Source organism: Streptomyces sp. NPDC058632, assembly GCF_042717095.1.
Classification (GTDB): Bacteria; Actinomycetota; Actinomycetes; order Streptomycetales; family Streptomycetaceae; genus Streptomyces.
Genome location: NZ_JBHXQZ010000020.1, coordinates 1 through 56,443, shown reverse-complemented (window position 1 = coordinate 56,443; position 56,443 = coordinate 1). Strand labels below are relative to the sequence as shown.

The window sequence follows — 56,443 nt, the reverse complement described above, 5'->3', positions numbered from 1 at the left end:
ACGAATTCGTCGTCGGCTACGGCCTCGACTACGCCGAGAAGTACCGCAACCTCCCCTTCGTCGGTACGCTCGCGCCCCACGTCTACGGCGGCTGAGACACCGGGGCCGGGGCGCCGTATGTGATCGGGAACCCCGGCGGCCTCCGCGCCGTTGGAGCATGCGTGGACGCGATTGCCGGCAGTCCCGCGCAGCTTCCGGGGGCAATGCTGGGGTACCGTCCGAAGAACAGTCTTTATCAAACTCACTATGGCAGGAGGGACGGGGCGGCACCGCTCCGTATGGATGGACGTGAAGCGATACTTCCGTGGGCCGGTCATGTGGATCGTGCTGGCCGTCCTCGCCGTGGTCGTGTTGATGCAGGTCGTCGGCTCGTCCGGCGGCTACAAGACGGTGGACACCGGCGAGGTCGTCCAGGCGATCAACGAGAACAAAGTCGAGTCGGCCAAGCTGACCACCGGCGACGAGCAGATCATCAAGGTCGAGCTCAAGGACGGCGAAAAGGTCAAGGACAGCTCGAAGATCCAGGCGAGCTACATCGGTGACCAGGGCGTCACCATCGCCAACACGCTGCAGGACAAGTTCCAGAACGAGCAGATCCCGGACGGCTACACCGTCTCGCCGTCCAAGCAGAACGCGTTCGTGAGCATTCTGCTGTCGCTGCTCCCCTTCGTCCTCATCGTGGTCGTCTTCCTGTTCCTGATGAACCAGATGCAGGGCGGCGGCTCCCGCGTCATGCAGTTCGGCAAGTCCAAGGCGAAGCTCATCACCAAGGACACGCCGAAGACGACGTTCTCCGACGTCGCCGGATCGGACGAGGCGGTCGAGGAACTCCACGAGATCAAGGAGTTCCTGCAGGAGCCGGCCAAGTTCCAGGCCGTCGGGGCCAAGATCCCCAAGGGTGTGCTGCTGTACGGCCCGCCCGGCACCGGCAAGACCCTGCTCGCGCGTGCCGTCGCGGGCGAAGCCGGTGTTCCCTTCTACTCGATCTCCGGTTCCGACTTCGTCGAGATGTTCGTCGGTGTCGGTGCCTCCCGGGTCCGTGACCTCTTCGAGCAGGCCAAGGCCAATGCTCCGGCGATCGTCTTCGTCGACGAGATCGACGCGGTCGGCCGCCATCGCGGCGCCGGCCTCGGCGGCGGTCACGACGAGCGCGAGCAGACCCTGAACCAGCTCCTCGTCGAGATGGACGGGTTCGACGTGAAGGGCGGCGTGATCCTCATCGCCGCCACGAACCGGCCCGACATCCTCGACCCGGCTCTCCTGCGTCCCGGCCGGTTCGACCGGCAGATCGCGGTCGACCGCCCGGACATGCAGGGCAGGCTGGAGATCCTCAAGGTCCATCAGAAGGGCAAGCCGGTCGCTCCGGACGTCGACCTGTCGGCCGTCGCCCGCCGCACCCCCGGCATGACGGGTGCCGACCTGGCCAACGTGCTGAACGAGGCCGCGCTCCTGACCGCGCGCAGCGATCAGAAGCTGATCGACAACCACATGCTGGACGAGGCGATCGACCGAGTGGTCGCGGGCCCGCAGAAGCGGAGCCGGATCATGTCGGACAAGGAGAAGAAGATCACCGCGTACCACGAGGGCGGACACGCCCTGGTCGCGGCGGCCTCACCGAACTCCGACCCCGTTCACAAGATCACGATCCTGTCGAGAGGCCGTGCCCTCGGCTACACGATGGTGTTGCCGGACGAGGACAAGTACTCCACCACGCGCAACGAGATGCTGGACCAGCTGGCCTACATGCTGGGCGGCCGCGCGGCCGAGGAGCTCGTCTTCCACGACCCGACCACCGGTGCGGCCAACGACATCGAGAAGGCCACCGGCCTGGCCCGCGCGATGGTCACGCAGTACGGCATGACCGAGCGCCTCGGCGCGATCAAGTTCGGCGGCGACAACTCCGAGCCGTTCCTCGGACGTGAGATGGCTCACCAGCGCGACTACTCGGAAGAGATCGCCGCGCTGGTCGACGAAGAGGTCAAGAAGCTCATCGAGACCGCGCACAACGAGGCGTGGGAGATCCTGGTCGAGAACCGCGACGTGCTCGACAACCTGGTCCTCGCACTCCTGGAGCGGGAGACGCTGGGCAAGGAGGAGATCGCCGAGGTCTTCGCCTCGATCGTCAAGCGTCCGCCCAGGCCCGCCTGGACCGGATCCTCCCGCCGTACGCCGTCCACCCGCCCGCCGGTGCTCTCCCCCAAGGAGCTGGCACTGACGAACGGGGCGAACGGCGCGGCGCCGGCCATCTCCACCGCGAAGAGCACCGCCGCGGAGTCCGCCCCGGCGCCCGAGCCGATCCCGGAGGACCGCCCCGAGAGCTGACCGGCTCTCCCGGCGGCCCCACCGGGCCCGGAATGGATGCCGCGCCCCCCTGGTTCTAGCCTGGGGGGCGCGGATCTTCGCGTATCCGCAGTGGAGAGCGCGTGCGTCGGGTCCGACACACGCGCAGGCACAGGAACGAGGCACCCATGACCGACCCGGTGACGCTGGACGGCGAGGCCACGATCGGCGAGTTCGACGAGAAGCGCGCCGAGAACGCCATACGCGAACTGCTGATCGCGGTCGGCGAGGACCCGGACCGGGAGGGCCTGCAGGAGACGCCGGGCCGGGTGGCACGGGCGTACAAGGAGATATTCGCGGGCCTGCGGCAGAAGGCCGAGGACGTGCTGACCACGACGTTCGACCTCGGCCACGACGAGATGGTGCTCGTGAAGGACATCGAGGTGTACTCGACCTGTGAGCACCATCTGGTGCCGTTCCGCGGGGTGGCCCATGTCGGCTACATCCCGGCCACCAGCGGAAAGATCACGGGGCTGTCCAAACTGGCCCGGCTCGTGGACGTCTACGCCCGGCGCCCGCAGGTGCAGGAACGGCTCACCACCCAGATCGCGGACTCCCTGATGGAGATTCTGGAGCCGCGCGGGGTGATCGTGGTGGTCGAGTGCGAGCACATGTGCATGTCGATGCGGGGCATCCGCAAGCCCGGCGCGAAGACCCTCACGTCGGCCGTGCGCGGGCAGCTGCGGGACGCGGCGACGCGCAACGAGGCGATGAGCCTGATCATGGCGCGCTGAGAGCGCGCTGAGTGGGCGTCAGGCGGCCGGGGCGGTGCCCCTGCCGTTGTGGTCGTCGTCGTCCTCCGGGAGTTTGCAGACGCGCTCCAGGAAGAGGGCCGCCGCTATGACGGCGATTCCCGCCAGGACCGAGAAGCCGGCGTAGATGGCCTGGTCACGGCGGGCGGGGATGTCGAGGGACTCCAGGAGGAAGACGCCCGTGCCGCCGTACATCCCGGCGACGAGGGCGGCGACCAGGGCACTGGCCTGGCCGAAGACGACCGCGCGGGCCGCCATCATCGGGTCGACGCCCTTGGCCTCGGGGCGGCGCTCACGCTGGTCCTTGAGGCGGGCGCGCAGGGAGAGCGCCGTGGCCGTGAGGACCACGGCGATCAGGGCGAGGACGACGGGCGCCGCCAGCGGGACGCTCGGCAGGGTGCCGAGGGAGTTCCAGAGGCGGGCGCCGGCCCAGGACAGGATCCCGGCCACGACGAAGACGCCGGCCAGCACCCTGATGCGCAGCTCTCTCACGGTGTCCCTTCGGTTCCCCCGGTGCCCCGGTGCCTGGTGTGCGGTCCTGTCGACCTTAACGGCTACTCGGGCAGCCGGAGTTCCAGGTCTCCGCGGGGCGTGACGCCCTCGTGGGTGACCGCGGCGAGCAGGGCGGAGACGGGGCCGCGCCCGGGGACTTCGGCCTCCGGGTCGATGTCGTGCCAGGGGGCCAGCACGAAGGCGCGTTCGTGGGCGCGGGGGTGGGGGAGGGTCAGCTGCGGGTCGTCGGAGAGGAGGTCCGCGTAGGAGACGATGTCCACGTCCAGGGTGCGCGGGCCCCAGTGCTCGTCGCGCACCCGGTGGAAGGCCTCCTCGACCGCGTGGGCCCGCTCCAGCAGGGAGGACGGGGGCAGGGTGGTTTTGAGGACCACGACCGCGTTGAAGTACGTGGGCTGGCTGCCGGGCTCGACGCCCCACGGCTCCGTCTCGTACACGGGCGAGACCGCCTTGACCCGGACGCCCGGGGTGTCCTCGAGGGCGTCGACGGCCCCCTGGAGGGTCTCCAGCCGGTTGCCGAGGTTGGCGCCCAGGGAGACGACGGCCCGCTTCGGGTTGTGCAGGGTGGTGTCGGCGGCGTCGACCTGCTCGACCACGGAGGCGGGGACGGGCTGGACGGTCGGGTCGGTGTGGCCCTGGGTGGACGGCCTGGTCATGCGCGGCTCCGGATGATGGTGATGGTCACGTCGTCGAAGGGCACGGTGATCGGCGCGTCCGGCTTGTGGACGCGGACCTCGACCTCCTGGACCACGTCGTGCTTGAGGCAGACCTGTGCGATGCGCTCGGCGAGCGTCTCGATGAGGTTGACGGGCTCGCCCTGGACGACCGCCACGACCTCCTCCGCCACGATGCCGTAGTGCACGGTCTTCGTCAGGTCGTCGTCGGTCGCGGCCGGCCGGATGTCCAGGCCGAGGACCAGGTCCACGATGAAGGTCTGGCCTTCCTCGCGTTCCTTGGGAAACACACCGTGGTGCCCACGGGCCTTCAGGCCGTGCAGCGCGACACGATCCACACGAATCCACTCCTGCAGTCGTCGGTCCGGCCGGTCGGTGCCGTGTGCGGGCGGCACCCCTGTCCCGGTCGAATCTACCCGTGGGTACCGGCAGGGCGGGTCCCGAGGTGGGCGGGTCCGGTCCGTGCCGGGAGGTTTCACCGTGCGTTTTCCCCGGGAAGGCCCGGGGCTCACGGACAGGTAGCGGCCCCTACCCGCACGGGGGAGGTTCCAACCACTCGCCGGGTGCGGGAGGAAAGGGCGGGGCCCGCCGGCCGGCCCGCTCGCTCGCTCAGGAAGGGGCTTCGGTGTCGTCGGGGGCCTCGGAGTCGTCGGTCTCGTCGTTCTCGGCGAGGACGGGGGAGGCGTGGTGGGACCAGATCTTCCAGCCGCCGGGAGTGCGCCGGTACACGTTGGTGGCGACGACCAGCCGGCCCAGCAGGGGGCCGAGCTCCTCGCCGGCCTCCGGGGCGGGGCCGCCGCTGAGGATGTTCTCGGTGCAGGTCACGACGGCGGTGTCGCCGGTGACGGAGACGTGCACGTCGGTGAGGAAGAACTGGATGTAGTCGGTGTTCGCCATGATCAGGGCGTACGACCGGAGCACCTCGCCGCGTCCCGTGAGCACCGGCCAGCCGGGGTGCACGCAGGAGATCACCCCGGCGTCCGCCGGGTCGTGGTAGGTCTCGTCGACACCCAGGTCGGCCGGGGTCAGCCAGAGCGACGCGACCTCTTCGAAGTCGCCCTGCTCGAGCGCCTCGTAGAAGGCGGCGTTGGTGGCTTCGACCTGCTCGACGTCGGTGTGCGGGGCGGCGCTCACCGGGTTCCCTCTGCGCCGTGCGCGCCGGATACGGGGGGTGTGCCGTCCGGGGTACGGGCCAGCTCGACGGCGCGGGCGACGCGTACGGCGTCCGCGGTGGCTCGCACCTCGTGCACGCGGACCGCCCAGGCGCCGCCCTGGGCGGCGAGGGCGGAGACGGCGGCGGTGGCCGCGTCGCGTTCCCGGGCGGGCGGGGGCGCGCCGCCCGGGCCGGCCAGGACGTGGCCGAGGAACCTCTTGCGGGACGCGGCGACGAGCAGCGGGTGACCCAGCGCCCGGAGGCGGTCGAGACGGGCGAGGAGGGCGAGGTCGTGGTCGGCGCCCTTGGAGAAGCCGAGGCCGGGGTCGACGATCACGCGGTCGGGGGCGATGCCGCCCTCCAGCACGGCGTCCACGCGCGTGCGGAGTTCGTCGACGACCTCGGTGACGACGTCGTCGTAGGCGCCCTCCACGTTGCCGCCCTCGAGCAGGCCGCGCCAGTGCATGACGACGAAGGGGGCGCCGGCGTCGGCGACCAGGGGGATCATGCCGGGGTCGGAGAGACCGCCGCTCACGTCGTTGACGAGCGCGGCGCCCGCCGCGAGGGACTGCTCCGCGACGGAGGCGCGCATGGTGTCGACGGAGATCGTGACGCCCTCGGAGGCGAGGCCCCGGACCACGGGGATGACGCGCTTGAGTTCCTCGGCCTCGTCGACACGCGTGGCGCCGGGGCGGGTGGACTCGCCTCCGACGTCGATCAGGTCGGCTCCCTGGGCGACCAGGTCGAGGCCGTGTTTGACGGCGGTCGTCGTGTCGAACCAGCGGCCGCCGTCGGAGAAGGAGTCGGGCGTCACGTTCACGACGCCCATGACCGCGCAGCGGTCCCAGTGGGGAAGGCCCGAGACGTGAGGGTGCCCGCTGCTGTTGCTCATATGTTCAGCGTAGGCGTTGGGCGGGGCCGGGGAGTAGCCGGATCAGGGGACACCGGACGGAAGTCGGCTCCGGGGATCTCGTATCCCGGGTCCAGGAGCTCGGGGCCGGAGCCCGGACTGCGGTCCGGCTATTTCCGGCGAGCGTGAGAGGACGGCGGGTGTATCGGAATCTCGTCGGTCGTCCCGGAAAGCGGCGGGGTGGGAGGAGCGCCCCGGGAGGCGACTTCCTTACCCGGGAGGAGGTTTTTCGGGCGGAAGCCCGAGGGGGAGCGGCGGGTGCCGGAGGAGCGGTGCGGGCCGGGCCCGGGCCCGGCCCAGGCCGGACTCGGCGACCGGTGCGGGAGGTGGTCCGGGGTGGTTCGGGGTGGGTCGGGGCAGGTCGGGGACGTACCGGAACCGGCTTCCCGCCCTAAAACGATCTTGGGAATTGAGGTGTGGGTCTATTCACGGTTCGGTGGAGTTCCCTGATGCCCTGTGAAAGCCTCGGCGCGGGTTTGTTTTTACGGGGGCGGGGCTCCATCATTCGCCTACGCGCGGTAAGTTTCTGGCCATGTCACGTGGACGTCACCGCCATTCCCCGCCCCTGCACAGGATGTTGCCCCCGTCGGCGATCGCCGGCGTCTCGCTCGTCTGTGCCCTGGGGCCCTGGGTGTTCACACAACCGATGACGCTTCGCCTCCTGGCCGCCGCAGCGGCGGCCACGGCGATCCTCGGTGCGGTCGTGATGCGGCACTGGGACGCCCAGGCCGGCAAGCAGGTCGCCGACCTCACGCGCGCGCGTGCCAGTGACGAGTGGCGTTTCGAGGAGCGGGTCGCCGAGCTGGAGTCCGACCTCGACGAGTCGCGCGAGCTGCGCGTCAAGCTGGAGCAGCGGCTGCGCGCCAAGCGCACGGAGCTCGCCGGGCTGCGCAACGAGCACGCGGCACTGCTCAGGCGGTACGCCGCGGCGGAGGCCGACCGGGCTACCGTCCTGGAGGAGCGCCGGGTGCTCGGGATCGAGGCGGCGGTTCCGGCCCGCGCGTTGACGGCGGGACCGTCGGCCGCCGAGTCCGGTGCCGGGCCCGAGGGCAAGGCGGCCGTGCCGGCGGCCAGGACCGAGGCCGGGACCGAGGGCGGGACGAAGGCCGCACCCGAGCCCGAGGCCACCGCGGACGGTGCGGAGGAAGCCGGCCGGCCCACGGCTCCCCAGGCCTTCTCGCCGGCGGGGTCCACGCTGTTCCTGCAGGCCAACGAGGCACTGGCACGGCTCGTCGGCGATGGCGATGGCGAGGGCGGCGAGGACGGGGCCGACGACGACCGCCCCGCGCGGGACGCCGCCGATGCCGACACCACGACCGACGCGACCGCCACGACCGACGCGACCGCCACGACCGACGCGACCGCCAGGACCGACGCGACCGCCACGACCACCGCGGAGACGTCGGCCGGCGACGCGCCGACCGACGCCGCCACCCCCCAGGGCGGCCACGTGGCCAAGGGCGGCGACTCCGCATCGGCCGAGGACGGCACCCGGCCCGGTCACACCGTCAGGTCCCCCCGGAGCGACAGCACCCCCGAGGACGACGGCCCCGAGCCCACCACGGCGGGGAAGCCGGAGCAGCCGCCGGAGGACGAGGCCCAGGGGCAGCCCGAGGCGGTCGCCGAGCACGGGCGCGCGACCGCCTCCCCCGGCCCGGACACCGGCGGCACCACGCCCGAGCAGTCGGGCCGGCCGGCTCAGTCCGCACAGCCCGCCCCGTCGGCCCCGTCCGGCGGTTCCGTGCGGAGGCCCTCCGGGCACTTCACCGTGCCGACCGCGGTCGCGGTGGTACCGCCGACGGAGCCCGTGCGCCGCCCGGTGTCCGACGGCACCTTCGACTTCTTCGGTACGCAGAAGGAGGCGGAGGGCGATGCGGAGGCAGCCGAGGAGGAGGCGCAGGCCTCCCACACGGACCAGGTCGATCCGGAGTCCGGGCCGGCCGGCGACGCGCGGGGCGTCGGCCAGGTCATCGACCTGACGGCGCACGACGAGCCGGAGCCGGCCGGCGAAGAGGCCGGGGCCGAGCCACAGGCCGAGACCGGGACCGGCACGAAGGGACTGCGCAGCGCGGCCTCCTGACGGACGCGGCGAGAGCACACGGCACAACGTGGCCAAACGAACGGGGTCCCGCACGTCTTCCGCGGGACCCCGTTCGCGTGTCCGGGCCGGACCCCCGAGCGTCCGGCGGCCGGGTCAGGCCATCCACCGGTCCGGGCGGGCGTCCCGGCGGCCGGTCCGGGACCGTTCCGCCTGGGCCCGCAGCAGTTCCGCCGCCTCGTCGGCGTCCCGGAGCCGGGCCACCACGGACTTGTTGGCCCCGGTGTCCACATGGACGTCCGCGACGCCCCTGGCGCGCTGCCAGGGCCCCTGGACCAGCCGTACGCTCTGCACCTTGGCGTGCGGCACCAGGGCGACGGTCCGGGTCAGCCGGCCGTGCCGGGCGGCGAACACGGTGCCGGTGACGGCGAGTCCGTAGCCGCGCCACCACACCGGCACGCACCACCGCGCGCGCCGCGGCGGCCGGGACAGCTCCGTGTGCGACGGCACACCGACGCCGGGCAGCACCCGCGCGACGACGGATTCGGCGATCTCGCGCGGGGCGACCGGCAGCAGCAGGGAGTTGGACGAGCCCGCCACGTCGAGCTCCACCCGTACCCAGCCCCGGCGCCGCCACAGCAGCGGCTCCACGATCCGCACGGTCTGCACCCGCCCCGGCGGCACCGTCTCGTGCGCCCGGTCGAGGAGCCCGTGGTCGATGCGCAGCCCGTCGGGCGACTCGCCCAGCGTCCAGTCGTACTCGATGACGAACCGGCCGACGCTGCTCGCGCCCGCCGCGCCGAGCAGCGGGACGGCGGCGGCCAGGAGCGTCCACAGGCTGTGGGTGGCCGTCCACAGCAGTGGCAGCGCGACGGCGGCGACGATCAGCCAGACCCAGGTCGCGCCGGTCAGCACGAGGGACAGGGCGAGGACGCCGGGCGGCACGCGCAACAGCTGCCGGGACGGCGCCTCGCCCACCTCGTGCGCCGTCTCGGGTGCGAAACCGGCCGCCCGCGCGAGCAGTTCGGCCCGCAGCGCGCGGGCGTCGTCGGCGCCCAGGAAGGCCAGCTCGTCCTTCTTGTCGGTCCCGATGACGTCGAGTTTGAGCTTGGACACGCCCGCGACCCGCGCGAGCAGCGGCTGGGTGACGTCGATGGCCTGGATCCGCTCCAGCCGGATGTGCGCGGTGCGCCGGAACAACAGTCCGGTGCGGATGCGCAGTTCACTGTCGGTCACCGCGAAGTGGGTGAACCACCAGGTCAGGAAGCCGTAGAGGGCGGCGGCCGGGAGGAGGACGCCGAGGCCGATCAGCAGGGTGGTCGTCGTCAGCCGGGTCAGCTGGCGCTGCGCCTGGTCCGGGTCGTGCAGCGCCCACCCGATGACGACCGCGACGGGCGCCCATGCCCGCCTGAGCGGCGTGACGGGGTGCAGCCGGCGCTCGATCACGGGCCGTCGCTCGCGTACCTCCTCGGAGGTCTCCTGGGCGGTCACAGCCCCGCCGATCGGGCCTCGCCGAGCTCCGTGAGCCGGTCGCGCAGTCGTTCCGCCTCGGCCGGGACGAGACCGGGGATGGTGGCGTCGGTCGCCGCGGCCGCCGTGTGCAACTGCACGCTGGCCAGCCCGAAGTGCCGTTCGACGGGCCCGGACGTGACCTCGACCAGCTGCATCCGCCCGTACGGCACGACCGTCTCCTGACGCCACAGGACGCCCCGGCTGATCAGCAGGTCGTCGGAGCGCTCGGCGTACCGCCAGGAACGCCAGTTGCGTTCCAGCATCGCCCAGCCCCAGACCGTCACGGCCAGCGGCAGCAGGGCGAGGGCCGCCCAGCCGGGCCCGGCCAGCAGGCCCGGGACCAGCCCGGCGGCCAGGGTGAGCAGTCCCAGCCACACCACCAGCATCAGCCGGCGCACCTTCAACAGCCCCGGCGGCAGCGCGATCCACTGCGGCTCGTCACCGGGGGCCGCCGGTGCGCCGGTGGTCACCGTGGCCGCCGTCGCCTCAGCGGGCGGTTCCGGCTGCTGCGGTCCCGCTGTACCCGTGTCGTGCGGGTTCCCCGTCTCCATGGCCCCAGCGTACGTAGGGGAGACTGTGTTCATGACTCCTACGACGGAGACCACGGTCGGCATCGGCGGCGCCGCGGAGAGCACCGACATGGTGCTCAACATCGGGCCCCAGCATCCGTCCACGCACGGCGTACTGCGGCTGAAGCTGGTCCTGGACGGCGAGCTGATCACCAGCGCGGAGCCCGTGATCGGCTATATGCACCGGGGCGCGGAGAAACTGTTCGAGGCGCGGGACTACCGGCAGATCATCATGCTGGCCAACCGCCACGACTGGCTGTCGGCGTTCTCCAACGAACTGGGCGTGGTCCTCGCCGTGGAGCGGATGCTCGGCATGGAGGTCCCCGAGCGCGCGGTGTGGCTGCGCACGCTGCTCGCGGAGCTGAACCGGGTGCTCAACCACCTGATGTTCCTCGGCTCCTACCCGCTGGAACTCGGTGGCATCACCCCGATGTTCTACGCCTTCACGGAGCGCGAGGAACTCCAGCACGTGATGGAGGAGGTCTCCGGCGGGCGGATGCACTACATGTTCAACCGCGTGGGCGGCCTCAAGGAGGACCTCCCGGCGGGATGGACCACACGCGCGCGCGGCGCCGTCGCCGACGTGCGCTCCCGGATGGACCGCTTCGACGACCTGGTGCTCGGCAACGAGATCTTCCGCGGCCGCACGCGCGGTGTCGGCGTCCTGTCCCCGAAGGCCGTGCACGCGTACGGGGTGAGCGGGCCGATCGCCCGTGCCTCGGGCGTCGATCTCGACCTGCGCCGCGACGAGCCGTATCTCGCGTACGGAGAGCTGGCGGACGTCCTGAAGGTCGTGACCCGCGAGGAGGGCGACTGCCTCGCCCGTTTCGAATGCCTCCTGGAGCAGACGTACCACGCCCTCGACCTCGCCGAGGCCTGCCTCGACCGGCTCGCCGACCTGCCCCCCGGTCCCGTCAACCAGCGGCTCCCCAAGGTGCTCAAGGCGCCCGAGGGGCACACGTACGCGTGGACCGAGAACCCGCTCGGCATCAACGGGTACTACCTGGTCAGCAAGGGCGAGAAGACGCCGTACCGGCTGAAGCTGCGCTCGGCGTCCTACAACAACATCCAGGCGCTCACCGAACTGCTGCCGGGGACGCTGGTCTCGGACATGGTGGCGATCCTGGGGTCGATGTTCTTCGTCGTGGGGGACATCGACAAGTAATCGACAAGCAGGGAGGCGGGGGCAGGGAGACGGGGGCAGGGAAGCGGGGCGCGGGAGCGGGCAGCCGTACGGGTCAGGCGGGGCCCGGGTCCGCGAGCACGTCCGGGATCCCGACCGGCTGCAGCAGCCACCCGAAGTCGCCGAGCCCGCCCGGCGCGACGAGTTCGGCCGCCTCCGAGGCGGCCGCCAGGGCCCGTACGTAGCCGGCGGGGTCGGTGGACGCGAGGGTGAGCGGGGGGCGCGAGCCGGTGAGGCCCAGGGCGTGCAGGGCGGCCCGCTGGGGGAGCAGGCGGGAGCCGGGGAGCGCGCAGGCCGCCGCGCAGGCGTCCAGGGCGACATGCGCGGTGATGTCGCACGATCCGTCCGGCACGGGTGTCGTCTCCCGCCCCTCCCGGAATCCCGTCAGCGTCCCGAACGGCGGGCGCGCGTCCGCCGTGTGCGCGTAGTCCACGGCGACGGCGAGCCCGCGCGCGAGCGCCCCGACCGCCGACGCCCAGGCCAGGTCCCGGGACAGTCCGATCTCCGCCCGCAGCCCCACTTCGCTCGCGGCCGCGGGGGTGGTGTCCGGGGCGGCCTCCCCGTCCCCCGTGGCCTCCCCGTCCCCCGTGGCCTCCCCGTCCCCCGTGGCCTCCCCGTCCCCCGCGGGCCGCCCGGCCGTCAGCGGCCACCACCGGGCGAGCCACTCCGCCTCCGGGCCCGTGACCGGCGGCCCGAGCCGCTCCGTTCCGTCGTCGGTCACCAGGACCAGGCGCGGGACGCCCGCCGGGTCGACCTCGGCGACCTCCAGGGGCACGTTGTCCAGCCACTCGTTGGCGAACAGCAGCCCCGTGATCCGCTCCGGTGGCTCGGCCCGCCACTCGATCCGCCGGTCGAGACCGCCGGGGCGGCAGGCGAGTTCGACGGCGTACGTACGCGTGCGTGCCGCCACGCCGGCGGGCAGTGCGCCGAGCACACCGGCGGCGAGTTCGCCCCGGCCCGCCGCCATGTCCACGAAATCGAGCACCGCGGGCCGGCCCAGCGCCTCGTCGACCCGGCACAGCAGACGTGCCACGGCCCCCGCGAACAGCGGCGAGGCGTGCACCGACGTACGGAAGTGCCCGGCGGGGCCCTCCGGCCTGCGGTAGAAGCCGTCCGGCCCGTACAGAGCCGCCCGGGTCGCCGCCCGCCACCCGCGCGGGCCGCCGTGCGCCCCCGCCGTCGTCACCGTGGTCATCGGCCCAGGTTACGTGCGGGGACATGCCGGGCCTCCACCTTGCGGAGTACGTGCGCGGACCGGGGATCGGTCCTCCGGTTGACCCCTGCACCCATCCGGCTTCCCTACGCTGGGTTACGTGCAGCGCCTCTATGATTTTCTCCGCAGACACCCGGCATGGGTCGACGGCTTCTGGGCCGTCGTCCTGTTCGGGATTTCGGTGATCGGCGGAGCGACCGTGGAGGAGGCCGAGGGGACCGACGCGGCGGCCGTGACCGTGCCGGTCGTGCTGCTGCTGTCGCTGGTCGTCGCGCTGCGCCGCCGGATGCCGGAGCGGATGCTGGTCCTGACCGTCGTGGTGGGCGTCCTCCAGGTGGTCCTGGACGTGGCGCCGATGCCGGCCGACTTCGCGATGCTGGTGATCGTCTACACGGTCGCGGCCGTCGGGGCCCGCTGGGCGTCCCGTCTCGCGCTGGGCGCCGGTCTGTGCGCGGCGCCGGTCGCGCAGGCACGCTGGCCGCTCGACGACGTGAGCGTGGCGGGCAACATCGCCATGGTGATATTCCAGACCGTGCCCTTCGTCCTCGCCTGGGTGCTCGGCGACTCCATGCGCACCCGGCGTGCCTACTTCGCCCAGCTCGAGGAGCGCGCCGCGCGGCTCGAGAAGGAGCGCGAGGCACAGGCGAAGGTCGCGGTCGCCGCCGAACGCGCCCGCATCGCGCGCGAACTGCACGACGTCGTCGCGCACAACGTGTCGGTGATGGTGGTGCAGGCCGACGGCGCCGCCTACGTCCTCGACGCGGCCCCCGACCAGGCGAAGAAAGCCCTGGAGACGATCTCCTCCACCGGCCGTCAGGCGCTCGCCGAGATGCGCCGCCTGCTCGGCGTGCTGCGCACCGGCGAGCACGAGGAGGCCGGGGAGTACGTACCGCAGCCCGACGTGCGGCAGATCGAGGACCTCGTCGAGGAGTGCCGGGGGTCCGGGCTGCCGGTGGACTTCAAGGTCGAGGGCACCCCGCGTCCGCTGCCCAGCGGCGTCGAACTCACCGCGTACCGCATCGTGCAGGAGGCGCTCACCAACACCCGCAAGCACGGCGGGCCCAACACGGGCGCCAGCGTGCGCCTGGTGTACTTCGACGACGGCCTCGGCCTGCTCGTCGAGGACGACGGCAAGGGCGCCCCGCACGAGCTGTACGAGGAGGGCGGGTTCGACGGTCAGGGCCACGGCCTGATCGGCATGCGCGAGCGCGTCGGTATGGTCGGCGGCACCCTGGACGCGGGTCCGCGGCCGGGCGGGGGATTCCGTATCAGTGCCCTGTTGCCCCTCAAACCCGCTCGTTGACGCCCGAACGTTCGCGCACGCCCTTTATTGACACCTGTAACACCTTCTGAGTAGGGAAGAGACCCCGATGGCGATCCGCGTGATGCTCGTCGACGACCAGGCGCTGCTGCGCACCGGGTTCCGGATGGTGCTCGACGCCCAGCCGGACATGGAGGTCGTGGCGGAGGCGGGCGACGGCGTGGAGGCCCTCCAGGCGCTGCGGTCCACCGCCGTCGACGTGGTGCTCATGGACGTCCGGATGCCGAAGCTGGACGGGGTGGAGACCACCCGCCGGATCTGCGCGGACACCGACCCGCCGAAGGTGCTGATCCTGACCACCTTCGACCTCGACGAGTACGCCTTCTCCGGCCTGAAGGCGGGCGCCTGTGGCTTCATGCTCAAGGACGTGCCGCCCGGCGAACTGCTCGCCGCGATCCGCGCGGTGCACAGCGGCGACGCCGTGGTCGCCCCGTCCACCACCCGCCGGCTCCTGGACCGCTTCGCACCCATGCTGCCGAGCACCACCAAGCAGCCCCAGCACAAGGAGCTGGAGCGGCTCACCGGGCGGGAACGGGAGGTCATGGTGCTGGTCGCCCAGGGCCTGTCCAACGGTGAGATCGCGGCCCACCTGGTGCTGTCGGAGGCGACCGTGAAGACCCACGTGGGCCGCATCCTGACCAAGCTGGGACTGCGGGACCGGGTGCAGGTGGTGGTCCTCGCCTACGAGACGGGGCTGGTACGGGCCGGCGGGCAGGGCTGACCTTGCTCGCAGGGCTGACCGGGAGTCCTCGCATCGGTAGGGTCTGCGCATGCTGCTGTGGATCAACGGCCCCTTCGGGGGCGGCAAGACGCAGACCGCGTACGAGTTGCGGCGTCGTCTCCCGGGCAGTGTCGTCTGCGATCCGGAGCACGCCGGATTCGGGCTGCGCCGCATGCTGCCGCCCGAACTGCGGGGGGACTTCCAGGAACTGGTCTCCTGGCGGCAGGGTGTCGTCGAGGTCCTCGACCTCGCGCTGACCCGGCACGACGGCGTCGTGATCGCGCCCATGACGGTCACGGACTCCCGCTGCTTCGCCGAGACCGTCGGCCGACTGCGCGAACTCGGCCACGACGTCCACCACTTCACCCTCCTCGCCGAACGGGAGACGGTGCTGAGGCGGCTGCGTGAACGCGGCCTCGGGCGCCTCCTGCGCCGCGCCGCCGGAAAGAAGGCGGACCCGGGCCGGAACAGTTGGGCCGTGGACCGGCTCGACCACTGCCTGGAACGGCTCGCCGGGCCGGAGTTCACCGAGCATCTGTGGACGGACCACACGACCGTCCCGAAGACGGCGGACCGCATCGCCGTACTGGCCGGGCTGGAGCTGCTCCCCCATCACGAGGGACGGCTCCGGACCAGGCTGCGGCAGGCACGTGTCGGCATCCGGCACATCCGCTTCGACTGAGGCACCGTCGTACCCGGACCGGCCGCGGTCGATCGGGACGGTGAAGGGGAGCCGGCGTCCCTACGACGTGTTCCCGACCCCTCACACCCTCACACCCTCACGGCTTCGCCTCCCTCAGCCGTCAGCCGTCAGCCGCCAGCCGTCAGCCGTCGTACGAAGTCCGAGGCCGCGGCCCGTACGTCCTCGGCCGTCCACTCCAGGGCCGCGGCCCGTACGTACACCTCGGTGAAGGCCAGACCTGGTCCCCCCGGCTCCCAGTGGTTGGCGAACAGCACGGTTCCCGTCTCCTCGGCCGCGCGGACGGCGGTTTCGGCCAGGACGCCGGCGTCGTACGGCAGCCAGACCTGGAAGTCGTGGGTGTGCGGCACCTCGGGGTGGACGCGGGCCCACGGCACTCCGGCCGCCGCAAGCCCTTCGCGCAGGGCGGCGGCCACCACGCGCGCGTGGGTGACGTACTCGGGCAGCCGGGGCAGCTCCCGCTCCAGGCCGATCAGGGCGGACAGCGCGGTCGGGAACTGCTGGAAGACATTGCCGCCGTACCGGTGCCGCCAGGCCCTGGCCTCCTCCACCAGCGTCGCCGGACCGGCGAGCGCAGCGCCGCCGAAGCCGTCGAGGGACTTGTAGAACGACACGTAGACGCTGTCCGCCAGGGCGGCGATCTCCTCCAGCGGACGGCCGAAGTGCGTCGTGCACTCCCACAGGCGGGCCCCGTCGAAGTGGACCACGGCCTCGCGGTCCCGCGCGGCGTCCACCACCGCGGTCAGCTCCTCCCAGGTGGGCAGTACGAAGCCGGCGTCCCGGAGGGGGAGTTCCAGCATCAGCGCGCCGAAGGGCTCGTCGAAGTCCCGCACCTCGGCGGCGGTCGGCATCCGGGGCTCGCTGGTCACCCGCACCGGCCGCAGGCCGCCGACCCGGCTGAACGCGTTCCGCTCATGGACCTCGGGGTGGCTGAGCCCGTGCAGTGCGACCACAGGGCTGCCGGTACGGCCCGCCCAGCAGCGCAGGGCCACCTGCTGGGCCATCGTCCCGGTCGGGAAGAACGCGGCGGCCTCGGTGCCCAGGAGCCCGGCGACCCGCTCCTCCAGCGCCTCGACGACGCCGTTGCCGTAGAGGTCGGCCGTCTCGTCCAGGTCGTACACGCTGCCCGCCGCCTCCAGCAGGGCCAGCCGCTCCCGGAGCGGGCCGAGGAAACCGAGGCGCGCGAGCACGCGCGGGGCGCTGCGCCAGGCGGCGATCCGCCGCTCACGGAGCTTTCGGCCCCGTTCCTGATCCGCCCCTTGAGCCGGCTCCTGGTCCGGGACCGGTTTTGCCCCGGTCCGTCGCCCGTCCTGCGTCGTGGTGCCGTTCTCCGCCGTATCGCCCATGCCCGGGATCATCCCGCGTACGGGTGTGCGGGGGCACCCGGGTTTTCCCCGCGGAACCCACAGCCTGTGGACAACCGTGCCCCGGGAACCGCCCGCGTTTCGCGTTAACATGACGAGAAATCGTCCGGTACCCCGAGCGGACTGGAACGGGAAGGCCGTCGTCGCGTGAACACAAGCCCACAGCCGGATCCCAGGGACCGCCCCGCGCGGCTCAGCGTCGGTGTGGTCGGCGCCGGGCGCGTCGGCCCGGCGCTGGCCGCGTCCCTGCAACTCGCCGGACACCGTCCGGTGGCCGTGTCCGCCGTGTCCGCCGTCTCCCGAAGGCGCGCCGAGCAGTTGCTCCCCGACGTGCCGGTGGTCCCGCCCGCCGAGGTGCTGGAGCGGGCCGAACTGGTGCTGCTGACCGTCCCGGACGACGCGCTGCCGGGGCTGGTGGCCGGGCTCGCCGAGACGGGTGCGGTACGGCCGGGACAGCTCCTCGTACACACCTCCGGGCGGTACGGCGCGAAGGTGCTGGACCCCGCCCTGCGGGCCGGCGCGCTGCCGCTGGCCCTGCACCCGGCGATGACGTTCACCGGCACCCCCGTCGACGTGCAGCGGCTCGCCGGATGCTCCTTCGGCGTCACCGCGCCCGAGGAACTGCGGCTGGCCGCCGAGGCCCTGGTGATCGAGATGGGCGGCGAACCGGAGTGGATCGCCGAGGAGAACCGCCCGCTCTACCACGCGGCCCTCGCCCTGGGCGCCAACCATCTGGTCACCCTGGTCGCCCAGTCCCTGGAGCTGCTGCGCACCGCCGGGGTCGAGGCCCCCGACCGGATGCTCGGCCCGCTGCTCGGCGCCGCCCTGGACAACGCCCTGCGCTCCGGTGACGCGGCCCTCACCGGCCCCGTCGCGCGCGGTGACGCCGGTACCGTCTCCGCCCATGTCGCCGAGCTGCGCCGGCACGCCCCGCAGACCGTCGCCGGTTATCTGGCGATGGCCCGCGCGACCGCCGACCGTGCTCTCGCCCACGGCCTGCTGAAGCCGGAACTCGCCGAGGACCTCCTCGGGGTACTCGCCGACGGGACGACGGGCACCACCGGCGAAACGGGCACCACCGGCGAAGGCGAAGGGAACCCCCGATGACCACCACCCTGCTGCGCACCGCCGGCGACCTGCACGCACGCGCGCGCACGGGACGCCGTGCCGTCGTGATGACCATGGGCGCCCTGCACGAGGGCCACGCCACCCTGATCCGCGCCGCGCGCGACCTCGCCGGCCCCGCGGGCGAGGTCGTGGTCACCGTCTTCGTCAACCCGCTGCAGTTCGGCGAGGGCGAGGACCTCGACCGGTATCCGCGCACCCTGGACGCCGACCTCGGGCTCGCCGGGCAGGCGGGCGCGGACGTGGTCTTCGCCCCGTCGGCCGACGAGGTCTACCCGGGCGGCGAGCCCCAGGTCCGCGTCAGCGCCGGACCCATGGGCGAACGACTGGAGGGGGCCGCCCGCCCGGGGCACTTCGACGGCATGCTCACCGTCGTCGCCAAACTGCTGCACCTCACCCGTCCCGACGTCGCCCTGTACGGCCGGAAGGACGCCCAGCAGCTCGCGCTGATCCGCCGTATGGTGCGCGACCTGAACTTCGGCGTCGACATCGTCGGCGTCCCCACCGTCCGCGAGCCCGACGGGCTGGCCCTGTCCAGCCGCAACCGCTACCTCTCCGCCACGGAGCGGCACACCGCGCTCGCCCTGTCCGGCGCGCTGTTCGCCGGACGGGACCGGCACGCCGCGCAGGAGGCACTGCACGCGCGGGCCCGCGAAGTGCCCGCCACGCGCGCGCGTGCCGAGGCGCTGAGCGCGCTCGGGGAGTCCCGCGCGGCGGCCGACACGCACGCCGTCGCCACGGCGGGCGGCCCCGACGCCGTCCGCGGCGCCGCCCGCCAGGTCCTCGACGCGGCCGCCCGCTTCACCCCGCCGCTCACCCTGGACTACCTGGCTCTGGTCGACCCCTCGGACTTCACCGAGATCGGCGACGGCTTCACCGGCGAGGCCGTCCTCGCCGTGGCCGCCCGGGTCGGCACGACCCGCCTGATCGACAACATCCCCCTGACCTTCGGCACCCTCGGAGCCGCCTCGTGACCACCACCGGCATACGACTGCACGCGCCCGCGCCCGGGTGGTCCATCGAGGCGGACGTCGTGGTCGTCGGCTCCGGCGTGGCCGGACTGACCGCCGCGCTGCGCTGCGAGGCCGCCGGACTGGCCACGGTCGTCGTGACCAAGGCCCGGCTCGACGACGGGTCCACCCGTTGGGCCCAGGGCGGCATCGCCGCGGCCCTGGGCGAGGGCGACACCCCCGAACAGCACCGGGACGACACCCTGGTCGCCGGCGCGGGGCTGTGCGACGAGGAGGCGGTCCGCCTCCTCGTCACCGAGGGCCCCGACGCCGTACGCCGGCTCATCGCCACCGGCGCCCACTTCGACGAGTCCGAGGAGGGCAGCCTGGAACTCACCCGCGAGGGCGGCCACCACCGCCGGCGCATCGCGCACGCGGGCGGGGACGCCACCGGCGCGGAGATCTCCCGCGCGCTGGTCGAGGCCGTACACGCGGTCAGGAGGGACGAGCGCGAAGCACTCTCGGGCAAGGGTGGCGGTGGGCGACGGGCGGGACTGCGCACGATCGAGAACGCGCTGGTCCTGGACCTGCTGACCGATGCCGAAGGGCGCAGCGCGGGCGTGACCCTGCACGTCATGGGGGAGGGCCAGCACGACGGCGTGGGGGCCGTGCACGCTCCCGCGGTGGTGCTCGCGACCGGTGGCATGGGGCAGGTCTTCAGCGCGACCACGAACCCCTCCGTCTCGACCGGCGACGGGGTGGCGCTGGCCCTGCGCGCGGGGGCCGAGGTCAGTGACCTCGAGTTCGTGCAGTTCCACCCGACCGTCCTGTTCCTCGGCCCGGACGCGGAGGGCCAGCAGCCCCTGGTCTCCGAGGCGGTACGCGGCGAGGGCGCCCACCTGGTCGACGCCGACGGCGTGCGCTTCATGGTGGGGCAGCACGAGCTCGCCGAGCTCGCCCCGCGGGACATCGTCGCCAAGGGCATCATGCGCCGGATGCGGGAGCGGGACGCCGAGCACATGTACCTCGACGCCCGGCACTTCGGCGCCGACATGTGGGAGCACCGCTTCCCGACGATCCTCGCCGCCTGCCGCGCCCACGGCATCGACCCGGTCACCGAGCCCGTCCCGGTCGCCCCCGCCGCCCACTACGCCTCCGGCGGAGTGCGCACCGACTCCCACGGCCGCACCACCGTCCCCGGCCTCTACGCCTGCGGGGAGGTCGCCTGCACCGGCGTGCACGGAGCCAACCGGCTCGCCTCCAACTCGCTCCTGGAGGGCCTGGTCTACGCGGAGCGCATCGCCGCCGACATCGCCGCGAGCCGGACCGGGAACGCCCTTCGCGCGCGTACGCCGCAGCCCTTCCCGCACGCCGAGCGCCCCGGGCACCCCCTCCTCCCCGCGGAGGCCCGCTTCACCATCCAGCGGATCATGACCGGGGGAGCCGGGGTCCTGCGCTCCGCCGCATCCCTCGAGCAGGCCGCCGACGGGCTCCAGCGGCTGCACGCCGACGCCCGCGACGCCCTCGACGAGCAGGGCAAGACCGCCGAGCCCGGCGTCGACACCTGGGAGGCGACGAACCTCCTGTGCGTCGCCCGCGTCCTGGTCGCCGCCGCGCTGCGGCGCGAGGAGACCCGGGGCTGTCACTGGCGCGAGGACCGGCCCGGGCGCGACGACACCGCCTGGCGCCGCCACATCGTCGTACGGCTGAACCCGGACCGCACGCTGGCGGCGCACACCACCGACGCCACAGACTTCCCCCCGACTCTCCCCGACGCCCCGAACCTCCCGCCCCACGCCTCTCAGGAGCAGTGACAGCAGTGACCACACCAGACCTTCCCCTCGCCTCCTCCGGCGGCTGCGGCGACGGCTGCGCCTGCGGCGCGGACAGCGACGAGAGCTACGACGAGACCTACCTGGAGTGCGGCCTCGACCCCGCGCTCGCCCAGCTCCTGGCCGACGCGGGGCTGGACCCGGTGGAGGTCGAGGACATCGCCAACATCGCCGTCCAGGAGGACCTCGCCCACGGCGTGGACGTGACCACGGTCGCGACCATCCCCGAGGACGCCGTCGCCACCGCCGACTTCACCGCCCGGGAGGCGGGCGTCGTGGCGGGCCTCAGGGTCGCCGAGGCGGTCGTCTCGGTGGTCTGCACGGCGGAGTTCGAGGTGGAACGGCACGTGGAGGACGGAGACCGGGTGGAAGCCGGCGCCAAGCTCCTCTCCGTCACCGCCCGCACCCGCGACCTCCTCACGGCGGAACGCAGCGCCCTGAACCTCCTGTGCCGCCTCTCGGGTGTCGCGACGGCCACGCGCGCGTGGGCGGACGTTCTCGACGGTACGAAGGCCGAGGTCCGCGACACCCGCAAGACCACCCCGGGCCTGCGCTCCCTGGAGAAGTTCGCCGTGCGCTGCGGCGGCGGCGTCAACCACCGCATGTCGCTCTCCGACGCGGCCCTGGTCAAGGACAACCACGTGGTCGCCGCGGGCGGCGTCGCCCAGGCGTTCCAGGCCGTCCGGGAACGCTTCCCCGACGTACCGATCGAGGTCGAGGTCGACACCCTGCACCAGCTCCGCGAGGTCCTGGACGCCGGCGCCGACCTGATCCTGCTGGACAACTTCACCCCCGGCGAGTGCGAGGAGGCGGTGGCTCTCGTCGCAGGCCGCGCCACCCTGGAGGCGTCCGGCCGGCTCACCCTCGACAACGCAGGGGCGTACGCCGACACGGGGGTCGACTACCTCGCCGTGGGCGCCCTCACCCACTCCTCGCCGATCCTGGACATCGGCCTGGACCTGCGAGCGGCTGAGTAGGGGCCGGCCATGCTGCTGACGATCGACGTGGGCAACACGCACACCACCCTGGGCCTGTTCGACGGCGAGGACATCGTCGAACACTGGCGGATCTCCACGGACGCGCGCCGCACCGCCGACGAGCTCGCCGTCCTCCTCCAGGGCCTGATGGGCATGCATCCCCTGCTCGGCGACGAACTGGGCGACGGCATCGACGGCATCGCCATCTGCGCGACCGTCCCCTCCGTCCTGCACGAACTCCGCGAGGTGACCCGCCGCTACTACGGCGACGTCCCCGCGGTCCTGGTCGAGCCGGGCGTCAAGACCGGAGTGCCGATCCTCACCGACAACCCCAAGGAGGTCGGCGCGGACCGCATCATCAACGCGGTCGCCGCCGTCGACCTCTACGGCGGACCCGCCGTCGTCGTCGACTTCGGCACCGCCACCACCTTCGACGCGGTCAGCGCGCGAGGGGAGTACGTCGGCGGCGTGATCGCCCCCGGCATCGAGATCTCCGTCGAGGCGCTCGGCGTCCGCGGCGCGCAGCTCCGCAAGATCGAGGTGGCCCGGCCCCGGAGCGTGATCGGCAAGAACACGGTCGAGGCGATGCAGTCCGGCATCATCTACGGCTTCGCCGGCCAGGTCGACGGCGTCGTCCGCCGGATGGCCCGCGAGCTCTCCGACGACCCCGACGAGGTGACCGTCATCGCGACCGGCGGACTCGCGCCGATGGTCCTGGGCGAGAGCACGGTCATCGACGAGCACGAGCCCTGGCTGACCCTGGTCGGCCTGCGGCTGGTCTACGAACGGAACGTGTCGCGGATGTAGCGCCTCCCGGGCGAGGCGCTCCGGGACCGGGACGCGGGCCACGGGCGGCCGGTGCCGAGCCGTACGGGGGCTGCCCGGTCCGCACGCCCCGTGGAGCGGGGCCGGGCGGACCCGTCGAGCGGTACCTGCTCCCCGCCGGGGCGGCCCGGACGGCCCCCGGACCGCCCCCACCCGGGTGGACCCGCGCGCCACACCCGTGCGTTATGCGTTGTTTGTCTGATTAGCGCGTATCGTCGCGGCATGCCCACGCCCTACGGATCCCGCGGCGGCATGGCGTTCGGCGCGGAGGAGCTGCGTGTGCTCCGCCGCGCCCTCGCCCTCGCCCTGCACCCCACGTCCGCCTCGGCCGAAGACGTCCAGGACTGTCTCCGCCTCGCCGAGTCCCTCGACGAGGCGACGCGGGAGAGTGCCCGACTGCGCGTCTTCCTGGTGGCCGACCTCGGCCGCTACCGCGCAGCCCTCCCCGGCACCGTCGCCGGCTATCTCACGCTTCTGGAGGAGGCGCTGGGTGCCGGCCACCGCCCCGGCGCCGACGACCTCGCCGCCCTCCGGGCGCTGCGCGGCAACCCCGCGGCAGCCGTCCTCCTGGACCGCTGCCGGCTCCTCGCCGAGCAGGACGTGTGCGCCCGCCTCGCCGGCCGTACGGCCCGCGCGGGCTCCGCGGGCTCCCCGCCCGCCGGTCCGCTGCCCAAGGGCCCCCTGTCCGTCGTCCCCGCCTCCCGCACCCGCCTCCTCGCCCTGCCGGGCGGCCAGGCCGCAGAGAACCCCGAGAAGGAGCCGGAGCGCAAGCCGTCCGCTCCCCGGCCCGAACCCGCGCCGGACCCCGCCGCACCCGCGCCCGGCACCCCGAAACCCGGCCGGCCCGTCCCCACCCCGGGCGAGGTCTTCCCCCGCCGCAAGCCCGCCCCGCCCTCGCAGGGCCGGCGACTCGCCGCGGGCTGACGACCCCTGCCGCGGAGCCGCCGCAGGCCCGTCCGCCGCACACCCACCCCCGCCCGGCCGTCGGCCGGGTCCTGGCTACCCTGGATCCATGGACTATGTCTCCGCGCTCCTGCCCCCGGCCGTCATGGCCGTCCTCTTCATCGGCGTGATCCGGGTGATCGTGAAGACCCAGGGCGGCGCCAACAAGACCAAGGAGGACGCCGCCGTGGACGCGGCCCTCGCCCGCGCGGAGGCACCCCACCAGGCCCCCGCCAAGACCGAGGCCTGACCAAGGGCTGCCCGGCCGGCCGCTGCCCGACCCGCCGCTGCCCGGCCGGCCGCGGGTGGCACGGGAGACGGACCCGGCGTACGACTCGAGCGTGACCGAGCGCGAGTCGTACGCCCTTTTCGTTCATGTGTGCCGCCCTTCATGCGCACTCGGCACGCCATGGTGTGGATTTCACACTATTATTACGAGATGTGCCTCGCCCCTTGGGAGAACTCGAAGACGCGGTCATGACGCGGGTGTGGAAGTGGAACCGCCCGGTCACCGTCAGGGAAGTCCTCGAAGATCTGCAGAAGGAACGGTCCATCGCGTACACCACGGTGATGACCGTTCTGGACAATCTCCATCAGAAGGGCTGGGTGCGCCGCCAGGCGGAAGGCCGGGCCTATCGATATGAGGCGGTCTCCACCCGCGCCGCGTACGCCGCCGCGCTGATGAACGAGGCCTGGTCGCAGAGCGACAACGCCGCCGCCGCACTCGTCGCCTTCTTCGGGATGATGAGCGAGGAACAGCGCCAGGCCCTCACGGATGCCGTACGCGTCGCACCCCTTCCGGAAACCACGGAACAACGCCGGCCGGCCGAACAGCCGGGATCGGCCGAACAGCCGGGATCGGCGGAACAGCCGGGAACGGTCGAACAAGCCGGATCGCCCGAACAACCCCCGCCCGCGGAACCCTCTGCGGAGAACCCCGCCTCGGCCGAGGGCCCGCGCGGGCGATAGCGTCCGCTCATGTCAGCAGACAGCCCGGATGTCCCCGCAAAATCCATCACCGTCCGGCGGGCCCGCACCAGCGATGTTCCCGCAGTACGTCACCTCCTTGACGCCTACGTCCGCAAGGGCATCCTGCTCGACAAAGCGACGGTGACGCTTTACGAGGCCATCCAGGAGTTCTGGATCGCGGAACGGGACGACACCGGGGAGGTCGTCGGCTGCGGCGCGCTGCACGTGATGTGGGAAGACCTCGCGGAAGTCCGTACTCTCGCCGTGAAGCCCGGGCTGAAGGGCGCCGGTGTGGGGCATCGCTTGATGGAGAAGTTGCTGGAGACCGCCCGCCGGCTCGGTGTTCGCCGCGTTTTCTGCCTGACCTTCGAAGTCGAGTTCTTCGGCAAGCACGGCTTCGTGGAGATCGGTGAGACGCCCTTGGACGCCGATGTGTACGCCGAGCTGCTGCGTTCCTATGACGAGGGTGTCGCGGAGTTCCTCGGTCTCGAACGAGTGAAACCGAACACTCTGGGCAACAGTCGGATGCTTCTGCATCTGTGATCGTCGGCGTTCCGTACCCGGCGCCTTGCGGCGGAGGCCCTCGGTAGGCGACGCCGGGGCATATTCCGTACTTGCTTCCGTAGTTGCTTCGCCGCTGTGGGCCTTGCCGGGGTCCCTATGTCCGAAACGCGCACGTTTCCGGGCCGCGGGCGGGCAGCGTGTCTCTCCCCGGGGTTTGTGTTTTTCCGGCAAAAGCGGTTTGCTTTCCGACGTACTGCAGTAGTGCATATAACAGGGGACGGCGATACGGCGAACGCCGGTACACCCAGGCCCTGACGTTATCGATGAAAGGAAATCCGGTGGCACAGAAGGTTCAGGTCCTTCTTGTCGACGACCTCGACGGCGGCGAGGCGGACGAGACCGTGACGTTCGCGTTGGACGGCAAGACATACGAGATCGATCTCACCACTGCCAATGCGGACAAGCTCCGTGGCCTTCTCGAGCCTTACGTGAAGGGCGGCCGTCGTACGGGAGGCCGTGCTTCGGGCGGGCGTGGAAAGGCGCGTGCGGCTTCCGGCGGCACCCAGGACACCGCGGCGATCCGCGCCTGGGCGAAGGAGAACGGCCACGAGGTCAACGACCGCGGCCGGGTCCCCGCGGCCATTCGCGAGGCCTACGAGCAGGCCAACGGCTGACTGTCGGTCCGTTCCGCCTCGCGCGCCCCGGCCGGCGTCCGGTCACGGGCGTGCAGGAGCCGGATCCGGTGGCACTGTGTGGCCACCGTGTTCACCAGCCGTACGAGATCGGGGGCGTCCCCACGGCCCCCCGTCGCCGACAGTGTCGGCAGCGAGGCCTCGACCTCGCGCCCCGGCTCGGGGGGCCGCAGCCACACGGCGGCCCCCTGTGTACCGGCGTGGTCCGGTGGGAGCGGCCGGACGGCACCGGGGCCGGCGGTCCCCGGGGGCGACGGAGCGTCGATGAGACCGCCCGCGCCGATCGCGGCCAGATCGAGGGCCAGCGTGCCCCACTCCAGCCAGGCGAGCAGCCCCGGCAGTTCCTCCGCGCTGCCCGCGGCCACCAGCAGCCGCATCCGGCCGCCCTGCAGGGCCACCGGCCCCAGGAGCTCCAGACGCTCCAGAGCCGCATGACCGGCTTCGGCGGGGACGTCCAGGACGTCGAAGCGCACCCCCACCCCCAGGCGTACCGGAGAACCGGGCACCGTCGGCCACCCTTGTTCGTCCTCGTACCAACGCCGGACCGGATCATCCGGACCGCCCTGGGCCTCCTCGGCCGCGGTGACGGAACGGTGCGCGGGGACGAACGGGACCGAGGCGGCGGGAGCGACGGAGGAGGCGGTGCCGGTCATGCCGGGCGCAACCGCCGGAAGGCCGTTCGAGTTACGCTGGGTGCGCATGTGTACGCACGGGGTGTCGAACGCGGAGGCGTGCGGGGGTCCGGGGAGGCACAAGGTTGTTCGCCCGTAGCGGAGGGAACTCCTGTACCCGGCATGGACTGTCGGTCGCAGCGGGTAAGACATTCCTAGTGGGAGGGGGGCGACACGCAGTGCGGCAGGTCTCGCGTTCGCCATCGGCGTACTGGCGATAGGGGTAACTGCCTGGTCTGCGGGAACATCGTCTCGCACCATCAGGTTGGAGCATATGTCGGCGTTCGGGGTCAGGAGGCCATCGACGGTGTCGGCAGTTGGAATGAGCGGTCCCCGCTTGCGGGACTAAGCTGCGGAAGGACAGGGAGGGGAAGTTCCCCCCACTGCCTGACCGCTCTGAGGAGCGATTAACGATGTTCGAGAGGTTCACCGACCGCGCGCGGCGGGTTGTCGTCCTGGCTCAGGAAGAAGCCCGGATGCTCAACCACAACTACATCGGCACTGAGCACATCCTCCTGGGCCTGATCCACGAGGGTGAGGGTGTCGCCGCCAAGGCCCTTGAGAGCCTCGGGATTTCGCTCGAGGCGGTCCGCCAGCAGGTGGAGGAGATCATCGGGCAGGGCCAGCAGGCCCCGTCGGGTCACATCCCCTTCACCCCCCGTGCCAAGAAGGTTCTCGAGCTGTCGCTCCGTGAGGCGCTGCAGCTGGGTCACAACTACATCGGCACGGAGCACATCCTGCTCGGCCTGATCCGTGAGGGCGAGGGCGTCGCCGCCCAGGTCCTGGTCAAGCTGGGCGCAGATCTGAACCGTGTGCGGCAGCAGGTCATCCAGCTGCTCTCCGGTTACCAGGGCAAGGAGACCGCCACCGCCGGCGGTCCTGCCGAGGGCACCCCCTCCACGTCCCTGGTTCTCGACCAGTTCGGCCGGAACCTCACCCAGGCCGCTCGTGAGTCCAAGCTCGACCCGGTCATCGGGCGCGAGAAGGAGATCGAGCGGGTCATGCAGGTGCTGTCCCGCCGCACCAAGAACAACCCGGTGCTGATCGGTGAGCCCGGCGTCGGCAAGACCGCCGTCGTCGAGGGCCTCGCCCAGGCCATCGTCAAGGGCGAGGTGCCCGAGACCCTCAAGGACAAGCACCTCTACACCCTGGACCTCGGTGCCCTGGTCGCGGGCTCCCGCTACCGCGGTGACTTCGAGGAGCGCCTGAAGAAGGTGCTCAAGGAGATCCGTACCCGCGGCGACATCATCCTGTTCATCGACGAGCTGCACACGCTGGTCGGTGCGGGTGCCGCCGAGGGCGCCATCGACGCGGCCTCCATCCTGAAGCCGATGCTGGCGCGTGGTGAGCTCCAGACCATCGGCGCGACCACGCTGGACGAGTACCGCAAGCACCTGGAGAAGGACGCGGCCCTCGAGCGCCGCTTCCAGCCGATCCAGGTCGCCGAGCCGTCCCTGCCGCACACCATCGAGATCCTCAAGGGGCTGCGCGACCGGTACGAGGCGCACCACCGTGTCTCGATCACCGACGAGGCACTGGTGCAGGCCGCCACCCTGGCCGACCGGTACATCTCGGACCGCTTCCTCCCGGACAAGGCGATCGACCTGATCGACGAGGCCGGCTCGAGGATGCGCATCCGCCGGATGACCGCGCCGCCGGACCTGCGCGAGTTCGACGAGAAGATCGCCGGTGTCCGCCGGGACAAGGAGTCCGCGATCGACTCGCAGGACTTCGAGAAGGCCGCCTCCCTGCGCGACAAGGAGAAGCAGCTCCTCGCCGCCAAGGCCAAGCGGGAGAAGGAGTGGAAGGCCGGCGACATGGACGTCGTCGCCGAGGTCGACGGCGACCTGATCGCCGAGGTCCTCGCCACGGCCACCGGCATCCCGGTCTTCAAGCTGACCGAGGAGGAGTCCTCGCGTCTGCTGCGCATGGAGGACGAGCTCCACAAGCGGGTCATCGGCCAGAAGGACGCCGTCAAGGCGCTGTCGAAGGCGATCCGCCGTACGCGTGCCGGTCTGAAGGACCCGAAGCGTCCCGGTGGCTCGTTCATCTTCGCCGGCCCGTCCGGTGTCGGTAAGACCGAGCTGTCCAAGGCCCTCGCCGAGTTCCTGTTCGGTGACGAGGACGCGCTGATCTCCCTCGACATGTCGGAGTTCAGCGAGAAGCACACGGTCTCGCGTCTCTTCGGTTCGCCCCCCGGCTACGTGGGCTACGAGGAGGGCGGTCAGCTGACGGAGAAGGTGCGCCGCAAGCCGTTCTCGGTCGTCCTCTTCGACGAGGTCGAGAAGGCCCACCCGGACATCTTCAACTCGCTGCTGCAGATCCTGGAGGACGGTCGTCTGACCGACTCCCAGGGCCGGGTCGTGGACTTCAAGAACACGGTCATCATCATGACGACCAACCTCGGCACCCGGGACATCTCCAAGGGCTTCAACCTGGGCTTCGCCGCCGCGGGCGACAAGAAGTCCAACTACGAGCGCATGAAGAACAAGGTGTCGGACGAGCTCAAGCAGCACTTCCGTCCCGAGTTCCTCAACCGTGTCGACGACGTGGTCGTGTTCCCGCAGCTGTCCCAGGAGGACATCCTCGCGATCGTCGACCTGATGATCGACAAGGTGGACGAGCGCCTGAAGGACCGGGACATGGGCATCGAGCTCTCCCCGGCCGCCAAGGAGCTGCTGTCCACCAGGGGTTACGACCCCGTGCTGGGCGCCCGGCCGCTGCGCCGGACCATCCAGCGCGAGATCGAGGACTCGCTGTCGGAGAAGATCCTCTTCGGCGAGCTGCGTCCCGGCCACATCGTGGTCGTGGACACCGAGGGCGAGGGCGAGAGCGCGACCTTCACCTTCCGCGGTGAGGAGAAGGCGGCCCTGCCCGACGTCCCGCCGGTCGAGCAGGCGGCCGGCGGAGCCGGTCCGAATCTCAGCAAGGACGCGTAAGCACGTCAGTGTGTGACGCGTCAGCGTGACGGCAGCCGAAAGGGGCCGGTGCCCGAGAGGGGCACCGGCCCCTTTCGCATGCCGTGTCCGGGGTTACGAGAGCCGGCCGTCGTAGTCCGGCAGCTTGTAGGTCCTCTCGGCGTGGCCGCCCGACAGGTCGGTGTCGTTGTTGCCGATGTTGGCGATGATCGTGTAGCCCTTCGACTCGATGTCGACGCGCTTGGCCGTCTTGTACGCGGCCACGTTCCGGAACAGGTCGGTGAAGCTGCGGACGTACAGTCCGGCGGACTCGTATCCGGCGTGGTCGAGGTTGTACTCGGTGAAGGCCTCGATGATGCCCGGCCGGGCGGTCACGAAGAACACCGCGACCCCGCGCTCCTGGGCGTACTGCGCGACCTCCAGGACCGGCTCGTTGGCCGGCGCGGGGAAGCTGAACCCGAAGTCGGACTCCAGGGCGGTGTTGTCGATGTCGAGGACGATCGCCTGCTTCTCGCCCGGCCGCGGGTTCGCGATCCGCTGCCGCAGCTGCGGCAGGGCCTGGTCCATGACCGCCTGGCAGTCCCGCTGCCAGGTGTCGTAGTCGACGTCTGCGGCGGCTGCCGTGGCCGTCGCGGTGGCCGTCGCGGTGGCCGTCGTCGAGGTGCCGGAGGCGGTCGCCGCCTGGGCGGGGACGGCCAGGGCCATCAGGGCCGTGGTGGAGACGGCGGTGACCGATGCACGGCGCAGCCAGGGGCGTCGGCTTCTCATGTGGCGGGGGGTCCTCTCGGGCTCGTAACGCTGCCAGTGGGCCGATGTGTCGTGTGCATGTTCGTCGTGGAGGGTGACGCGAGGTGAACCGTAGGGTTACCGCGCGGTAGGCGGCTAGAGAGGCGCACGCCACATTTATGGAATGTCCGAACCCCGCCCCCGGTGACATGCTCCACAGGCGTTTCGTCCGGTACTAGCCGGAATAGTGGGGAAGTGCCGAAGCGCAAAACGGACATTTAACGTAAAACTCCGATCGATCAGCCTCGAATGGGGCTTTCGTCCGGTACGGGTGAAGTGTCAAGAGACGTTCATCTCACTGAGGAAGTACGAAGGTCTGTCGTAGATAACCCTTTTTGTGCCTTTGTGGGCGGAGGGGTTACCAAGGGATAGCCACTTCGGAGCGGACCTGTTCGCCCGGTGGTTTTCCTTTGCTCCCTTCCTCGCGAGGTTCAGATGTCCCAGCGCGTCACGCCCCGTTCCTTCCTCACGTCCCACCTCCGCACCCGCGCGGCCGTCATGGCCGCCGGTCTGGGAGTCACGGGCGTCGTGGGAGCCGGGATCGCGGCCGCCGCCGACACCACGGCCGCCACCGGCAACACCGCCAGGGCCGTGCAGGCTCAGGCGGACGTCCAGGCCGAGGCCGCGAAGTCCAAGGCCGCGAAGACCAAGGCCGCCGAGAACAAGAAGTCCGCCGAGGCGAAGAAGGCCGAGAAGGCCGAGAAGCCGGCTCAGCCCGCCAAGAAGAAGGCGTCCTGGGTCGACCCGGTGAAGAAGTACAAGATCTCCGCCGGCTACGCCCAGGCCGGCGGCATGTGGCAGTCCGCCCACAGCGGGCAGGACTACGCGGTCCCCAACGGCACCAAGGTCGTGGCCGCGCACGGCGGCACGATCGTCAAGGCGGGCGGCAACGGCGCCGGCGACGGCCCGGCCTACGGCAACGCCGTGGTCATCAACCACGGCAACGGGACGTACTCCCAGTACGCCCACCTCTCCGAGGTGAACGTGCAGCCCGGCCAGGTCGTCAAGACCGGCCAGAAGATCGCCGCGTCCGGCAACACCGGCAACTCCAGCGGCCCCCACCTGCACTTCGAGATCCGGACCAGCCCGAACTACGGCTCCGCGATCGACCCGGTCCAGTTCCTGCGCGGCAAGGGCGTGCAGTTCTGAGGACTCCGGTCCGCCGGCCGGGTCCCGGTCCAGGGCCTCCTCGGCCGGACGTCTACGGCAGTAGCGGATGGCTCCCGGTGTTCGTCGGCGCGTGCTCCGGCAGCCACAGCACGGCGACCGCGCCCTCGGCCGGCGCGTCCTCGGACGCGCCGGCCGGCCGCACGTTGCGGAAGGTCAGCCGTGCCCCCAGCACCCGGGCCTGCCCGGCCGCGATGGTCAGGCCCAGGCCGTGACCGCGCCCGGCCCGGTCCGTACTGCCGGTGCGGAACCGGCTCGGTCCCTCGGCAAGCAGGTCCGCGGGAAAACCGGGCCCATGGTCACGGACCCGGACGACCCGCCCCTCGACGGAGACCTCGATGGGCGGCCTGCCGTGCCGGGCGGCATTGGCCAGCAGGTTGAACAGCACCCGCTCCAGACGCCGCGGATCAGTGGTGACCTCCGACTCGCGCACCACGCGCACCGTGACGTCCGGGTCCCCAGGCCCTCCCGCCTGGACCAGGCCGGGCTCGCGGGCCCTGGCCTGATCCAGACGGGAGGACCTGACCGCGACCCGCCGGGCGACGAACTCGCCCAGCAGGATGTCCTGCAGTTCGGCCCGCTCGGACGCACCGTCCAGCCGGGCCACCTCCAGGACGTCCTCGACCAGGGTGCGCATGGCTTTCGCCCGGTCCAGCACCAGCTCGGTCGGCCGGCCGGGCGGCAGCAGTTCGGCGGCGGTCAGCAGACCGGTGACCGGGGTGCGCAGTTCGTGCGCGATGTCGGCGGTGACCCGGCGTTCGGCCTCCAGCCGCTGACGCAGCGCGTCCGCCATCGCGTCCACCGCGCTGGCCAGGTCGTCGGTCTCGTCCCGGACGACCCCGCCGATGGCCTCGCGCACCCGGACCTCCGTCTCCCCCTTGGCGACCCGGTTGGCGGCGCTCGCCGCCTTGCGCAGCCGGCGGGACAGATGTCCGCCGATCAGCACCCCGAGCGCGCTGCCGCCCAGGACGACCGCGATGGAACCGATCACCAGGGCCTGGTCGAGATCCTTGAGGATGTCCGAGCTGCGGTCCGTGAAGCCTGAGTGCAGGGACATGACATGGCCGTTCTTCAGCGGTACGGCCGCCCAGATGTCCGGCGCCCCGCCCGGCCGGTCGGCCACGTAGGTGGCCCGCCGGCCCTCCTTCACCTTCGCCCGCAGCTCCGCCGGCAGCTCGGGGTCGTCGACCTTGGTGTTGGGGAAGTTCAGCCGCCCGGACAGCTCGTAGTTGCGCTGGGCGATCATGATGCGCTCGTCGGCGAGATCGCGCGCGTTGTCCAGCATCGACACCCGGGCCGCGTTGTGCACGACCAGGCTCAGCGCGACCGCCACCAGCGCGCCGACCAGGGCGATGGCGGCGCTGAGCTTCCATCTCAGCCCGGTGAGGACGCCCGCCCGCTCGAGTCCCGCACCCACCAGCCGTCCGACGTGTCGCCGCATGTCCGTGCTCAGGCCTTCAGTTTGTAGCCGAAGCCGCGGACCGTCTCGATGCGGTCCTGGCCGATCTTCCCGCGCAGCCGCTGCACATGGACGTCGACGACGCGGGTGTCGCCGCCCCACCCGTACTCCCACACACGTTCGAGCAGCCGGTCGCGGGAGAGGACGGTGCCCGGCGCCGAGGAGAACTCCAGCAGCAGCCGCATCTCGGTCGGAGTCAGCGCCACCGGGGTCCCCGCCCGACGCACCTCCATGCCCACGGTGTCGATCTCCAGTTCACCGAAGGCCAGCGCGGCGGCAAGGACCCCGGCCCCCGCTTCCTCCCGGCCACCGTTCGCCCGGTCGAACCGGCGCAGCACCGCCCGGATGCGGGCGACCAGGACGGCACCGTCGAACGGCTTGGTCACGTAGTCGTCGGCGCCGGCCTCCAGGCCCAGGACCACGTCGATGGCGTCCGCCCGCGCCGACAGCATGATCACCGGCACCATCGACTCGTCGCGGATGCTCCGGCACAGGCTGACGCCGTCGAGGCCGGGCACCATGACGTCGAGCAGCGCGATGTCCGGCCGGTCGGCGCGGAACGCCTCCAGACCCGACAGCCCGTCGGGCATCGCGGTGACCGCGAAGCCGTCCCGCTCCAGGGCGAGCTGGGTGGCCTCGCGGATGACGTCGTCGTCCTCGACGAACAGGACGTGGGTCTGGTCTGCCATCCCGGTGCTCTCAGTTCTCGGTTCTTGTTCTCAGGTCTCGTGCCCGGTGCCCGGTGCCCGGTTCTTGTGCGGTGTCGGGCCGGTGGGAGGGTTTCGCCCCGCCCACCGGACGGACGCGGGGACCGCGCGGAGGGTTCATCCCCTTCATCGGACCGCGCGGCCCGCCGGTTCACGCCGCGCGCCCTCACCTGTGGTCCGGGTCCCCCGCTCCGGGCCGGTCCTGCTCCCGGGTCCCGGATCTCAGCTGTCCGGCATCGGTGTCGGCTCCGCACCGGACACCTTGCCGTAGTCGTTGTGGGTGCGGAACTCCTCGGCGAACCGGCCCGCGGTCCAGCGGTAGGTGATCACGTTCTCGCCGGACGGGCTCGACACCGGGTCGCCCCGGTCGTACACCTGCATCGTCACCACCAGGTCCCCGCGGTCGATCTCCGCGTACACGGGGGGCTCCTCGGTCCGGAACACGTTCACGTACGCACCATCCTGGTCGCGGTACACGTACGAACCGACGCCCACCGCGTCTCCGCAGGTCAGAACGTTGACGACGACGTCGTTCGAGGTCCCCCCGGTGAGATTGCCGTAGCTCACGTCGACGGGGTACTCGTCGCCCACGCACGGCTCCAGCTCCCGCTTGACCGCCGCGGAGACGGCCGGGTCCCCCTTGACCAGCCGCACCGCGTCCACCCGGCCCCCGGCCCCGGGCGCGGCCTCCGCCCGCGGGGGCGCGGGCAGGGAGGAGGACGAGGAGGTGGGCCGAGGGCTCACCACGGAGTCCGCGTGCGCGGGGCCCTCGTCACGGGCACCGGTGCCGCCCGTACCGCAGGCGGTGACGAAAAGGGTGAGGGCGACGAACACGGACATCGCCGTGGTCGCCGCCCGGGCGGTTCTCCGGACCCGCATGGGTCCCGCGCCGGTCAGGCCGCGCAACGCTCCCGCTCCTCACGCTCCAGCGCGCGTGCGTCCAGTTCGCGGGCTTCCAGCTCCTCGCGGAGCCGGGCGAGCGCCCGGTGCAGCGTGCTCTTGACCGTTCCGGCCGACATGCCGAGTGCGGCGGCCGTCTCCTCCGTGGACATCTGCTCCCAGTGTCGCAGCACCACCACGCTGCGCTGCTTCGGGGCGAGCACCTTCAGTACGTCCATCAGGAGGGCGCGGTCGGCGTGCTGCTCGGTGGCGTCGTCCACGCAGGCGTCCGGGAGCTGCTCGGTGGGCACCTCCTCCAGCTTGCGGGCGCGCCACCACTCGGTCCGGGTGTTGATCATGACGCGGCGCAGGTAGGCGTCGGCCAGCCGCTTGTCGGCGATCCCGTCCCAGCGGCCGTACGTCCGGGCCAGCGCGGTCTGCAGCAGGTCCTGCGCGTCGACGGGGTCCGGAACCAGACGGCGGGCGCTGCGCAGCAGCGCGTCCTGCCGGGTGCGGACGTACTCCTCGAACCCGAGCACCTCGCCCTGCGCCATGGTGAACCGCCTTCCGCTCCCCGTACCGGCCCGCCCGCGCGGCCCGGTCCACTGCCGTGATCCGTGGTGGTCGCGCCCCTGCGCGCTTGCGTCGCGCTGTGTGTCGCGTGCGGGGCACGGGAACGAAGGTACGGAGGCGTTGTCACGGCACTGTGCGGAGCAGCCTGCGGCCTGCCCTCGGCTGTCCGTCGGTTGTGTAACGGAAGTAGGAACGGGGTAAAGCGGCGGGGGACTTGGGCAGCTTATGGGCCGGTGCGTGCCGCCCGGGCGGAAACGCGGAACAGCCGGGCCGGTGGCGGTCAGGTCAGCGGCAGCCGGTAGAGCCCGCCGGGCAGCGGTTCGACCAGACCGTCGGCGACCAGGCCGTCCAGCGCGCGGGCGCGCTGGACCGGTTCCTGCCACACCCGGTCCAGGGCCGCCTGCGGTACGGGACCGTGCGCCTCCCGGAGCACGGCCAGCAACCGCCCGCGGACCTGACGGTCCGTGCCCGCGTACGTCTGTCCCCGGCGCGGCGGGCCGTCGTGCGCCGGCTTGTCCGCGAGCCGCCAGGCGCACTGCGCGGCGATGGGGCAGCGATGGCACGACTCGTTCTTCGCCGTGCACACCAGCGCCCCCAGCTCCATGGAGGCGGCGGCCCACCGTGCGGCGGTCGACTCGTCCTCGGGCAGCAGCGCACGGGCGAGCCGGCGCTCGGCGGCCGTGGTGGCGTTCGGCGGGTACTGGACACCGGTCACCGCGCGGGCGAACACCCGGCGCACATTGGTGTCCAGCACGGCGTGCCGCTGCCCGTACGCGAACGACGCCACGGCGGCGGCGGTGTACTCGCCGATGCCGGGCAGCGCCAGGAGCTGCGCGTGGTCGGAGGGTACGTCGCCACCGTGCCGTTCCGTTATGGCGGCCGCGGCGCCGTGCAGCCGCAGCGCACGGCGCGGGTAGCCGAGCCGGCCCCAGGCGCGGACGGCCTCACCGGGCGCCTCGGCGGCGAGGTCGGCGGGGCGCGGCCAGCGGGCCAGCCACTGCTCGTAGACGGGCAGGACCCGGTTCACCGGGGTCTGCTGGAGCATGAACTCGCTGACCATCACCCCCCACGCACCGGCCTCCGGGCGCCGCCACGGCAGATCCCGGGCGTGCTCGTCGAACCAGTCGATGACGGGGGAGTGGAGCGGCGCTCCGGGAGCGTGCTCGGACGAGGGATCGGCGGTGTCGTCGGGCGAGGGCTTCGTGAGAGCAGTCATGGCCTCTCGATCCTGCCACGACCACCGCCGCGAACGGCGACACCGCCACCCCGTCGTGCCGCCGTGGCGGACAGATCCGTGGCCAGAGCTGCAAGGGACACGATCGCGAACGCGGGGGTGCCGGAGTGCGGAGCTCCCGGCGGCCGGGCCGTCCCCGAACTCCTCGGTCACGGACCGTAAGGGGGAGTGGTCCTGTGGTCACAGTCCGCGACCGTCGCGTGTCGTGCCTGACGGAGAGCGGTAACGGGCGGCGGTTTCCGGGATGATGATCCGGAAAAGTTGGGCTCTCGGCGGCGGGTGGGACCGGCGAAGGCCCGGATTTCTCGTACAGTTTGCGCCGTGGGATCTCTGCGCAATCCGGTCGGGCCGCTTCCCTCCTCCATCTACTGGCGCAGGAGGGCCGTACTGCTGTCCTTGCTGGGCGTGTTGGCGTTGCTGGTCACCTGGGTCGTCGTCTCCGGCGGCGGGGACGGCGGCGGGCACGACAACGGGGCCAACGGCAAGAATCCCGCGCCCTCCACCATCACTCCTGGACCGTCGAGTTCGGGGCCGGCGATCAGCCAGGCGCCGGGCGGCCGTGACGAGTCCGGCGCCGAGGACTCGGGCGGCTCCTCGTCCGGCGCCGGCACGGGGGACGACGGGGCGAACGGCGACCCCGGTGACTCCGGTGGACCGGACGGCGGTGGTGCGGACGGTGACGGTGACGGTGACGGCGAAGCCGGGGGCAGCGCGGGCGGCGGCTCCGGGGGCGGTACGGCGGGGGTCGGCGCGGGTGACGCGCTGCCGGCCGGGTCCGGGCTCCCCAACTGCACGGCGACCGCGGTCAAGTTCAGTCTGAGCAGCGTCCGCAACTCCTACGAGCCCGACGGGACGCCCACCTTCCGGCTGACCGCGCGGAACATCTCCGGCAGCGACTGCAAGGTCGATCTCGGTCCGGAGAAAGCGGTGCTGACGATCACTCAGGCGACCGTCGACGACACGTACTGGGCGTCGGACGACTGCCCCAAGGGTGCGGGGAGCCTGGTGTTCCGGGTGCCCGCGGACGACAGCATCACGTACACCGTGAGGTGGGACCGCAAGCCGAGCGCCCCGCAGTGCGCGACGCCGCCGGCCGGGTCGGCCAAGGCGGGCACGTACCTGGTCGAGGCGAAGGCGCCGGGCTTCGCGAAGGTGCAGACGTCCTTCGTGCTGAAGAGCGCCTGACACCCACCCGGCCGGAGCCACAGGGCCGGTCCGGCACGATCCGCCGGACAGGCCCTAGACGTACCGCTCCAGGATCGAGCTCTCCGCCAGTCGCGACAGGCCCTCCCGGACGCTGCGGGCGCGGGCCTCGCCGACGCCGTCCACCGCCTGGAGGTCGTCCACGCTGGCGGCCAGCAGCTTCTGCAGGCCGCCGAAGTGCTCCACCAGGCGGTCGATGATCGCGCCGGGCAGCCTCGGCACCTTGGCGAGGAGCCGGAAGCCGCGCGGGGACACGGCCGAGTCCAGGGTCTCGGGGGAGCCCGTGTAGCCCAGGGCCCGGGCCACCGTGGGCAGGTCCAGCAGTTCCGCCTGGGGGAGACCGTTCAGGTCGTGCAGGGCCTGGTCGACCGTGCGGGCGCGCTTGGCGGTGGGCTCGGGCACGTAGTCCCGCACGACCAGCTCGCGCTCCGGCTCCACACCCGCGATCAACTCGTCCAGCTGAAGGGCGAGGAGACGGCCGTCGGTGCCCAGTTCGACCACGTATTCGGCGATTTCGGTGGCGATGCGGCGCACCATCTCCAGCCGCTGCGCGACCGCCGAGACGTCCCGCACGGTCACCAGGTCCTCGATCTCCAGCGCCGACAGCGTGCCGGCGACCTCGTCGAGGCGGAGCTTGTAGCGCTCCAGTGTCGCGAGTGCCTGGTTGGCGCGGGACAGGATCGCCGCCGAGTCCTCCAGGACGCGGCGGTGGCCGTCGACGTAGAGCGCGATCAGACGCATCGACTGGGAGACCGAGACGACCGGAAAACCGACCTGCCTGGAGACCCGGTCGGCGGTGCGGTGCCGGGTGCCGGTCTCCTCGGTCGGGATCGTCGGGTCCGGCACCAGCTGGACGCCCGCCCGCAGGATCTTCGACAGGTCGGACGACAGGACTATGCCGCCGTCGAGCTTGCACAGCTCGCGCAGCCGGGTCGCGGTGAACTCGACGTCCAGGACGAAACCGCCGCTGCACAGGGTCTCGACGGTCTTGTCGGAACCGAGCACGATGAGACCGCCGGTGTTGCCCCTCAGGACGCGCTCCAGGCCGTCACGCAGGGCGGTACCGGGCGCCACGGCGCTCAGCGAGGCGCGCATCAGGCGATCGGAGCCGGTACTCCCGCCGGACTTTCCGGGAGCTGCTGCCCGGTCGTTGGCTGCCACTGCACTCCTCCGGTCGCGGTGTCTGGGGCGCCCCCGTTCAGGGTCTCCCGTTCGAATCATGCCGGGCTCGCGGGGCCGGGCGTGCACATCTGCGGCCTGATCCGAACGGGAGACCCTAACGCACTCGGTTCGTACGGACGGGCGAGACCAGGGCAAAGTCTACCGGCGGTCCTCCTCGTCCCGTGGGGCGTCCCGGCGACGCGAGCGCGGAAGGACGCGCAGGGCGTCCCCTATGTCCGCGACTTCCAGGACCTTCATCCCTGACGGGATCTTGCCCGGATCGCCCGGCACGAGCGCGTGCGTGAAGCCCAGGCGGTGCGCTTCGGAGAGCCTGCGCTGCACTCCCGTCACCCGTCTGACCTCGCCCGCGAGGCCGACCTCGCCGATCGCGACCAGGTTCTTGGGCAGCGGAGTGTCGCTCGCCGCCGACGCCAGGGCGAGCGCGATCGCCAGGTCCGCCGCCGGCTCGGAGAGCCGTACCCCGCCGACCGTCGCGGAGTAGATGTCCCGCTTGCCCAAGGCGCTGATGCGGCCGCGCTGTTCCAGCACGGCGAGCATCATCGAGACGCGCGAGGTCTCCAGCCCGGACGTGGTGCGGCGGGGGGAGGGGATCTGCGAGTCGACGGTGAGTGCCTGCACTTCGGCGACCAGGGGGCGGCGGCCCTCCAGCGTCACCGTCAGACAGGTGCCCGGCACCGGCTCCGCGCGGCGGGTCAGGAACAGCCCGCTGGGGTCGGCCAGGCCCGTGATGCCCTCGTCGTGCAGTTCGAAGCAGCCGACCTCGTCGGTGGTGCCGTAGCGGTTCTTGACGCCCCGGACCAGACGCAGACGCGCGTGCCGGTCGCCCTCGAAGTGCAGCACGACGTCCACCAGATGCTCCAGCAGGCGCGGGCCCGCGATCGAGCCGTCCTTGGTGACATGGCCCACCAGCAGCGTGGACATCCCGCGCTCCTTCGAGGCGCGGATCAGCGCGCCCGCCACCTCACGCACCTGGGCCATGCCGCCCGGCGCGCCGTCGAGTTCCGGGGAGGCGACCGTCTGCACCGAGTCGAGGATCAGCAGGGACGGCTTCACCGCGTCCAGATGGCCGAGGACGGCGGACAGATCCGTCTCGGCGGCGAGATACAGGTGGTCGTCGATGGCGTGGATCCGGTCGGCGCGCAGGCGGACCTGGCTCGCCGACTCCTCGCCCGTGACATAGAGCGTGCGGTGCTCGTCGCTCGCCGCCTTGGCCGCGACGTCCAGCAGGAGCGTGGACTTGCCGACACCCGGCTCGCCCGCGACGAGCACCACCGCGCCGGGGACCAGCCCGCCGCCGAGCACCCGGTCCAGCTCGGGGACGCCGGTGGAACGGGCCGTGGCCTGACGGCCGTCGACCTGGCCGATGGGCACGGCGGAGGTGGTGACCCGCCCCGGCGCCGTCGTACGGACCGCGGGCGCGCCGTACTCCTCGACCGTCCCCCAGGCCTGGCACTCGGGGCAGCGGCCGAGCCACTTCGCCGTCTGCCAGCCGCACTCGGTGCAGCGGTAGGACGGTCGGTCCTTGGTGGTCTTGGTACGGGCAGCCATGGTCGGAACCGTAGCGCCCGGCACTGACAGCCCGGCGCCCGGAGCCCGGTCACCGGCCCGTTCACCGGCCCGGAGCCGGGCCGATCGCCCCGCCCCGCCCGTGGAACGAAGGGTTCCCGTCCCCGATTGAGGGATCGTTTCACCCGTACGGATTAAAAGTGCGCAGGGCTCCGGGAGGGGCCGCCCCCGGCCGCCTACGGTCGCCGAATGACGAGCAGTGGCCCGGAGATCCCGACCCGCACGACCGGCACGCACCGGGCGCACCGGGAGGCGCGCGACCGCGGGGCCGCGCGCGCGCTGGCACACCGGCCGCCCACCTGCCACGAACCGTATCTGGACGGCCTGTTCACCTACTGCCTGTCGGTGCTGTGCGACCACGACGCGGCGACCGCCGCCCTGGCCGACGTCCTCACGCTCGCGGAGCGCCGCGGCCGGCACGTCCCCGACGCGCCCGGGGACCGCAGGGCGTGGCTGTACGCGCTGGCCCGCTGGGCCTGCCTGCGCAAGCTGGCCGAAGCCCGGCAGAAACGTCAGGTCACCCACGTGGTGGGCCGGGCCGGCCGGCAGCGGGCGGCGCGGACCGCCACCGCCCCTGCCGTCCCCGAGGAGGTGCGGGAGCAGCGCCGCCGTGAGCTGGCCCTGCTCGCCTGGCCGGAGGCCGCGGGCACCACGCCGGAGCAGCGCGAGGCGCTCGAACTCGCCGTCCGGCACCGCCTCGGAGCCCACGAGGTCGCAGCCGTGCTCGGCATGCAACCGGTCGCCGCCCGCGAGCTCCTCGCCTCCGCCGCCTGCGAGGTCGAGCGGACCCGCGCGGCGCTCGCCGTCGTCGAGACCGGTGCCTGCCGGAGCGTGGCGCATCTCACCGGCGACAGCCGGCTCGTGCTCAGCAGCGCACTGCGCCGCGAACTCGTCCGGCACGTCGACGACTGCCCGCGCTGCCGCCGCACCGCGGGCCGCGCCATCCCCGGCCGCTGGCCGGGCGACTGCGCCACCCCCGACGCCCTGCCCGTCCTTCCGGCCCCCGAAGCGGCCCTGCGCACCGCCCTCGCCCACCATCCGCGCGCGCGGCGCGGCGCGCCCCGCTTCGACCGGCGCGGCTTCCCGATGGACCCCAAGGACCGTGTAGCCCGCCGGGACCGACTGCGCGCGCGTGCGGTCACGACGACCGTCGTCGCCACCGTCGTCGCCGCGCCCGTGCTCGCGCTGTACGCCGCCTACCGGGGCTCCCCCGTCGGCGAGGCCCGGGACGGCCGGTCGGCCTCCGCGCGGGAGGACGACTCACCCGTCGACCTCGACGGCGAGGGCCCGGGCGGCTACGAGAACACCGGCAACGCCGGCACGCGGCCCGAGGGCCCTTTCGGCAGGGACGGCGAGAACGGCAGGGCGGACGTGTCCGTGGAGGTCGTCGGGGTCACCGGCGCCGGCCACAAGGGCGCCTCCGCGCTGGGCGTCACCGCCGGTCACAGCGGTGACACCACACGGATCACGCTCACCGCGCGGGGCACCGCCCCGGTTCGCTGGTCCGCGTCGACGGGGGCGCCCTGGCTCTATCTGAGCCAGTCGTCGGGAACGCTCCGGGCGGGGCGGTCGCTGACGGTCAGGGTGTACGTCGACCAGTTGCGCGAGCCGTCCGGCCGCTGGAGCGCGCGGGTGGCGGTCTCGCCCACCGGCGCCGTGGTGACCATCGACGGCCACGGCAACGCCCCCAGCCCGTCCTCCCCGGGCGCCCCGCTCCCCGGTCACTCCAAAGGCCCCGGCCGTCCCGGCAGCCCGGGAACGGCGCACCCCGGCCCCCCGAGCAGCCCGCCCCCGAGCCCCGGTGCCCCGGGTGGTTCCCCGCCGTCGCCCCCGACGCCCACGTCACCGCCCCCGTCGGAGCCCGCCCCGAGCGACCCGCCCCCGACGCCCACGGAACCGGCGCCCGGAGGCCCGGCCGCCCCCGCCTGTCCGGCGGACGCGACATCACCGCCCACCGCCCACCGAGGACGAGGACGAGGACGACGGCGACGGCGGTGACAGCGGCGACGACGATCCGAGTCCGTCCGCGTCGTGACCGGCGCGGCTTTCGCGCTCCGTGACCGGTGGCCCGTGCCTCGCGCATCGGCGGGTGGGTCAGGCGGGATCCGCCGGATGCGGCGCCGACAGCGGGAGCTGCGAGGCCAGCCGCTCCTCGCACAGTTCGGCCAGCCGGTCGTACCCGGGCTTGCCCATCAGCTCGGTCAGCTCCGCCCGGTAGGACACGTACACGGGGTCGCCCGCACCGTGTGCCGAGGTCGCCGACGTGCACCACCAGTGCAGGTCGTGGCCGCCCGGACCCCAGCCCCGGCGGTCGTACTCACCGATCGACACCTGCAGCACGCGCGTGTCGTCGGGCCGGTCGATCCAGTCGTAGGTCCGCCGGACCGGCAGCTGCCAGCACACGTCCGGCTTGGTCTCCAGCGGCTCGCGGCCCTCCCGCACGGCGAGGATGTGCAGCGAACAGCCCATGCCGCCGGCGAAGCCCGGCCGGTTCTGGAAGATGCACGAGCCCTCGAAGGGGCGCGTCTGGCGGTCGCCGTCCTCGTCCTCGGAGACCCAGCCGCCCCGGGTGCCCTCGTCGTGGTGCTGCCAGATGTCCGGCGTCAGTCTCGCCACATGCCTCGCGACCCGCTTCTCGTCGTCCTCGTCCGAGAAATGCGCCCCCAGGGTGCAGCATCCGTCGTCCGCACGGCCCGCCTGGATGCCCTGGCAACCGCTGCCGAAGACACAGTTCCAGCGAGAGGTCAGCCATGTCAGATCGCAGCGGAAGACCTGCTCCTCGTCCGCCGGATCGGGGAACTCCACCCACGCCCGCGCGAAGTCGAGGCCCTTCTCGTCGTTCGGCGGCGTCCCCGAGGGACCGTCGACCGTTTTGGCTGTCTTGACCGGCTCGGTCTTCTTGTCCGTCTTCTCGGTCTTCGCCTTTTTCGTCTTTGGCACCCGTCCAGGGTAAGTCGCCCGGATCACTGTCCTGTACCGGACCGAGTGCCCCGGAGTGGGGTCCCGGCCGGGCTGCGGGCAGTAGCGTCCCGTACATGAGACTCGGTGTCCTCGACGTGGGTTCGAACACGGTGCATCTGCTGGTGGTGGACGCGCACCCCGGGGCGTGCCCCCTGCCCGCGCACTCGCACAAGGCGGAGCTGCGCCTCGCCCAGCTGCTGGACGCCGACGGCGCGATCGGTCCCGGCGGGGTGGACCTGGTGATCCGGGTCATCCACGACGCGCTCCAGGCCGCCGAGGACAAGGGCGTCGAGGAACTGCTGCCGTTCGCGACCTCGGCGGTGCGTGACGCCCGCAACGCGGGTGAGGTCCTGGAGCGCGTGCGGAGGGAGACCGGAGTCGGACTCCAGGTCCTCACCGGCCCGGAGGAGGCCCGGCTGACCTTTCTCGCCGCCCGCCGCTGGTTCGGCTGGTCGGCGGGAAAGCTGCTGGTCATCGACATCGGCGGTGGCTCGTTGGAGATAGCCTTCGGGATGGACGAGGAACCCGACGCCGCGGTGTCGCTGCCGCTGGGCGCCGGCCGCCTCACGGGCACCCGGCTGCCCGGCGACCCGCCGGCGCCGGACGACGTCCGGGCGCTGCGCCGGCACGTCCGCGCGGAGATCGCCCGTACGGTCGGCGAGTTCAGCCGCCTCGGTCCGCCGGACCACGTGGTGGCCACCTCCAAGACCTTCAAGCAGCTCGCCCGCATCGCGGGAGCCGCCCGCTCCGCCGAGGGCCCGTACGTCCCGCGCGAGCTGAAGCGCCAGTCCCTGGAGGGCTGGGTGTCGAGGCTGTCCGCGATGACCACCGCCGAGCGCGCCGAACTGCCGGGCGTCTCCGAGGCGCGCGCGGGCCAGCTGGTCGCCGGGGCACTGGTCGCGGAGGCCGCGATGGACCTGTTCAGGGTGGAGTCCGTGGAGATCTGCCCCTGGGCCCTGCGCGAGGGTGTCATCCTGCGCCGCCTGGACCGCATGGGGCCCGCGTAGCGGCATCCCGCGCGGTGGGCGGCGAGCCGGGCCGTGCGGCGGTGTCCGGTTAGCTCGATCACACGGCGGCCGCCCGGACCGTGGGTCCGTCGGACGGACGAAGCGCCCCGTGCCCTGCGGACATGCGGCCGCGGCCATGCCGGACGGACCCTGGCCGAAGCCCGTCGTCCGCGTCCCGCCCGTCGAACACACCCCGTACGCTGTCCCTCGTGGCAGATCCAGCGGTGCGCATCCCGGATGCGAAGGTCGCTCTGTCGACGGCCTCCGTCTATCCGGAGTCGACGGCGACGGCCTTCGAGATCGCCGCGCGCCTCGGGTACGACGGTGTCGAGGTCATGGTGTGGACCGATCCGGTCAGCCAGGACATCGAGGCGCTGCGCCGGCTCAGCGACTACCACCGCATCCCCGTCCTCGCCGTCCACGCCCCCTGTCTGCTCATCACGCAGCGCGTGTGGTCCACCGACCCCTGGACCAAGCTCCAGCGGGCCCGTTCCGCCGCCGAGAGGCTCGGTGCCGCCACGGTCGTCGTCCATCCGCCGTTCCGCTGGCAGCGCCAGTACGCCCGTGACTTCGTCGACGGAATCTGGCGGATGGCGGACGAGACGGATGTGCGGTTCGCCGTCGAGAACATGTATCCGTGGCGCTACCGCGACCGCGAGATGCTCGCCTACGCCCCCGACTGGGACGTCACCAAGGACGACTACCGCCACTTCACGATGGATCTCAGCCACGCCTCGACATCCCGCACCGACACCCTCGGGATGCTCGACCGCATGGGCGACCGCCTCGGTCACCTCCACCTCGCCGACGGCCGGGGCTCGGCCAAGGACGAGCATCTCGTGCCCGGCCGTGGCGACCAGCCCTGTGCCGAGGTGCTGGAGCGCCTCGCCCTCGGCGGCTTCGACGGCCATGTCGTCATCGAGGTCAACACCCGCCGCGCCATGTCCGGCGCCGAGCGCGAGGCCGACCTGGCGGAGGCGCTGGCGTTCACCCGCCTGCACCTGGCGTCGGCGGCCTCGGCACTGCGGACGCCGCGCCGATGACCGGCGTCGGCGCGGCCGGCGGCCCGGACGCGTCTCCCGGCGGCAACGGCACCGCCCCCCGGCGCCGTGGCCGGCCCCCGCGCACGGAGTCGGCCGGCACCCGCGACCGCATCCTGGACGCCGCCCGCGAGGAGTTCTCCGAACGTGGGTACGACAAGACATCCGTACGGGGCATCGCCAAGTCGGCCGGGGTCGACTCCGCCCTCGTGCACCACTACTTCGGTACCAAGGAGCAGGTGTTCGAAGCGGCCGTCGAGGTCGCCTTCGCCCCGGTGCTCGAGGGCCGCCAAGCGGTCCTCGACGCTCCGCTGGGGGAGGTCGGGGAGCGGATGACCCGGATGATCCTCGGCCTGTGGGAGAACCCGGTGACCCGGGCCCCGCTGCTCGCGATCATCCGGTCCGCCGTGAACAACGAGACCGCCGCCGACGTCTTCCGCCGCCTGGTCGCCGGCCAGCTGCTGCGCCGTATCGCGGGGCAGCTCGACCTGCCGGACGCGGAGCTGCGCGCCGAACTCGCCGCCGCCCAGCTGGTCGGGATCGCGATGATCCGGTACGTGATCAAGGTCGAACCGCTGGCCTCGGCCGACCCCGAGCAGATCATCAGGCGGGTGGCGCCGGTGGTACAGGGCCACCTCACCGGCCGCTGACGCGCCGCACCCCCACGCGTACCGCAGTTTCCGTACCGCTCCCGCACTGAAATACGTATCCCGCATTACGGACACCCTGTCCGCCCACTGGATGACGGGCGTACGCTCGACGACAGTCGGAAGCCCTCGGATCCGGACCCGGATCCGGAGTCTCCGACCCCGGCACCCCGAGAAGGTCTGAAGGAGCGAGCGACGATGCCCGAGCTGAGGTCCCGCACAGTCACCCACGGCCGCAACATGGCGGGCGCGCGCGCCCTGATGCGAGCTTCCGGTGTACCGGGTGCGGACATCGGCCGGAAGCCGATCATCGCCGTCGCCAACAGCTTCACGGAGTTCGTCCCCGGTCACACCCACCTCGCTCCGGTCGGCCGGATCGTCAGCGAGGCGGTCGTCGCGGCCGGCGGCATCCCGCGCGAGTTCAACACGATCGCCGTCGACGACGGCATCGCGATGGGCCACGGCGGCATGCTGTACTCCCTGCCCTCCCGCGACCTGATCGCGGACAGCGTGGAGTACATGGTCGAGGCCCACTGCGCGGACGCCCTGATCTGCATCTCCAACTGCGACAAGATCACCCCGGGCATGCTCAACGCCGCCCTGCGGCTGAACATCCCGACGGTCTTCGTCTCCGGCGGCCCGATGGAGGCCGGCCGGGCGACGCTGGTCGACGGCACGGTCCGCACGCTGGACCTGATCGACGCGATGGTGGACGCCGCCAACGACAAGATCTCCGACGCCGACCTCCTGCGCATCGAGGAGAACGCCTGCCCGACCTGCGGCTCCTGTTCCGGCATGTTCACCGCCAACTCGATGAACTGCCTCACCGAGGCCATCGGCCTGTCCCTCCCGGGCAACGGCTCGGTCCTCGCCACCCACACGGCGCGCAAGGCGCTCTACGAGAACGCCGCCCGCACGGTCATGGACATCACCCGCCGCTACTACGAGCAGGACGACGACACGGTCCTGCCCCGCAGCGTCGCCACCGTCGCCGCGTTCGAGAACGCGATGGCGCTGGACATCGCCATGGGCGGTTCCACCAACACGATCCTGCACCTGCTGGCCGCCGCCCAGGAGGCGGAGGTCCCCTTCGGGCTGACCGAGATCGACGCCCTCTCGCGCCGCGTCCCGTGCCTGGCGAAGGTCGCGCCGAACGTCGCCAAGAGCCGTACGTACTACATGGAGGACGTGCACCGCGCGGGTGGCATCCCCGCCCTGCTCGGCGAACTGCACCGCGCGGGCCTGCTGAACGAGGACGTGCACTCCGTCCACAGCCCGACCCTGGCCGACTGGCTGAAGACCTGGGACATCCGCGGCGGCTCCCCGTCCCCCCAGGCCGTGGAGATGTGGCACGCCGCCCCGGGCTGCGTGCGCTCCGCCGAGGCGTTCTCCCAGTCCGAGCGCTGGGACACCCTCGACGAGGACGCCGAGGGCGGCTGCATCCGCTCCGCCGAACACGCGTACTCCAAGGACGGCGGCCTGGCCGTGCTGCGCGGCAACCTCGCCGTGGACGGCTGCGTGGTCAAGACGGCCGGCGTCGACGAGTCGATCTGGACCTTCGAGGGCCCGGCGGTCGTCTGCGAGTCGCAGGAGGAGGCCGTCGAGAAGGTCCTCACCGAGCAGGTCAGGGAGGGTGACGTCGTCGTCATCCGCTACGAGGGTCCCAAGGGCGGCCCCGGCATGCAGGAGATGCTCTACCCGACGTCGTACCTGAAGAGCCGCGGTCTCGGAAAGGCCTGCGCCCTGATCACCGACGGCCGGTTCTCCGGCGGCACGTCCGGCCTCTCCATCGGCCACGCCTCCCCGGAGGCGGCCTCGGGCGGCACCATCGCCCTGGTCGAGGACGGCGACCGCGTCCGCATCGACATCCCGAACCGCTCGATCGAGCTGCTGGTCGACGACACCGAGCTGGCCCGCCGCGAGCAGGCACTGGACGGTGCGTACGCCCCGAGGAACCGTGAGCGCAAGGTCTCGGCGGCTCTGAAGGCGTACGCGGCGATGGCCACCAGCGCCGACAGGGGCGCGGTGCGGGACGTGTCGAAGCTGGGCTGACCGCCCGGTTACCACGGAACCCACGGAACCCACGGACCAGGGTGTTCCGTGGGTTCTCCCGTGTTCCGCGGGTCCTACCAGTCCACCGGGTCGCTGCCGTCCACGGCGAAGACCGTGCCGTCGGGGGCGGTGGCGTGGACGTGGCCGTCGGCGATCACCGGTTCCGGCAGGGTGGCGGCCACGCGGTCGGGGTGGTCGCCCATCCGGGGCGCCGTCTGCCCGGCCAGCCGTCCCTCGCGTGCGTCCACGGCGAGCAGCCGGCCGTCCGGCGCCGTGAAGTAGACGTGCCGCCCGTCCGCGACCGGCGCGGACCCGCGGGCGACACCCGTCTCCAGGCTCCACCGCTGCCGCAGCGCGGCCATGTCGACGGCCACCAGCCTGCCGCCGGTCCCCGTCAGATAGGCGACGTCCCCGTGTACGGTGCCGTGCCCCTGGGCCAGCGGTACGGGTAGTGTCACCCGGCGCGTCTCCCCGCTGCCCGGTGTGTAGCGGACCAGGGCCTGCGTGTCGCCGAGGACCGGGTCGTCGGAGACGAGGACGACCGCCTCGCCCGTGATGCCGACCGGCGTCAGCATCCCCTCCAACCGGGCGTCCCAGCGCACCGCACCGGACCGTGGATCGACCGCCGTGACCCGCGTGCTGGAACCGTCGCCCGACGTGCTCGCCGCGTAGGCCAGCGGATCCCCCGCGAACGTGCGGAAGTACGGGGCGTCGTGTCCCGGCACCCGTCCGGTCCACAACGTGTCGCCCGAGGCGCCGTCCATGCCGGTGACCGTGCCGTCGGCGCCGGTGAGCAGCAGCATGTCCCCGGCCCCGGTCAGGCCGTTGTACTCGGTGGTGTCCTGCCGCCACCGGGGCTTCCCCGAGGCCGGGTCGAGGGCCTCCAGGCCGCTGCCCGGCTCCGGCACGGGCTGCACGAGCCCGCCCGACACGACCGGTGGCCCGCTCACCGACGTACGCGCGGCGGTGTGCCGCCACAGCGGGCGGCCGTCGTCGGGGTCGAGGGCGAACACCGACCCCGCCTGGGCGCACACCAGCCGTTCGGCCCCGTACGAGCACTGCGGGCTGCCCGGCCGGCCCGACGGCGCCGCCTCCCACGCCCGGAACGCGTCCGGCGCGGTCCGTGTGCCGGCGGTTTTCTGCCGGGCCGGGGGCTCGTCACCGAGCAACTGGACGGAGAAGAGCGTGCCGAACACGGCGAGGGCGAGCGCCCCGCCCCCGACCAGCGCCCGCTTGCTGAGGGGCGGCCGCGCGGAACGCCGAGCCGCCGACGGGCCGCCGCGATGGCCGGGAACGGGGTCGGGTTCGGGATCGGGTTCAAGATCGGGTTCGGCTGCGGGGGCGGCGGCGGGTTCGGCCCTGGCTCCGTCCCCGTCCCCGTCCTCCGCGTCGGGCATCTCCTGGAGGTCGGCCACGGCACCCGTCGAGGCCGCTCCCGGGTCCGTCCGCTGCGCCGGTATGAAGGCCTGGGCGGCCATGAACGCCCGGGTGTCGTACGAGGCCGCGACGGACCGCAGTTCCCGCATCAACGCGTCGGGGGAGGGCCGGTCCTCGGGTTCCTTGGCCAGGCAGCGCAGCACCAGCGGGGCGAGCCCGTCCGGCAGGCCGGTCAGATCGGGCTCGTCGTGCACCACCTGGTAGGCGACGACGTACGGGCTGTCGGAGTCGAACGGCCCGCGCCCCGTGGCGGCGTGCACCAGGAGCGAGCCGAGCGCGAAGATGTCGGCGGAGGGCCCCACCTCACGGGGACGCCGGAACTGCTCGGGCGCCATGAAGGGCGGGGTGCCGATCAACTTCCCCGTCTCGGTCCGCAGTTCGCTGTCCTTTGGCCGGGATATGCCGAAATCGATGATCTTCGGCCCGTCCTCGGCGAGCAGTACGTTGCTGGGTTTCAGATCGCGGTGCACGACCCCGACCCGGTGGATGTCCCGCAGCCCCTCCGCGAGTCCGGCCATCAGCCTGCGCAACTGCGGTGGAGGCATGGGACCGTTCCGCTTCACATGCTGGGCGAGCGTCGGGCCGGGGATGAACAGCGTGGCCATCCAGGGTCGTTCGGCCTCCGGGTCGGCGTCGACGACCGGCGCGGTGAAGGCGCCGCTCACCCGCCGCGCCGCCGAGACCTCCTGCCGGAAACGTCCCCTGAACTCGAGGTCCCGCGCGAACTCGGCGTGCACGACCTTCACCGCGAGCCTCAGCCCGGACGTACTCCGGGCCAGATGCACCACGCCCATTCCACCGGAGCCGAGGCAGGACTCGAGACGGTAGTGACCGGCGTACTCGGGAAGTTCCGCTTCCGCGCCCGTTCCGACGTTCCGCTGTGGCGCCATGGGACCACCCCCGTGCTGTTCGTCCGCGTGTGCGCCGCACAGACCCTAGTCGATGAGACGTACGGGACCGAGGCGGCGTGCCAGTACGGGTGTTCAAACAACGTACATGTGTGCGTGGTGAGTTTCCGGGGTATCAACGGGGCCCCATGACAGGCATGGGGTGCACAACGGGGGAGATTTTCCATGACAGTTGACCATGTCGGAGAAGCAGAGAACGCCGGAGTGGCGGAGTCGGCCGTGGCGGCGGCCGTGCAGTACTACCCGGTCGCGCCGGGCCACCGGGTCAACGTCCGCAGGGGCCCGGGCACGAACTACGCCATCGTCCGCACCCTGCCCGTGGGCGCGCAGGTGCCGATCTTCTGCCAGAGTCCGGGCACGACCGTCGCCGGCCCCTACGGCACGTCGAACATCTGGGACAACATCGACGGCGGCCAGTACGTCTCGGACGCCTACGTGAAGACCGGCAGCGACGGCTACGTGGCCCCGCGCTGCGGCTGAGCCCGCTCGGAGCCCGTGGGGCGCCGGAGCCATAATCGAAGCGTGAGCGCAGAGAACGGCACCCCGGACCACCCCGCGGGCTCCTCGGGAACCCCCGTCGGCCCCCGCCCCGAGCCCATCCGCTTCTTCGGGACGACCTGGGTCGACCACGGCAGCGGCTACCCGGCCCGCCGCATCGGCGTCGCCGTCGGCTCGCTCGCCGCCGCGGCCGCCGCCTGCCTCGTTCTGCGCATCGCCTACCAGGGCCTCCGGATCGCCGAGGTCGGCGGTTTCGTCACCCTCCTCATGGTGGTGATGTTCGCGGTCTGCAGCGCCCTCGCGTTCGGGCACACCTGGGAGGCGTTCACGCGGCGCCCCGACCCGGACCGCCGGCGGTCCCTCCGCTCCCTGCTCACCATCGGCTTCGTCGGCTCCCTCCTCGCCTACTTCTTCCGCTCCCTCACCGAGGCCCCCGGCGAGAAGCTCCACCGCGAGGAGTACGAAACGGCCCGCACCCGGTACGAGAAGCGGACGTCCCGCCGCTCCGGCAACCCCAAGAGGCGCCGCCGCCCGTAACCGCACATCGGCGGCCGGGCCGCCCGCCCGTGCCGAGCCGTACACGCCGTCGCCCCCGGCCCGCTTCCCGCCGCCTGCGTCCACCACATCCTCATCACCCCGCACCCCGCGTTATCGCCACGCGCCCGCCGCCACCGCACCCGCGCGCCCCTTCGGCATGCCCGCCGGTCCGCTTGACGTGTCCCGCCCCCGAGAGGATTATTCATCACATGATGAATTACTCCTCCGGTCCCCCGCCCCCGGACACCGGCGAGGGCCCCGGCGAGCGCGACCCCGCCGTCCGGGCCCAGGACCTCACCGTCGTCCGAGGCCCCCGCACCGTCCTGCGCGGCCTCGGCTTCACCGTCCCCCGCGGACAGGTCACCGGCCTCCTCGGCCCCTCCGGCTGCGGCAAGTCGACCCTGATGCGGGCCATCGCCGGCACCCAGGCCAAGGTCACCGGCACACTGGACGTGCTCGGCCTCCCCGCGGGCCACCCCACCCTGCGCACCCGCATCGGCTACGTCACCCAGGCCCCCTCGGTCTACGACGACCTGACGGTCCGGCAGAACCTCGACTACTTCGCCTCGATCCTCGACCCCGGCCTCCCCCACGCTCGAATGCGCTCGCGCGGGGGGACCCCCCTCGCCGCCGACCGCCGCCGGGACAACGTCACCCGGGCCATCGCCGACGTCGACCTCGCCACCCACGCCGACGCCCTCGCCGGCAACCTCTCCGGCGGCCAGCGCAGCCGCGTCTCCCTCGCCGTCGCCCTCCTCGGCACCCCCGAGCTGCTGGTCCTCGACGAGCCCACGGTCGGCCTCGACCCCGTCCTGCGCCGAGACCTCTGGCAGCTCTTCCACACCATCGCGGCCGAACGGGGCGCCGGCCTGCTGATCTCCTCCCACGTCATGGACGAGGCCGAGCGCTGTGACCGCCTCCTGCTCATGCGCGCGGGCGAGATCCTCGCCGACGACACCCCCGACGCCCTGCGCACCGGCACCGGATCCGACACCGTCGAGGCGGCCTTCCTGCACCTGGTGGACGCGGCCGTCGCAGCAAGCCGCACCGAGGAGGCCTCACGATGAAGACCCCCCGCACGACGACGCCCCCCTCCACCGCGTCCCCTGCCGCGACGAGCGCCCTGAACGCCTCGCGCACCCTCTCCACCGCCGCCCGCGTCCTGCGCCAGCTCCGCCACGACCCGCGCACGATCGCGCTGATGCTGCTCGTCCCCTGCCTGATGCTGCTCCTGCTCCGCTACGTCTTCGACGGCAGCCCGCGCACCTTCGACAGCATCGGCGCCTCGCTCCTCGGGATCTTCCCGCTGATCACGATGTTCCTGGTCACCTCGATCGCCACCCTGCGCGAGCGCACCTCCGGCACCCTCGAACGCCTTCTCGCCATGCCGCTCGGCAAGGGCGACCTGATCGCCGGCTACGCCCTCGCCTTCGGCGCGATCGCGATCGTCCAGTCCGCCCTGGCCACCGCGCTGGCGGTCTGGTTCCTGGGACTCGACGTCGTCGGCAGCCCGTGGCTGCTGCTCCTGGTGGCCCTGCTCGACGCGCTCCTCGGCACAGCCCTCGGCCTCTTCGTCTCGGCCTTCGCAGCCTCGGAGTTCCAGGCGGTGCAGTTCATGCCGGCAGTGATCTTCCCCCAGCTCCTCCTGTGCGGACTCTTCACCGCACGTGAGGACATGCACCCCGTCCTGGAGGCCGTCTCCGACGTCCTCCCCATGTCCTACGCCGTCGACGGCATGAACGAGGTCCTCCGGCACACGGACATGACCGCCGCCTTCGTACGCGACGTCCTGATCGTCGCCGGCTGCGCCCTGCTGGTGCTCGCCCTCGGCGCGGCGACCCTCCGCCGCAGGACGGTCTGACGCACCCCCGGACGCCGGCGTCCGCGCACCGTCCGCCCACCGGACATCACCCCGCCCCCACGCCCCCCGAGTGCGAGGATGAACCAGGACGACGAACCAGGACGACGCGCACCCCCCGGAGGTCATCCCCCGCCATGGCTCAGAAAGTCGCAGTCCTCGGCACCGGCAAGATCGGTGAAGCCCTGCTCAGCGGAATGATCCGCGCCGGCTGGGCCCCCGCCGACCTCCTGGTCACCACCCGGCGCCAGGAGCGGGCCGACGAACTCCACGCCCGCCACGGAGTCACCCCGGTCTCCAACCCCGAAGCCGCCAAGACCGCCGACACCCTGATCCTCACGGTCAAACCGCAGGACATGGGCACCCTCCTCGAGGAGCTGGCCCCGCACGTCCCCGCCGACCGCCTGGTCATCAGCGGCGCCGCAGGCATCCCCACCTCCTTCTACGAGGACCGCCTCGCCGCCGGCACCCCGGTCGTCCGCGTCATGACGAACACCCCCGCCCTGGTGGACGAGGCCATGTCGGTCATCTCCGCCGGCAGCCACGCCACCCCGGAACACCTCACCCACACCGAGGAGATCTTCGGCGCCGTCGGCAAGACGCTCCGCGTCCCGGAGTCCCAGCAGGACGCCTGCACCGCCCTGTCCGGCTCCGGCCCGGCGTACTTCTACTACCTGGTCGAAGCCATGACGGACGCCGGCATCCTGCTCGGCCTGCCCCGCGACAAGGCCCACGACCTGATCGTCCAGTCCGCGATCGGCGCCGCGACCATGCTCCGCGACAGCGGCGAGCACCCCGTACGGCTCCGCGAGAACGTCACGTCCCCCGCCGGCACCACCATCAACGCCATCCGCGAACTCGAGAACCACGGCGTACGAGCCGCCCTCATCGCCGCCCTCGAAGCCGCCCGCGACCGCAGCCGCGAACTGGCCTCCGGCACCAAGGACTGAGGCCGGAGACCCCACCCCGACCAGCTCCTCCGCCCGGGGCGCCCACGACCGGGCGCCCCGTCGGCCACCGCTCCTCGCTGCCCCTCACTCAGCTCCGGCGAGCACGTCCTCCGACCTCACCACACGTGCGAACCCGCCCCCGTGCAACGTCACCGCCGACGCCTGCGCCGCCTCGTCCGCGCTGCGCCGCCAGCCGAACGGCCCCTCCACGTCGAAGGTGTACGTCGCGTCGAACACGACCACCACGTCGTACCCGAGGTTCCCGCCCACCCGGGCCGTCGTCTCCACGCACATGTTGGTCTGGATCCCGACCAGCACCACCTGGGAGATCCCCGCGTCCTTCAGCCAGACACCGAGATCAGGGGTGCCGTGGAACGCCGAGTTCACGCTCTTCGTCACCAGCAGCTCGGCGCTCTCACCTCTCCTCCCGCGCCGCTGTTCCACGTACTCCTTGAACCTGTTGCCCGGCTGCTCCGGCCGTAGGGGCGAGCCCGGCTCGGCCGAGTCGTGCCGCACGAACACCACCGGCCGTCCCGACGCCTGCCACACGTCGAGCAGCGCGGCGATGTTCTGATCCGCCCCCGGATGGTTCCGCTTCCCCCAGAAACCGAGGTCCTCGAAACCCTGTTGCACGTCGACGACCACCAGCGCCGCGTTCTCCGCAATGTCCATGACCCCGATCGTGCCGCCCCCGTGCCCCAGGTCCCAGAGGCACGGGGGCCACCGACCCACGACTTACTGCCGAGCGGGCCCGCCGACCGGCACCGCCGACCACGCCCCGGCCCCGGGCGCCGGGAGCAGACCGATGGCCCGATAAGCGGCATCCACGACGGGCCGCGCCATACCGCGAGCCCTTTCCGCGCCGTCCCGCAACACCCCCTCCACATGGCCGGGATCCGCGCACAGTTCCTTGTGCTTCTCCCGCAACGGCCTCAGCACCTCGACCACGGCCTCCGCGGTGTCCTTCTTCAACGCCCCGTACGACTCGTACGCACCGCCGAGCGTCTCCGGGTCCCCACCCGAGCACGCCGCGAGAATCTCCAGCAGATTCGCCACCCCGGGCCGCGCCTCCCGGTCGTACACGACATCGCTACCGCTGTCGGTCACGGCCCGCATGACCTTCCTGCGCACCACGTCCGGCTCGTCCAGCAGATAGACGATCCCCGGCCCGACGTCGTCGCTCTTCCCCATCTTCGACAGGGGGTCCTGCAGATTCATCACCCGCGCGGCCACCGCCGGATGCGTGGCCCGGGGCACGGCGAAGGTGTGCCCGTACCGCTGGTTGAACCGCACGGCCAGATCCCGTGTGAGCTCCACGTGCGGTGCCTGGTCGTCCCCCACCGGCACCTCGTCCGTCCCGTACGCCAGGATGTCCGCAGCCATCAGCACGGGATACGTCAGCAGCGACAGCCGCACACCGCCGCCCCGCCGCCGTTCCAGCGCGGCCTTCTCCTTGTACTGGATCATCCGCCGCATCTCACCGTCGGTCGCCACGCACTCCAGCACGTACGACAGACGGGCGTGCTCGTCGACATGGCTCTGCACGAACACGGTGCACAGCTCCGGATCCACCCCGGTGGCCAGCAGCAGCGTCGCCGCCTGCCGGCTCAGTCTGCGCACCCGTGCCGGATCGTGGTCCACGGTCAGCGCGTGCAGGTCGACGACGCAGAACAACGCGTCCGCCCGGTGCTGGTCGACCGCGGCCCACCGCCGCATGGCCCCCAAGTAGTTCCCCAGCGTCAGATGCCCGGTCGGTTTGATCCCACTGAAGACCCGTGTCATCGCTTCCTGTCTCCGTCTCCTGGTCGTGACCGCCGCCCCGGCCGGCCGCCCCCTGAGTCCTGAGGACCGAAGCCCTGGAGGGAGAAACGAAAACGGCCACCGAAACGGCGGCCGTTGAGCGCATACGTACGACGGCCGCTGTCAGGCGGCCCACCAGAGCCGGCGGTACGTACGCGTCGTCGTCATGCGGGCCAGGCTACGCCCTGGAGACGGGGACCGGGAGGCGATCACGGCAGCGAGTTGACACGCCCTGTCGTGATCCGTACTGTTCTCCGAGTTGTCCGACGTGAGCACCGACTCCGGTCGGCCCCGGACAGCAATTCCGCAAGTACCGCACCTGATCGACGGCAGTCATCTGTCTGCCGTCATGTCACTGGTATGCGTATTCGCGAAATGAGGAATCCGTGCCCGAAAGGGCGCAGGCCCCCGATTAGCTCGGGAGCCGGGAGTCCGCTAGAGTCTCACCTCGTCGGAACGGCCCAACGGCCGGAAAGACAAACCCCGCTGACCGGGGGTCAGATCGAAGAAAAAAGATCTGATAGAGTCGGAGCCGCCGGAAAGGGAAACGCGAAAGCGGGAACCCGGAAAGCGAAAGCCCGAGGAAATCGGATCGGAAAGATCTGGTAGAGTCGGAGACGCAAGACC

At 72.2% G+C, this 56,443-nt stretch carries 53 protein-coding genes (1 of these 53 cut by a window edge); 31 read left to right on the top strand and 22 right to left on the bottom strand.

All coding sequences use genetic code 11. From position 1 onward, the window contains the following. From hpt to folE, 3 genes are all read left to right on the top strand, one after another. Positions 1–95 carry the 3' portion of a hypoxanthine phosphoribosyltransferase gene (hpt, locus tag ACFWVE_RS10480; RefSeq protein ID WP_384010433.1) on the top strand. 466 nt of this gene lie to the left of the window's left edge, so 95 of the gene's 561 nt are visible here — the last part of the coding sequence; its start codon lies beyond the left edge, outside the window; the stop codon is at positions 93–95. Positions 96–282: 187 nt separating this feature from the next. Next, the gene (gene ftsH, locus ACFWVE_RS10475; protein WP_384010430.1) at positions 283–2,322 is read left to right on the top strand and encodes an ATP-dependent zinc metalloprotease FtsH; all 2,040 of its coding nucleotides are present in this window, start codon (positions 283–285) and stop codon (positions 2,320–2,322) included. 146 nt (positions 2,323–2,468) lie between these two features. Further along, complete coding sequence (gene folE, locus ACFWVE_RS10470; RefSeq protein WP_384010427.1) at positions 2,469–3,074, top strand: GTP cyclohydrolase I FolE; 606 nt, start codon at positions 2,469–2,471, stop codon at positions 3,072–3,074. 18 nt (positions 3,075–3,092) lie between these two features. Here the strand turns inward: folE and ACFWVE_RS10465 are convergent, their stop codons facing one another. The 5 genes from ACFWVE_RS10465 to folP form a co-directional block, all read right to left on the bottom strand. Further along, a complete protein-coding gene (locus ACFWVE_RS10465; protein ID WP_384010425.1) occupies positions 3,093–3,584 on the bottom strand; it encodes a DUF3180 domain-containing protein in 492 nt (163 codons plus the stop codon). Positions 3,585–3,646: 62 nt separating this feature from the next. Further along, complete coding sequence (folK, locus tag ACFWVE_RS10460; protein WP_384010423.1) at positions 3,647–4,258, bottom strand: 2-amino-4-hydroxy-6-hydroxymethyldihydropteridine diphosphokinase; 612 nt, start codon at positions 4,256–4,258, stop codon at positions 3,647–3,649. After that, a complete protein-coding gene (folB, locus tag ACFWVE_RS10455) occupies positions 4,255–4,614 on the bottom strand; it encodes a dihydroneopterin aldolase (protein WP_042174254.1) in 360 nt (119 codons plus the stop codon). The genes folK and folB overlap by 4 nt, the downstream gene beginning before the upstream one ends. 271 nt (positions 4,615–4,885) lie before the next feature. Continuing rightward, positions 4,886–5,410 (bottom strand): nuclear transport factor 2 family protein, encoded by a 525-nt coding sequence (locus ACFWVE_RS10450; protein WP_384010421.1) that lies wholly within the window; start codon positions 5,408–5,410, stop codon positions 4,886–4,888. Next, positions 5,407–6,321 carry a dihydropteroate synthase gene (folP, locus tag ACFWVE_RS10445; RefSeq protein ID WP_384010418.1) on the bottom strand — a complete coding sequence of 305 codons (915 nt, stop codon included), beginning with the start codon at positions 6,319–6,321 and terminating at the stop codon, positions 5,407–5,409. The genes ACFWVE_RS10450 and folP overlap by 4 nt, the downstream gene beginning before the upstream one ends. A gap of 592 nt (positions 6,322–6,913) precedes the next feature. On the opposite strand from folP, the gene ACFWVE_RS10440 reads away from it, so the two are divergent. Continuing rightward, a complete protein-coding gene (locus ACFWVE_RS10440; protein ID WP_384010526.1) occupies positions 6,914–8,419 on the top strand; it encodes a hypothetical protein in 1,506 nt (501 codons plus the stop codon). A gap of 114 nt (positions 8,420–8,533) precedes the next feature. On the opposite strand, the gene ACFWVE_RS10435 is transcribed toward ACFWVE_RS10440, so the two are convergent. Both ACFWVE_RS10435 and ACFWVE_RS10430 read right to left on the bottom strand, forming a co-directional pair. Then, a complete protein-coding gene (locus ACFWVE_RS10435; RefSeq protein WP_384010415.1) occupies positions 8,534–9,868 on the bottom strand; it encodes a PH domain-containing protein in 1,335 nt (444 codons plus the stop codon). Then, positions 9,865–10,440: a PH domain-containing protein gene (locus tag ACFWVE_RS10430; protein WP_384010412.1), complete on the bottom strand. Its 576-nt coding sequence runs from the start codon at positions 10,438–10,440 to the stop codon at positions 9,865–9,867. Before ACFWVE_RS10430 ends, ACFWVE_RS10435 begins: the two co-directional genes overlap by 4 nt. A 31-nt stretch (positions 10,441–10,471) precedes the next feature. Between ACFWVE_RS10430 and ACFWVE_RS10425 the strand changes: the two genes are divergently transcribed. Further along, positions 10,472–11,623, top strand: a complete 1,152-nt coding sequence (locus ACFWVE_RS10425; RefSeq protein WP_384010409.1) for an NADH-quinone oxidoreductase subunit D — start codon at positions 10,472–10,474, stop codon at positions 11,621–11,623. 73 nt (positions 11,624–11,696) lie between these two features. On the opposite strand, the gene ACFWVE_RS10420 is transcribed toward ACFWVE_RS10425, so the two are convergent. After that, entirely contained in the window at positions 11,697–12,836 is a 1,140-nt protein-coding gene (locus tag ACFWVE_RS10420; RefSeq protein WP_384010407.1) for an SAM-dependent methyltransferase, read from the bottom strand. Between the two features lie 118 nt (positions 12,837–12,954). On the opposite strand from ACFWVE_RS10420, the gene ACFWVE_RS10415 reads away from it, so the two are divergent. The 3 genes from ACFWVE_RS10415 to ACFWVE_RS10405 all read left to right on the top strand — a co-directional run bounded on the left by ACFWVE_RS10415 (position 12,955) and on the right by ACFWVE_RS10405 (position 15,578). Then, entirely contained in the window at positions 12,955–14,157 is a 1,203-nt protein-coding gene (locus tag ACFWVE_RS10415) for a sensor histidine kinase (RefSeq protein ID WP_384010404.1), read from the top strand. Positions 14,158–14,224: 67 nt separating this feature from the next. After that, complete coding sequence (locus tag ACFWVE_RS10410) at positions 14,225–14,896, top strand: response regulator (RefSeq protein WP_384010402.1); 672 nt, start codon at positions 14,225–14,227, stop codon at positions 14,894–14,896. A gap of 49 nt (positions 14,897–14,945) precedes the next feature. Further along, positions 14,946–15,578, top strand: a complete 633-nt coding sequence (locus tag ACFWVE_RS10405) for an AAA family ATPase (RefSeq protein WP_384010399.1) — start codon at positions 14,946–14,948, stop codon at positions 15,576–15,578. Positions 15,579–15,706: 128 nt separating this feature from the next. On the opposite strand, the gene ACFWVE_RS10400 is transcribed toward ACFWVE_RS10405, so the two are convergent. Next, positions 15,707–16,942, bottom strand: coding sequence for a threonine aldolase family protein (locus ACFWVE_RS10400; protein WP_384010396.1), 1,236 nt, complete (start codon positions 16,940–16,942; stop codon positions 15,707–15,709). Positions 16,943–17,107: 165 nt separating this feature from the next. Between ACFWVE_RS10400 and ACFWVE_RS10395 the strand changes: the two genes are divergently transcribed. The 10 genes from ACFWVE_RS10395 (at position 17,108) to ACFWVE_RS10350 (ending at position 25,758) form a co-directional block, all read left to right on the top strand. After that, positions 17,108–18,067: a Rossmann-like and DUF2520 domain-containing protein gene (locus ACFWVE_RS10395; RefSeq protein ID WP_384010393.1), complete on the top strand. Its 960-nt coding sequence runs from the start codon at positions 17,108–17,110 to the stop codon at positions 18,065–18,067. Next, positions 18,064–19,059, top strand: coding sequence for a pantoate--beta-alanine ligase (gene panC, locus ACFWVE_RS10390; RefSeq protein ID WP_384010390.1), 996 nt, complete (start codon positions 18,064–18,066; stop codon positions 19,057–19,059). The genes ACFWVE_RS10395 and panC overlap by 4 nt, the downstream gene beginning before the upstream one ends. Next, the gene (locus ACFWVE_RS10385; protein WP_384010386.1) at positions 19,056–20,849 is read left to right on the top strand and encodes an L-aspartate oxidase; all 1,794 of its coding nucleotides are present in this window, start codon (positions 19,056–19,058) and stop codon (positions 20,847–20,849) included. The genes panC and ACFWVE_RS10385 overlap by 4 nt, the downstream gene beginning before the upstream one ends. 5 nt (positions 20,850–20,854) lie before the next feature. Then, on the top strand, positions 20,855–21,844 hold the full coding sequence (gene nadC / locus ACFWVE_RS10380) for a carboxylating nicotinate-nucleotide diphosphorylase (protein ID WP_384010381.1): 990 nt from the start codon (positions 20,855–20,857) through the stop codon (positions 21,842–21,844). Between the two features lie 9 nt (positions 21,845–21,853). Then, positions 21,854–22,651 (top strand): type III pantothenate kinase, encoded by a 798-nt coding sequence (locus ACFWVE_RS10375; RefSeq protein ID WP_384010376.1) that lies wholly within the window; start codon positions 21,854–21,856, stop codon positions 22,649–22,651. A 270-nt stretch (positions 22,652–22,921) separates the two neighbouring features. After that, positions 22,922–23,593 (top strand): hypothetical protein, encoded by a 672-nt coding sequence (locus tag ACFWVE_RS10370; protein WP_384010524.1) that lies wholly within the window; start codon positions 22,922–22,924, stop codon positions 23,591–23,593. 88 nt (positions 23,594–23,681) lie between these two features. Continuing rightward, complete coding sequence (locus ACFWVE_RS10365; RefSeq protein WP_384010369.1) at positions 23,682–23,861, top strand: hypothetical protein; 180 nt, start codon at positions 23,682–23,684, stop codon at positions 23,859–23,861. A gap of 191 nt (positions 23,862–24,052) precedes the next feature. Then, a complete protein-coding gene (locus ACFWVE_RS10360; RefSeq protein WP_384010521.1) occupies positions 24,053–24,580 on the top strand; it encodes a BlaI/MecI/CopY family transcriptional regulator in 528 nt (175 codons plus the stop codon). A gap of 9 nt (positions 24,581–24,589) precedes the next feature. Next, entirely contained in the window at positions 24,590–25,123 is a 534-nt protein-coding gene (locus ACFWVE_RS10355) for an amino-acid N-acetyltransferase (RefSeq protein ID WP_384010366.1), read from the top strand. Between the two features lie 299 nt (positions 25,124–25,422). Next, the gene (locus tag ACFWVE_RS10350; RefSeq protein WP_384010363.1) at positions 25,423–25,758 is read left to right on the top strand and encodes an Lsr2 family protein; all 336 of its coding nucleotides are present in this window, start codon (positions 25,423–25,425) and stop codon (positions 25,756–25,758) included. On the opposite strand, the gene ACFWVE_RS10345 is transcribed toward ACFWVE_RS10350, so the two are convergent. After that, positions 25,737–26,429, bottom strand: coding sequence for an SCO3374 family protein (locus tag ACFWVE_RS10345; RefSeq protein ID WP_384010361.1), 693 nt, complete (start codon positions 26,427–26,429; stop codon positions 25,737–25,739). The genes ACFWVE_RS10350 and ACFWVE_RS10345 overlap by 22 nt on opposite strands. 431 nt (positions 26,430–26,860) lie before the next feature. On the opposite strand from ACFWVE_RS10345, the gene ACFWVE_RS10340 reads away from it, so the two are divergent. After that, complete coding sequence (locus tag ACFWVE_RS10340) at positions 26,861–29,386, top strand: ATP-dependent Clp protease ATP-binding subunit (RefSeq protein WP_384010359.1); 2,526 nt, start codon at positions 26,861–26,863, stop codon at positions 29,384–29,386. A 93-nt stretch (positions 29,387–29,479) separates the two neighbouring features. Here ACFWVE_RS10340 and ACFWVE_RS10335 read toward each other — a convergent pair whose 3' ends face one another. Then, complete coding sequence (locus tag ACFWVE_RS10335) at positions 29,480–30,133, bottom strand: HAD family acid phosphatase (RefSeq protein ID WP_384010355.1); 654 nt, start codon at positions 30,131–30,133, stop codon at positions 29,480–29,482. A gap of 453 nt (positions 30,134–30,586) precedes the next feature. Between ACFWVE_RS10335 and ACFWVE_RS10330 the strand changes: the two genes are divergently transcribed. Beyond that, the gene (locus tag ACFWVE_RS10330; RefSeq protein WP_384010352.1) at positions 30,587–31,300 is read left to right on the top strand and encodes a M23 family metallopeptidase; all 714 of its coding nucleotides are present in this window, start codon (positions 30,587–30,589) and stop codon (positions 31,298–31,300) included. 52 nt (positions 31,301–31,352) lie between these two features. On the opposite strand, the gene ACFWVE_RS10325 is transcribed toward ACFWVE_RS10330, so the two are convergent. The 5 genes from ACFWVE_RS10325 to ACFWVE_RS10305 form a co-directional block, all read right to left on the bottom strand. Continuing rightward, a complete protein-coding gene (locus tag ACFWVE_RS10325) occupies positions 31,353–32,759 on the bottom strand; it encodes an ATP-binding protein (protein ID WP_384010350.1) in 1,407 nt (468 codons plus the stop codon). Between the two features lie 8 nt (positions 32,760–32,767). Then, positions 32,768–33,466, bottom strand: coding sequence for a two-component system response regulator CseB (gene cseB / locus ACFWVE_RS10320; RefSeq protein ID WP_384010347.1), 699 nt, complete (start codon positions 33,464–33,466; stop codon positions 32,768–32,770). 240 nt (positions 33,467–33,706) lie between these two features. Next, the gene (locus ACFWVE_RS10315; RefSeq protein ID WP_384010344.1) at positions 33,707–34,390 is read right to left on the bottom strand and encodes a hypothetical protein; all 684 of its coding nucleotides are present in this window, start codon (positions 34,388–34,390) and stop codon (positions 33,707–33,709) included. After that, positions 34,378–34,917 (bottom strand): SigE family RNA polymerase sigma factor, encoded by a 540-nt coding sequence (locus ACFWVE_RS10310; RefSeq protein WP_042174309.1) that lies wholly within the window; start codon positions 34,915–34,917, stop codon positions 34,378–34,380. The genes ACFWVE_RS10315 and ACFWVE_RS10310 overlap by 13 nt, the downstream gene beginning before the upstream one ends. Positions 34,918–35,216: 299 nt before the next feature. Then, the gene (locus tag ACFWVE_RS10305) at positions 35,217–36,152 is read right to left on the bottom strand and encodes an A/G-specific adenine glycosylase (protein WP_384010339.1); all 936 of its coding nucleotides are present in this window, start codon (positions 36,150–36,152) and stop codon (positions 35,217–35,219) included. 339 nt (positions 36,153–36,491) lie between these two features. Between ACFWVE_RS10305 and ACFWVE_RS10300 the strand changes: the two genes are divergently transcribed. Further along, on the top strand, positions 36,492–37,355 hold the full coding sequence (locus ACFWVE_RS10300) for a hypothetical protein (RefSeq protein WP_384010336.1): 864 nt from the start codon (positions 36,492–36,494) through the stop codon (positions 37,353–37,355). A 54-nt stretch (positions 37,356–37,409) separates the two neighbouring features. Here the strand turns inward: ACFWVE_RS10300 and disA are convergent, their stop codons facing one another. Together disA and radA are read right to left on the bottom strand one after the other, a co-directional pair. Beyond that, entirely contained in the window at positions 37,410–38,534 is a 1,125-nt protein-coding gene (disA, locus tag ACFWVE_RS10295) for a DNA integrity scanning diadenylate cyclase DisA (protein ID WP_384010333.1), read from the bottom strand. Positions 38,535–38,693: 159 nt separating this feature from the next. Then, on the bottom strand, positions 38,694–40,103 hold the full coding sequence (gene radA / locus ACFWVE_RS10290) for a DNA repair protein RadA (RefSeq protein WP_384010331.1): 1,410 nt from the start codon (positions 40,101–40,103) through the stop codon (positions 38,694–38,696). A 207-nt stretch (positions 40,104–40,310) separates the two neighbouring features. Between radA and ACFWVE_RS10285 the strand changes: the two genes are divergently transcribed. Then, a complete protein-coding gene (locus tag ACFWVE_RS10285) occupies positions 40,311–42,119 on the top strand; it encodes a hypothetical protein (RefSeq protein ID WP_384010329.1) in 1,809 nt (602 codons plus the stop codon). Positions 42,120–42,215: 96 nt separating this feature from the next. Here the strand turns inward: ACFWVE_RS10285 and ACFWVE_RS10280 are convergent, their stop codons facing one another. Further along, positions 42,216–43,061 (bottom strand): hypothetical protein, encoded by an 846-nt coding sequence (locus ACFWVE_RS10280; protein WP_384010326.1) that lies wholly within the window; start codon positions 43,059–43,061, stop codon positions 42,216–42,218. 95 nt (positions 43,062–43,156) lie between these two features. Between ACFWVE_RS10280 and ACFWVE_RS10275 the strand changes: the two genes are divergently transcribed. The 4 genes from ACFWVE_RS10275 to ilvD all read left to right on the top strand — a co-directional run bounded on the left by ACFWVE_RS10275 (position 43,157) and on the right by ilvD (position 47,828). Continuing rightward, on the top strand, positions 43,157–44,089 hold the full coding sequence (locus tag ACFWVE_RS10275; RefSeq protein WP_384010323.1) for a Ppx/GppA family phosphatase: 933 nt from the start codon (positions 43,157–43,159) through the stop codon (positions 44,087–44,089). 209 nt (positions 44,090–44,298) lie between these two features. Next, positions 44,299–45,132, top strand: coding sequence for a sugar phosphate isomerase/epimerase (locus ACFWVE_RS10270; protein ID WP_062194829.1), 834 nt, complete (start codon positions 44,299–44,301; stop codon positions 45,130–45,132). Further along, a complete protein-coding gene (locus ACFWVE_RS10265) occupies positions 45,129–45,779 on the top strand; it encodes a TetR family transcriptional regulator (protein WP_384010318.1) in 651 nt (216 codons plus the stop codon). Before ACFWVE_RS10270 ends, ACFWVE_RS10265 begins: the two co-directional genes overlap by 4 nt. A gap of 195 nt (positions 45,780–45,974) precedes the next feature. After that, entirely contained in the window at positions 45,975–47,828 is a 1,854-nt protein-coding gene (ilvD, locus tag ACFWVE_RS10260) for a dihydroxy-acid dehydratase (protein ID WP_384010314.1), read from the top strand. Positions 47,829–47,902: 74 nt separating this feature from the next. Here ilvD and ACFWVE_RS10255 read toward each other — a convergent pair whose 3' ends face one another. Beyond that, a complete protein-coding gene (locus ACFWVE_RS10255) occupies positions 47,903–50,155 on the bottom strand; it encodes a serine/threonine-protein kinase (protein ID WP_384010309.1) in 2,253 nt (750 codons plus the stop codon). 183 nt (positions 50,156–50,338) lie between these two features. Between ACFWVE_RS10255 and ACFWVE_RS10250 the strand changes: the two genes are divergently transcribed. From ACFWVE_RS10250 to proC, 5 genes are all read left to right on the top strand, one after another. Further along, the gene (locus tag ACFWVE_RS10250; protein ID WP_384010307.1) at positions 50,339–50,653 is read left to right on the top strand and encodes an SH3 domain-containing protein; all 315 of its coding nucleotides are present in this window, start codon (positions 50,339–50,341) and stop codon (positions 50,651–50,653) included. 42 nt (positions 50,654–50,695) lie between these two features. After that, complete coding sequence (locus ACFWVE_RS10245; RefSeq protein ID WP_384010302.1) at positions 50,696–51,208, top strand: EamA/RhaT family transporter; 513 nt, start codon at positions 50,696–50,698, stop codon at positions 51,206–51,208. A gap of 209 nt (positions 51,209–51,417) precedes the next feature. Further along, a complete protein-coding gene (locus ACFWVE_RS10240; protein ID WP_384010299.1) occupies positions 51,418–52,275 on the top strand; it encodes an ABC transporter ATP-binding protein in 858 nt (285 codons plus the stop codon). Then, complete coding sequence (locus tag ACFWVE_RS10235; protein WP_384010296.1) at positions 52,272–53,069, top strand: ABC transporter permease; 798 nt, start codon at positions 52,272–52,274, stop codon at positions 53,067–53,069. Before ACFWVE_RS10240 ends, ACFWVE_RS10235 begins: the two co-directional genes overlap by 4 nt. Before the next feature lie 134 nt (positions 53,070–53,203). Further along, positions 53,204–54,016: a pyrroline-5-carboxylate reductase gene (gene proC, locus ACFWVE_RS10230; protein ID WP_384010293.1), complete on the top strand. Its 813-nt coding sequence runs from the start codon at positions 53,204–53,206 to the stop codon at positions 54,014–54,016. Positions 54,017–54,100: 84 nt separating this feature from the next. Here the strand turns inward: proC and ACFWVE_RS10225 are convergent, their stop codons facing one another. After that, complete coding sequence (locus ACFWVE_RS10225) at positions 54,101–54,688, bottom strand: cysteine hydrolase family protein (protein WP_384010291.1); 588 nt, start codon at positions 54,686–54,688, stop codon at positions 54,101–54,103. A gap of 63 nt (positions 54,689–54,751) precedes the next feature. Next, positions 54,752–55,798, bottom strand: coding sequence for a tryptophan--tRNA ligase (gene trpS, locus ACFWVE_RS10220; RefSeq protein ID WP_384010286.1), 1,047 nt, complete (start codon positions 55,796–55,798; stop codon positions 54,752–54,754). Positions 55,799–56,443: the final 645 nt, after the last annotated feature.

Excerpts from the sequence above, each read along its gene's own strand:
- ACFWVE_RS10355 (WP_384010366.1), top strand. The coding sequence starts at position 24,590 with ATGTCAGCAGACAGCCCGGATGTCCCCGCAAAATCCATCACCGTCCGG.
- folK (WP_384010423.1), bottom strand. The coding sequence starts at position 4,258 with ATGACCAGGCCGTCCACCCAGGGCCACACCGACCCGACCGTCCAGCCC.
- ACFWVE_RS10410 (WP_384010402.1), top strand. The coding sequence starts at position 14,225 with ATGGCGATCCGCGTGATGCTCGTCGACGACCAGGCGCTGCTGCGCACC.
- ACFWVE_RS10325 (WP_384010350.1), bottom strand. The coding sequence starts at position 32,759 with ATGCGGCGACACGTCGGACGGCTGGTGGGTGCGGGACTCGAGCGGGCG.
- ACFWVE_RS10225 (WP_384010291.1), bottom strand. The coding sequence starts at position 54,688 with ATGGACATTGCGGAGAACGCGGCGCTGGTGGTCGTCGACGTGCAACAG.
- ACFWVE_RS10370 (WP_384010524.1), top strand. The coding sequence starts at position 22,922 with ATGGCGTTCGGCGCGGAGGAGCTGCGTGTGCTCCGCCGCGCCCTCGCC.
- ACFWVE_RS10400 (WP_384010396.1), bottom strand. The coding sequence starts at position 16,942 with ATGGGCGATACGGCGGAGAACGGCACCACGACGCAGGACGGGCGACGG.
- ftsH (WP_384010430.1), top strand. The coding sequence starts at position 283 with ATGGACGTGAAGCGATACTTCCGTGGGCCGGTCATGTGGATCGTGCTG.
- panC (WP_384010390.1), top strand. The coding sequence starts at position 18,064 with ATGACCACCACCCTGCTGCGCACCGCCGGCGACCTGCACGCACGCGCG.
- ACFWVE_RS10250 (WP_384010307.1), top strand. The coding sequence starts at position 50,339 with ATGACAGTTGACCATGTCGGAGAAGCAGAGAACGCCGGAGTGGCGGAG.
- ACFWVE_RS10305 (WP_384010339.1), bottom strand. The coding sequence starts at position 36,152 with ATGACTGCTCTCACGAAGCCCTCGCCCGACGACACCGCCGATCCCTCG.
- ACFWVE_RS10255 (WP_384010309.1), bottom strand. The coding sequence starts at position 50,155 with ATGGCGCCACAGCGGAACGTCGGAACGGGCGCGGAAGCGGAACTTCCC.
- ACFWVE_RS10375 (WP_384010376.1), top strand. The coding sequence starts at position 21,854 with ATGCTGCTGACGATCGACGTGGGCAACACGCACACCACCCTGGGCCTG.
- cseB (WP_384010347.1), bottom strand. The coding sequence starts at position 33,466 with ATGGCAGACCAGACCCACGTCCTGTTCGTCGAGGACGACGACGTCATC.
- ACFWVE_RS10345 (WP_384010361.1), bottom strand. The coding sequence starts at position 26,429 with ATGACCGGCACCGCCTCCTCCGTCGCTCCCGCCGCCTCGGTCCCGTTC.
- ACFWVE_RS10285 (WP_384010329.1), top strand. The coding sequence starts at position 40,311 with ATGACGAGCAGTGGCCCGGAGATCCCGACCCGCACGACCGGCACGCAC.
- ACFWVE_RS10310 (WP_042174309.1), bottom strand. The coding sequence starts at position 34,917 with ATGGCGCAGGGCGAGGTGCTCGGGTTCGAGGAGTACGTCCGCACCCGG.
- ACFWVE_RS10235 (WP_384010296.1), top strand. The coding sequence starts at position 52,272 with ATGAAGACCCCCCGCACGACGACGCCCCCCTCCACCGCGTCCCCTGCC.
- ACFWVE_RS10275 (WP_384010323.1), top strand. The coding sequence starts at position 43,157 with ATGAGACTCGGTGTCCTCGACGTGGGTTCGAACACGGTGCATCTGCTG.
- ACFWVE_RS10330 (WP_384010352.1), top strand. The coding sequence starts at position 30,587 with ATGTCCCAGCGCGTCACGCCCCGTTCCTTCCTCACGTCCCACCTCCGC.
- ACFWVE_RS10405 (WP_384010399.1), top strand. The coding sequence starts at position 14,946 with ATGCTGCTGTGGATCAACGGCCCCTTCGGGGGCGGCAAGACGCAGACC.
- ACFWVE_RS10335 (WP_384010355.1), bottom strand. The coding sequence starts at position 30,133 with ATGAGAAGCCGACGCCCCTGGCTGCGCCGTGCATCGGTCACCGCCGTC.
- ACFWVE_RS10440 (WP_384010526.1), top strand. The coding sequence starts at position 6,914 with ATGTTGCCCCCGTCGGCGATCGCCGGCGTCTCGCTCGTCTGTGCCCTG.
- ACFWVE_RS10430 (WP_384010412.1), bottom strand. The coding sequence starts at position 10,440 with ATGGAGACGGGGAACCCGCACGACACGGGTACAGCGGGACCGCAGCAG.
- folE (WP_384010427.1), top strand. The coding sequence starts at position 2,469 with ATGACCGACCCGGTGACGCTGGACGGCGAGGCCACGATCGGCGAGTTC.
- ACFWVE_RS10340 (WP_384010359.1), top strand. The coding sequence starts at position 26,861 with ATGTTCGAGAGGTTCACCGACCGCGCGCGGCGGGTTGTCGTCCTGGCT.
- ACFWVE_RS10420 (WP_384010407.1), bottom strand. The coding sequence starts at position 12,836 with ATGACCACGGTGACGACGGCGGGGGCGCACGGCGGCCCGCGCGGGTGG.
- ACFWVE_RS10265 (WP_384010318.1), top strand. The coding sequence starts at position 45,129 with ATGACCGGCGTCGGCGCGGCCGGCGGCCCGGACGCGTCTCCCGGCGGC.
- ACFWVE_RS10365 (WP_384010369.1), top strand. The coding sequence starts at position 23,682 with ATGGACTATGTCTCCGCGCTCCTGCCCCCGGCCGTCATGGCCGTCCTC.
- ACFWVE_RS10425 (WP_384010409.1), top strand. The coding sequence starts at position 10,472 with ATGACTCCTACGACGGAGACCACGGTCGGCATCGGCGGCGCCGCGGAG.
- folP (WP_384010418.1), bottom strand. The coding sequence starts at position 6,321 with ATGAGCAACAGCAGCGGGCACCCTCACGTCTCGGGCCTTCCCCACTGG.
- trpS (WP_384010286.1), bottom strand. The coding sequence starts at position 55,798 with ATGACACGGGTCTTCAGTGGGATCAAACCGACCGGGCATCTGACGCTG.
- proC (WP_384010293.1), top strand. The coding sequence starts at position 53,204 with ATGGCTCAGAAAGTCGCAGTCCTCGGCACCGGCAAGATCGGTGAAGCC.
- radA (WP_384010331.1), bottom strand. The coding sequence starts at position 40,103 with ATGGCTGCCCGTACCAAGACCACCAAGGACCGACCGTCCTACCGCTGC.
- ilvD (WP_384010314.1), top strand. The coding sequence starts at position 45,975 with ATGCCCGAGCTGAGGTCCCGCACAGTCACCCACGGCCGCAACATGGCG.
- ACFWVE_RS10240 (WP_384010299.1), top strand. The coding sequence starts at position 51,418 with ATGATGAATTACTCCTCCGGTCCCCCGCCCCCGGACACCGGCGAGGGC.